Below are 52,547 nucleotides of genomic sequence, written 5' to 3'. Positions count from 1 at the left end.
CGACCGGGGGGACGATTGTTAACTGGTTCTATGTGACGTTTTTCGCCAGGTGTTGTGACCTGCGACGATTCGGGCTCGGCGCTAGACGCAGCCGGGGCGGCGTCCGGGCGGGCATCGGCCTGCCCGGACGCCAGTGATGCGTCCAGCAGGTCCCACGCCTCACGCGGGGCGGGCATCAGGGCGGGCTCCGCAACGGCCACGATCAGGTGTTGCCACAGGCCTTTGCCGACCTGCCGCCGCAGCTGCCTCAGCAGACCGGCGGCGGCCAGCATGCGGTTGTCGCGCCGCAGCGCATACCGGGACAAGCCGTACTCTGCGGCGATGTCCTCGCGGGCGCTGCCCGGCTGAGGCGGTCGGGTGAGGTACTTCTGCAGCAGGCTGAGCGCGGCGTTACGCACATGCAGGACGGCGTCGTGCCAGATGTCGAAACTGCCGACGGACAGGACAAAGGTCCCGGTCAAGATCATCAGTATCAGACCTCCCGGGTGGTGCGATTCATCGGCCCGCCATGATCAGCAGGACGGTGCGGAAGAACCAGAACGCGTAAAAGGCGCTGACCACGGCGGCCGCGAAGGCGATATCAGCGCGGCCGCGGCGCATCAGCGGGCGGCCCACCAGGGCCAGGCCGAGGGCCGTTCCCCCGAGGAAGGCGGTGTAGAGCAGCATCCCGGGCCTACAGCGGGTCCAGCGTGAGGTGGACGCTCACCCGGCCGGGCTCCTCCCGCCGCGGGAAGCGGCGGGAGGTGGTGGCGATGGAGAACGCCTCGCCGACGCGGGCGATCACCTGGTCCAGCTCGGCGTGCGTTCCCACAACGCGCAGCTCGACGGGCAGACTCCTGGCGGGCGGCTCGGCGGGGGCGGTGGCCAGGGTTTCGCGGGCGGCTCTGGCCCGCTTCCGGCTCTGCGGCGTGGTCATGTCTGACTCGCTCCTCTATATGCGTGGCTGCGGGCCGCCGCGCAGTGGCGGCCCGTCGGGGTGGGGGGCGGGGCCCGCGCCCGGGAGTTCCCCGGTCGGGCGCGGGCCCCGCGATGGCCGGCCGCTCGCGCGCGGCGGGCCGGTCCCGGGCCGGCCCCACAGCGGGCCCGAGACGATCAGGGGGGTCAGCCCCACGCGCCCTGGCGTCGGGGGCCGTCGGCGTGCGCCTTGCGCCAGCGCGCAGCCAGCCGAGCCGCCCAGCCAGGGGTTCGTGTACGACGTCGACGGCGGCCCGGCGCTACGGCCGGGCCGACGGGAAAGGGTCGGGCTCGCCCGCCGTCGGCACCGGGATGTACGGGCGGGCCAGGCTGGCGTGCTTCCCCGCCGTCTGGTCGTCACCGCCGAGGGCCTCATACAGCGTGGGCGCGGCCGGGTCGGCCGTCAGCGGCGGGATGGCCGGCCTCGGGGTCTGCTCCGGTCCGGGAGACACCTGCGACATCGCGTCGCGGTGGTGCAGCTCCCTGGCCCGCAGCAGGAGCTCAAGCCCGTCCTGGGCGGCCGTGATGAGCGCGATCAGATGGGAGGGGTCGTCGTACCAGGCCGTCAGGCGGCGGCGGTCGAGCAGGATCCCCACCCGCGGCGGTGCGCCGTCAGGCAGCCACGGCTCCGGGTCCAAGGAGGGGGCACCGAGTGTGGTTCTGATCTGTTCAGTGAGGTGGCTCATGTTTCCTCCCGGGGTGGGCAGGCGGTGGGGCTGATCTGGTCGGCGAGGGCCGCCAGGCGGACGGCTTCGGCGGCGGGGTAGGGCAAATCCAGGGAGGCCGTGACCGCACGGCGCAGCTGGTCGGCGATCTCCTGCAGCTCCCAGTCGGCGGGCAGCCGCTGCTCGGACCGTTCGCGGATGCGCTGGGGGGTGTTCCAGTCCGGCATCGCCGCCGCGGCGATCTCGACGGCCAGCGCGGGACAGCGCAGCGACAGGGCGTCCAGTTCTTCGGGGGCGATCTGGTTGATGAGCCCCAGGCGGGCGATCTCCTGCGCGGGCGCCCCGGCCGCGACGAGTCGCTCGCGTTCCAGCGCGAGCCCGGCCTGGCGGGCGAGCGGCGTCAGCTGGCGCATCAGTTCGACCAGCAGGTCCAGGTTGCGCCTCTGGTGCTCGGGCAGCGTGGGGTCGACGGCGACGGCGGCCGCGACGGTCTCGGCGGCGTCCATCGCGCGCTGGCGTGCGTCGCCGACGATCGGCGGACCGTCGGCGGGCAGCCGTTCGGCTCCACGCCGGATGTATTGGACCGCGCGGTCGTCGATGAGAGTGCTCATGTCCCCTCCGCGGCCGGGCCGTGCGTCGGCCCGGGCCGGGTGGGAGCGGTGGCGGTGGCACCGCCGCGCAGGTGAACGGCGGCCTCGGTGGCGAGCTCGGCGAGCCGGTCCATCGCGGCCGCCTCGGCGGCGCGGTCGGACCGGTGGCCGCGCAGCGCCACGTAGATGCCCTGGCCGCCGTCCTCGGACAGGAACAGACGCAGCTCGATCGCCCCGTGCTCGCCGTCGACGAAGAGCTCGAGCTCCTTGGCACGCGGGTCACGGATCGTGATGAGGGCCATGGAGATCGGCATCAGTCACCGGCCAGGGCGTTGACGTTCAGGGCGACGGCGAGCTGGGCGCGCATGGCGACCGCGGCGGAGACCAGGGCGTCGGCCTCGTCCATGTCGGTGACGCCGAGCTCGGCGTCCTGGTCGTCCTCGCCGTGCAGCAGGAGCGAGGCGACCGGGCGGCCGCCGCACATGCGCAGAGCGGGCCGTTCCACAGCGGGTCGTTCCACGGCCGGGCTGCCACGGAGGCGGCGGCCACTACGATTGATCATCATCTGGTACGTCCCTTGAATCTTGAGGAGAGGGCCCTTGGCGCGCACCGCCGAGGGCCTTCGGCTTGCTGTCGGTGGTGAGGTGTATGGGGGTGGCCGGTCAGTAGGAGCGGCGGGGAACGATGGGGTCGGGCAGCGGCGTGCCGTCCTGGTCGGTGGGGGTGATGAGCTGGTGGCACCAGTCGGGGACCGCGTCGGTATCCGGCAGGAGCGCGTCGGATAGGACCACCCACAAGCCCCACGCGGTCTCGCGCGTCACCTCAAGAGCGGGCCCGTCGCCGAGGCCGGGGAGGTGGATCTGGACCGGGTCGCCCTCGCCGACGAACCGGGCCTGGACACGGCCGCCGGAGGGCAGGACCAGCTGGTAGAAGCGCGGCGGGTCGGCCGGGGCCGCGTCAGGGGGTGGGGGCAGCGACATGGCTGAGGCTCCTAGGCGAGGGTGAGGGTGCGGCCGCCCTCAAGCTGGACGGTCACGGGGCACTTGCAGTCGCCCGCGCACGGGTGGCCGCACGTGTGGCACTTCACGCAGTAGGGGGAGCCGCCGCACTCGCAGCAGTGCTCGGGAATGTGGTAGCCGCTGCCGTAGCAGGAGCTGCAGTCCTCGCCGAACTCGCCGTCGCAGCCGCACTCCTCCTCCCCGTCGCGGCAGACGTCGCAGGGCACGCAGATGTAGCAGGCCTCGCCGTCCTCGCAGTCGCACTCCTCGGCCGACGTCTCGGCCGGGGTCTCGGCCGCGAGGGCGTCAGGTGTGGGGATTCCGGTCATTCGGGTGCTCCGCAGGGGGCGGCGGCTGCGGGCTCGGCCGAGGTCGTCTTGGCCAGCACCGCGTCGATCGCCTGCAGGGCCGCGTCGCGGGTCTGCATGTGCGACCACCGCGTAAGGTCTCGCGCGGCGGTCGCGGGGCTGTACCGCAGGTGCTGGGCCAGGGCTCGGAGCACGTCGTCCGCGGCGACGGCGATCTCGCGGACGGGGGCGATCTCACCGCTGGCGGCCCAGACCGCGGCGGGAAGGGTGAAGTCCACGTCCGAGAACGGGCTCATCGGTCCGGGCCAGGGGTTGGCCTCGATGATGACCCGAGCCCGGGCCAGGATCGCGGAGGAAGTAGCGGGGAAGGTCACGATGATCTCCGTGTTGATCGTTCGGGGGCGGTGACGATGGCCCTGATGGGCTGTCTTCCGCCCGGGTGGTCATCTGGTGGCCTTGCTGTACCGGCGGCCAGGTTCGGGGCGCAGCGGCGCGATGTTGTTCCTGGTCTTGGGGTTCAGGTCCGCAGAGCGTTCTGGCTGCGCGGCCTTCGCCTTGGCTGGCCGCGCGTGGGCGTCGACAGCGGCGGCGAGCTGAGCGTCGGTCCACAACAACTTGCCGCCCATGTAGGTGGCGACGACCTGGCCCGAGGCCGCCAGCCGGTCCAGCGTGTGCTCGGAGATGCCGCCCCCGATGCGGGCCGCTCCCTCTTTGCTGGTGTACAGGCGGTACTCGGGAGTGGTCATGCCAGCAGGTCCTCAACCGTGCAGTTGAGGGCACCCGCCAGCCGGAACAACACCCCAGCGCCAGCCGAGCTCTTGCCATTCTCGATCTTGGACACGTGGGCGTGAGTGATCCCGACCTTCTCGCCAAGTGCCACCTGCCCAAGGCCAGCGGCCAAGCGTCGCCGACGGACGGCCTCCGGGTTCTGGATGAGGGGCCGCTGACGCGGTTTCGTCGTCTGCATGAGCATGACCGTACAGTTACAGACATGAACAGACAAGTCGTCTCATGCATCTTGATGTTTATCGCTGGGCGTGGCCAGATGGATGTTGCCCGCCGACCCCAACTAGGCCAATCTGTTCCTGTACTTAACTGCTTGTTCCTATACTCCGAAGGTGAGCGACGACAGGACCATGGCGAGGGACCTACCGTCGACTCCAGAGGGCGCACTTATCAGGCGTACACGGCAGAGCATCAAGCCGCGGCTGACCATCCCGGCCGCTGCCCAGCTGGCGTCAATGAGTGCGGAGACCTGGGGTCACATGGAACGCGGCTACAAGCCTGGGCTCCACGGAAGCCCCCCAACCAAATTCGCGCCGTCGGCGCAGATCTTGGCGCATGCAGCATTTGCTATCGGCGTGACTCCAGCGGATCTTGAGCAAGTTGACCGCGAAGATGCTGCCGAAGTGCTGACGAAAATGATTTCGGCTGTGCACCCACCCGAAGAGCTGGAGGCCGACTCATCCGAGATTGACGATGGCCGGGTGTTCTTCCTGGTCCCCAAAGGGGTCTCCATGGACGATCGCGAACGAATACGGCGGTGGGCCGAGAAGCTGGCTGAAGAGTTCGTAAAGAACGACGGCCCGGACGAGGATGGCGACTAAGCCATGATCGAATAGCCAGCGGGGACGCGATGCCCTTCTTACCAGGAGCTCCAATCTGTCCGATTACAGGGATTTCCCAATGCGCGGAAGGACCGAAACCTGGCAAGATGGCGACCTTTACGGGGTGACGGATGCAATGGGGCATCTGCACCAACGGGGAAAGGCTCCACCGCAATGGCACGACCGCACCTGCAGTACCACGCCGTACATCCCACCCAATTACCCGATGGCAATTCGATCGCGATCTACCACCCAGGCGGAATCGACTGGCTCCTCGACGGAACTCAGGTCAAGGAACGCCTCCTTGATCCATTGGGCAAGTTGGGCACCGACGCAATCGAAGTACTAACCAGACTCGACGAGCCAACCGAAGATCCATTCGGAGAGCTGCGCTTCGTGCCCGAGGACATTGGACTTGACGAGATGTTCTGGACTCTCGACGACAGCGGCTTCTATATCCCGGTCCCTAAAAAGTTGATCACGCCGAAGCTGGCGCGCGATATCGCAGAGTGCGTTACTGAGCAGCTGCGGTGGTTCCGGCCCGCCTAGGCGCGGAGGTCTCTTCATGGTCTACACCGAACCGCGCGGTGAGCGGTTTCGAGTCCACTTCAAGCGCCCGGACGGGACGTGGACAAAGGCGTCCCGGGACGAGAACGGCCAGCCGTTCTTCGATGAGGACACCGCCTACAACTTCGGAGTGGCTCAGGAGGTGGACGGACGCCGCGGCGTCTGGCGGGACCCCACCGTCGGGGAAGCGACGTTCCAGGAATGGGTCGACATCTGGTGGCCGGCGCAGGACCTGGCGCTCAAGTCTCGCCGGAATTACTCGTATTCGATCAAGAAGCACATCTTGCCGAAGTTCGCGCATTGGAAGATGGCTTGGTTCGAGCAGCCCGGTGTGAATGTCGAGATCGACTCGTGGGAGCGGCACATCACCTCAGTCGGTTACGCGGTCAACGTGGCCAAGGGCGCCCGGGCCCGGCTGATCACGATCTTGGGTGACGCGCAGACCAACGGGATCATCAAGGTCAACCCGGCGCTGAGGGCTCGCAAGCGTGGCCGTCAGCGGGCGGTCGGCGGTCGCGGCGTCGAGAAGGTCTGGGCCAGCCCGCTGCAGGTGCTGCTACTGGGCGAGCGGGGGGCGATCATCTCCGGCCGCGAGGAGGACCTCCTACCGCCGATTGCGCTGGGCTGGACCGGGATGCGGTGGGCCGAACTCGTCGGCCTGGAACGCGGCTTCCTGAAGTTGTCGGCGGTCCGGATCGACTGGCAGCTCGTCGAGGACAAGGGCCGGTTCTACCGGTTGCCACCGAAGGACGACTCACGCCGCACGGTGGACATCCCGCCGTTCCTGTCCTCCTTGTTCTCGTGGTGGGTGCAGCAGCGCCCGGGCCAGCGCTGCGAGTGCACCGGCGGGGAGGCGGCCGACGGCGGCGAGCTCCCGTGCGAGGGCCGCCGGCCGTACGTGTGGCTCGGCGAGGGGCACGTGCGGTGGGTCGGCAAGAAGCGGACCCTGGTGACCGGGCATCCGCGGGCGAGCAACTACCAGCGCCGGGTGTGGGCGCCTGCCGTGGAAGGCGCCTACCCGCGTGACGGTGACCGGCGACCGGCCCGGCCGGTGCTGGTCGACGTGGCAGACGGGCTGTGGCCCGGGCGGCCGCGGCCGGCGTGGCCGATGGCCGCAGTTGGTCAGGAGTTCGTGGTTCCCCGCGGGAAGGGAGTGTGGGCCTACGATCCGGCCCAACATCATGTCTCCTCGTGGCTGCCCTTGGTGGCCGACCTCACGCCGCACGGGCTGCGGCACGGGCACAAGACATGGATGGCCGAGGACGGCATCCCCGAGGTCCTCCAGGCCAACCGGATGGGCCACGCCGTGGGGGGGATGATCGGCGTCTACACCCACATCTCGGAGGCGATGCGGGCCGAGCTGCTGCGCGCGCTTCAGGCGCGTTGGGAGACGGCTCTCGCGCAGCGGGCTGGGATATCCCTGCGCTCACGGGTGCCGATTCTCGACCGGCTGCTCGAACCATTCCGGTCGGGAGCCAAGAAAACGATCTCCCAATTTCCTCCCAAACAAGCAGCGGACCCTATCCGGATGATCTCCGAATAGGGCCCTGACCTGGGAGCCGCCTTGGGGAATCGAACCCCAGACCTTCTGTTTACAAGACAGATGCTCTGCCGATTGAGCTAAGGCGGCTTGTCAAGCCTGACAAGTCTAGCGGGCCTGGCGGTGGGGCGTCACTGACGGCGGAGGCGGGAGATTTCGTAGAGGGCGATGCCTGCGGCTACGCCGGCGTTGAGGGATTCGGTGGCGGTGGTCATCGGGATGCGGACGGTTTCGTCGCAGGATTCGCGGACCAGGCGGGAGAGGCCTTTGCCTTCGGAGCCGACCACGATGACCAGGGGGTCGGAGGCGAGGGTGGTGGTGGCGATGTCCTGGCGGGAGTCGCCGTCCAGGCCGATGATGAACAGGCCGGATTCCCGGTACGCCTGGAGGGTTTGGGTGAGGTTGCTGGCGCGGGCGACCGGGAGGGTGGCGAGGGTGCCCGCGGAGGTCTTCCAGGCGCCCGCGGTGACGCCCGCGGAGCGGCGGGATGGGATGAGGAGGCCGTGGGCGCCGAAGGCGGTGGCGGAGCGGGCGATGGCGCCGAGGTTGCGGGGGTCGGTGACGCTGTCCAGGGCGACGATGAGGGGGACTTCGGCGGCTTCCTGGGCGTAGCCGATCAGGTCGTTGGGGTGACGGTAGTCGTACGCCGGGACCTGGAGGGCCAGGCCCTGGTGGATGGCGCCGTCGGTGAGGCGGTCCAGTTTCTCGCGGGAGACTTCGAGGAGGGCGATGCCCTTGTCCGCAGCGATTTTGATGGCCTCTTTGACGCGGTCGTCGTTGTCGAGGCGCTGGCCGACGTACAGAGCGGAGGCGGGGACGCCGGCGCGGAGGGCCTCGACGACGGGGTTGCGGCCGCCGATGTATTCGGGGGCGTCCTCGCTCTTGCGGGGGCGGGGCGCGGGACGGCGGCCGGACGTGCCGCCGCGCTCCTCGCGGGCGAGTCGTTCGGCGCGTGCCTTGTCCTTGTACCAGTGGCGCATCTCGGCGGGCGGGGTCGCGCCCCTGCCTTCAAGGGATCGCCGGACCTTGCCGCCGGTGCCTCTGGTCGCGCCCTGCTTCTTTGCGGGCTTTCCCGAAGCCCGTCCCCCAGCACCCATAACGACAAGCCTATCGGCATGAACGAGGCGCTCTCCCCAATAGCGGTACGCCGACGGCGTCCGGTCGGTGTTCCTAGCGGGCGAGCTCCCAGCGAGGTCCCTGCGGGGTGTCCTCGACCACGACGCCCGCCGCGGCGAGCTGGTCGCGGATGGCGTCGGCGGCGGCGTAGTCCTTGCGGGCGCGGGCGGCCTGGCGTTGTTCGAGGGCGACGGCGATGAGGGCGTCGACGACCTCGCGGAGGCCGGAGTCGCCGGTGTTGCGCCACTGCTCGGAGCGGGGGTCGAGGCCGAGCACGCCGAGCATGGTCTGCGTTTCGGCGAGGTGGCGGGCGACCTGCTCCTTGTTGCCCTGGGCGAGAGCGACATTGCCTTCCCGGACGACCTCGTGGATGACCGCGAGGGCCTGGGAGACGTTGAGGTCATCGTTGAGGGCGTCGACGAAGGCCTGGGGCAGGGGGGCGGTGGCGTCGACGTCGTGGATGACCTCGGCGGCGCGGGAGACGAAGCCTTCGAGGCGGCGGTAGCCGGCGGCCGATTCCTGCAGGGACTCGTCGGAGTAGTCGATCGAGGAGCGGTAGTGGGCGGCGATCAGGTAGTAGCGCAGCTCGACGGGGCGGACCTTGCGCAGCATTTCGGGGATGAGGAGCGAGTTGCCGAGGGACTTGCTCATCTTGGTGCCGCCGAGCTGGAGCATGCCGTTGTGCATCCAGTAGCGGGCGAAGCCATCGCCGGCCGCCTGGGATTGGGCGATCTCGTTCTCGTGGTGCGGGAAGATCAGGTCGACGCCGCCGCCGTGGATGTCGAAGGTGCCGCCGAGGTATTTGGTGGCCATCGCGGAGCATTCCAGGTGCCAGCCGGGGCGGCCGCGGCCCCACGGGGTCGGCCAGGTGGGCTCGCCGGGCTTCTCGCCCTTCCAGAGGGCGAAGTCGCGGGGGTCGCGTTTGGCGGAGTCGATGTCGGTGTCGCCCGCGGCGAGCATGTTCTCCAGTTTCTGGTTGGAGAGCTTGCCGTAATGGTCGGCGTAGGAGCGGACGTCGAAGTAGACGTCGCCGCCCGAGGCGTAGGCGTGGCCCTTGTCGATCAGGCGGTGCATCAGTTCGGTCATCTCGGGCACGTGGCCCATCGCGCGCGGTTCGACCGTGGGCGGGAGGCAGCCGAGCTGGTCGTAGGCCCAGGTGAAGGCGCGCTGGTTACGCTCGGCGACGACGAACCAGGGCACGCCCTCGTCGGCGGCGACTCGGATGATCTTGTCGTCCAGGTCGGTGACGTTGCGGCAGAACGTGACGTCGTAGCCCTGGCGGGTCAGCCAGCGGCGGAGCACGTCGAAGTTCACGCCTGAGCGGATATGTCCGATATGGGGCGGAGCTTGAACGGTCGCACCACACAGGTAGATCGAGACTCGTCCGGGCTCGATCGGCACGAATTCGCGGACCGTCCGCGTGCTGGTGTCATAGAGGTTCAGGCTCACGAAAGCAAGGCTAACGCCTTCCACGCCAGCACAGGCCGACTTGGCGGGGCGTGAACCCCGCCATTTCGATCGTGGTGCACGCCACACTAACCGCGGAGATAGACCTTCTCCGGGGTGATGCGGGCAATCACTCGTTCATTGTCCGGGTTTGCCTCGGCAAAGGGCCTTTTGTAGTACTTCTGGGAAAGTTCCTGGATCAGGGCGCCGGTGGGGTCGTCGATGAGGGTCACCCGGCCGCGGATCTCGGCGTACACATAGGGGTCGGACGGGTCGACGATCAAGATCGAGGTGCGGGGGTCGCGTTCCAGGTTGCGGTGCTTGCGGCGGCCCTTGACCGTTGAGAACAGGATGTCGTCGCCGTCGGTGCGCACCCACACGACCGACGTCTGCGGGCTGCCATCCTGGTTCACGCTGGAGACGGTGGCGAAGTTGACGCCGTCGAACAGGTCGCGGACCCGTTCCGGCAATGGTGTATTCCCCATGTGTCGATCATGCCATTTCGCCCGTGTCATAAATCAATGTGCGGCGGGTGAGTCGGTAGGCTCGAAATGCCATGGACGCGACTCCCCCCGCGGCGGCAGGTCCGACCTCCCGCCCGTCAGCCATCCGTACCGCCCCGGCTTCCCGCCCGGCCGGAATTCCGCTGGTGCTGCGCCGGCTGGCCATTGGCCTGGCCGGGCTCGCGCTTGCCATCCTCGCGGGTGCCGCCTGCGTACTCTCCTTCGACGACCTGCGTGGACTCGCCGTTCAAGGTCAGGTCGAACCGCGTCTGGCGTATCTCTACCCGGCCGGGTTCGACGCGCTTCTGATCGTCGCGCTGATCGGCGTGCCGCTGTTGCGGTCGGGGCGATTATTGGTGCGCCTGCAGGTGGGTCTCATTCTCGCGCTGCTCCTGGCCGCCGCGGCCGCCGCCGCTGTGGCCACCGCTACCGGTGCCACCTTCGAGCCACGGGGGGCCGCGATCACGGTCGCGCTGGTTCCGTGGGTCATGCTGGTGATCGGTCTTTGGCTCCTGTTGGTCCTGGTCAAACACACTCAGAGCAAGCGCGCCGACCTGAACGGCGACAATGATGTGGAAGAACTCGTTCCCTTCGACGAGGAACATTCCCGCCCTGTTTCGGCCGCGCCCAGAACCATCGACCCGACCGGCGTGTCCACCGACCCCTACCCGGTCATTCTCCCGTCGGTACGGCATGCGCTCCCGGAACCCCATAAATCCGCCGAATCAGCGGCCCCACCCGACTACACGCCTCCAGTCCCAGTCAGCCCGGTGACCGAGACCGTCGCTCCACCCGAACTCGCGCCCCCGCTCCCCCGCGACAACGAACCGGCCCCTGCCCCGGAACGACCGAAACGCCCGACCCGCTGGGGCGACCTGATCCGCCCGAATGTCGGCGACGTCCTCGTCCATCCGCGCCCAGGCGAGCCATCGCGTACAACCCCCGAACTCGACGACGACCCTGAGGCGACTCCAGACGACCCGGCCTTCGCCGACTATTCCGGCCAGAGCGACACCCAACCCATGTCGGAAACGCCGGGACAGACCGTCGAGACGTCAGACCAGGCCGAGGATGTGTCTGACCAAGCCCCGAGCATCGAGACATCGAGCCGGGCTGACAACGTCGAAGCGTCAACCCAGGCTCAGGACGATCCGGACGCCTCCTATTGGGCGGGAACCACGGACGAGATCTCCCCGAGCCCCGCTGCATCAGACAAGGTCAACACCTCCGAGGCCCTCGAAGGCGACAATTCCGCCCAGACGATCCCGCCAATCGTCCCCTTGGTCGCCTCGGATGACGCGGCATCCGAAGCTCTCTCCCGTCGCTACGACCAAGCCGCCGCCCAGATCGCCGAACGATACTCCGGCCAGGCACAGAGCGAACTCGACGAGAACGAGGAGTCAGGCATCGACACCCAGCCGATGCGCAAGTTCCACGACTCCCCCGACCCCGAGCACGGCATCGACGCCGCCGACCCCGAAGAACTGAACACCACCGCCCGCCGCCTCCCGTCCGGCGAAGAACCCCCAGCCCCCCCTTCAGGAAGAATGCGAAGCACACCCCTCCCACCCACCTGAAATCGCATTGCCGTGGGGGTTTCCCACCCACCCAGCCCGTTTGTTCCCCTCGGGCTCCGCCCGCCCCCGCCAGCACCGCAGCTGCCTGAAGCAAGCGACGGTCATATCACCGTGGTTCTCCACACAACCCGACGACTACCCACCACCTCGGGCGGCCCGCCCACCCCTTAAACCCTTCGCTGACCTGCACCGTTGAGAAAAATGACCACGGGCGTGCCGCCTCCTGACTCGAACGGGGGAACAGGGGAGGCATGGCGATCACGTCCTGGGTTTGGGTTCCTGGTGGGAGCGGGTTTCCTGGGTGGAACCTGCCCTTTGGGGTGTTTTCGAGGCGCGGGGAATTGCCTCGGGTGGGGGTCGCTATTGGCGATCACGTGGTAGATCTGGACCTTCTGCGCGCGACAGGCGTACTGCCCAATTCGGCTTGGTTCGCGGCGGGGACACTGAACTGGTTTCTGGCGGCGGGGCCGGAGGCGTGGCGTTCCACTCGGGAACGGCTGATCGAGTTGCTGAGTGATGAGCAACATCGACCGGCGGTGATGCCCGCGCTCGTACCGATGAGCGAGATATTGCTCCATCTGCCGTTCGCGGTGGCCGACCTGGCATGTTTCCAGGGATCCTTGGATCACACCACGAATATGGGACGCATGTTCCGCCCGCCGACGATGAATCCCGTCCGGCGGAACTGGCGGCAGATGCCGGTGGCGCATCATGGCCGGGCGGGGAGTGTCGTCGTGTCGGGGACGCCGATCGTGCGGCCCAGCGGCCAGCGGGGTGAGGCGGATGTGGGGCCGTCGATGAAGTTGGATATCGGCCCCGAGATTGGATATGTCGTCGGGGTGCCGGCCAACCATCCGGTCGGGACCAAGGCCTTCCGCGATCACGTGTTCGGCGTGGTGCTGGTGAACACCTGGCGGGCGCAGGACCTGCTGGCCTGGGAATATCAGGACATGGGGCCGTTCACCGGGCGCGCGTTCGCGACCACGATCTCGCCCTGGGTGGTGCCGCTGGACGCCTTGGAGCACGCCAGGACGACCCAGCCGCCGCAAAACCCCTCGCCGCCCGGCTACCTCACGGTGACCGAACCCTGGGGGCTGGATCTGGCGCTCGAAGTGAGCCTGAACGACGAGGTGATCTCCCGCCCGCCGTACGGCCTGCATTACTGGACCGGCCCGCAGCTGCTCACCCACACGACGGTGAGCGGCGCCCAGCTACGGACGGGAGATCTGCTGACATCAGGCCCGATTTCCGGCCCGGAGGATCCGGGCACACTCCTGGAGATGACCTGGAACGGGAAGAACCCGCTGCGGCTTCCCAAGGATGCCGAGCGGGTCTTCCTTGAGGACGGTGACACGGTGACGATCACCGCGAAGTCCGCCCTCGGAGTCGGGCTTGGCGAGGTCACGGGAACCGTGCGCTCGCCCTGAATCCTGCTATACGCGCGTTCGGCCACGCAGCGCGGCGACGGCACCCACACCGACCACCGCCAGCACGACCTGCATGACGATTTCGATCCAGTCGATGCCGGGGGTGGTGGCGACGTTGAAGGCCTGGGCGATCGCCGTACCGATCAGGGCGGCGATGATGCCGACGACGACGGTCAGGATCCAGCCGATCGGCTGGCGACCGGGCAGGAGCAGCCGTCCGAGCGCGCCGACGACCGCACCGATGACGATGGCGCCGAGAATGGTCTCGATGGACATATCGACCTCCGCTTGAGGGTGTCACTTGCACCCTCAAGGGACGGCAAATACCCCGTGCTGGAAAATTAGTCCTCAGCACCCGAAATTTCGTGTCATTGGCTGCTTGGGCGCCTGGACGCGACGGCCCCCACGCCGATGATGGCGAGGACGAGTTGCAGGATGTGCTCCCACCAGTCGATACCGCGCGTGTTGGCGAAGCCCAACCAGTACGCGATCAGCGTCCCGATCAGAGCTGCGACGATACCGACGATGACCGTCAGGCCCCAGCTGATGTTCTGCCGCCCCGGCAGAATCAACCGCGCCAACCCCCCGATGATCGCCCCGATAATCACGGCGCTGATGATGGATCCGATCATGATATTCCCCCCTTAACGGGAGAAATACCCCATACACATCGTTGCAACCCGTAATCGGATCATACGGACAGTTGTCGCCATAAACACGGAAGGCGGCAATCTGTTACCGCGCCTGGTCACAGATTGCCGCCGCCTGCATATGAGACGCGCCGCCGGGCGCTCAGGTTGGCGAAGTGTTCCGTTGGAACGGGCCAACGACCAACGCGGTGGCCATCGCCGCGACGCCTTCGCCGCGCCCGGTAAGGCCCAGGCCGTCGGTGGTGGTCGCGCTCACGCTCACCGGCGCGTCGATCGCCGCGCTCAGCACCTTCTCCGCTTCGGTACGGCGTGGCGCCAGCTTCGGCCGGTTACCAATGATCTGAACAGCCACGTTACCGATTTCGAAGCCCGCCTCGCGTACCCGTCTGGCGGTTTCTGCGAGCAGAGTCGTGCCGGACGCGCCCGCCCAGCGCGGGTCGGCGGTGCCGAACAGGCCGCCGAGGTCACCCAGACCGGCGGCCGAAAGTAAGGCGTCGCAGCACGCGTGCGCGGCGGCGTCACCATCGGAATGCCCAGCCAGACCGGTTTGGTCTGGCCAGTGCAGGCCCGCCAGATGAAGCTCCCGGCCGGTAGCAAAAGGGTGGACGTCGACTCCGACGCCCACCCTTGGAAAAAACGTGTTCAGGAGTTCAGCACCTCGTCGAGCAGTGCTTCTGCCTTGTCCTCGTTGGTCTTCTCCGCCAGAGCGAGCTCACTGACCAGAATCTGCCGAGCCTTGGCGAGCATCCGCTTCTCACCCGCCGAGAGACCGCGCTCCCGGTCACGTCGCCAGAGGTCACGAACGACCTCGGCCACCTTGTTGACGTCACCGGACGCCAGTTTCTCAAGGTTGGCCTTGTAGCGGCGGGACCAGTTGGTTGGTTCTTCGGTGTGCGGCATGCGGAGCACGTCGAAGACGCGCTCAAGGCCTTCCTGGCCGACAACATCGCGCACACCGACAAGTTCGGCGTTTTCCGCTGGCACCTGGACGGTAAGGTCGCCCTTGTCGACCTTGAGCACCAGGTAGGTCTTTTCCTCACCCTTTATGGTCCGAGTGGTGATGGCTTCGATCCGAGCAGCCCCGTGATGGGGGTAGACGACCGTGTCGCCGACCTGGAAAGTCATGTGACAAGTACCCCTTCCGCTGTACTCCAGGGTACCACGCGCCAACAGCCTCCCGGAACAGTGAAATCACCATAACTGCAGGTCAAAGCCTCATTTTGGGACTTGACAAGCAGTCGACTCTGTGAATGAGCAACTCCGGCATACCGGGTGACCTGCCAAATCAGGGGAATCCAGCCCGGTGCGGGGAGTGGTGCCCTCCATCGATAGGGTGATCCCCAGCTCTATCTAGCCGCGTAACAAGGAGACCCGAGCCGTGACCAGCACCAGCCGCCGCAGGGTGATCGCCGTTGCCGCGCTCCTCGCCGCCGCCCCTGTTCTGGCCGCGTGCGGCGCCGGCGACAACGCCAACACCAACCAGCCTTACGCGCCGACCGACGCCCAGGTCCTCATCAGCCACAGCAGCGACAGTGTGTACGGCGAGCGTGGCATGCGGGTCAGCCAGGCGTTCGTCCTCGGCCCCGACTCCGGCGGCCAGATCCCCGCCGGCGGCGCGGCCCCGCTCTACCTGGTCCTCACCAACCAGAACCCGGCCCCCGACAGCCTGGTCAGCGTGACCCCGCTCCCCGACCAGGCCACCTCGGTGAAGGTCACCGCACCCGTCCAGGTCCCCCCGAACACGTTGGTGAACACCGGCCAGCCGTCGCCGCAGCTCGCCGTCGAAGGCCTCAAGAACGCTCTGCGCGGCGGCGAGACCCTGCGGCTCACCCTGAAGTTCCAGACCGCGGGCGACATCACCATGGACGTCCCCGTGATCACCCGCAGCCGCGAATACGCCACGCTGCCCCCGGTCCCCGGCGCCCTCCCGGCCCCCAGCCCCGTCGCCTCCGCCTCTCCCGCCGCGACGACCGGCCACTGACGCACGACACCGGTGCCGGCGCTGCCACGAACAGCGCCGGAGGCTCAAGGCCGAAGGTTTCCGCTACATACACCTGGGGCAACCGCAACTACGCGGCCTCGCCATCGACCGGTAAGTCCCGAACGCACGAAGACCCCTGTTCCGAACGCTGGAACAGGGGTCTTCGTGAATCAGGCTCAGTCCTCCGCGACGGGATCGAACTTGTAGCCGAGCCCGCGAACCGTGAGGATGCAGCGCGGATTGGCGGGGTCGGATTCGACCTTGGCGCGAAGGCGCTTGACGTGGACATCGAGGGTTTTCGTGTCGCCCACATAGTCGGCGCCCCAGACCCGGTCGATCAGCTGGCCTCGGGTAAGAACCCGGCCGGCGTTGCGAAGCAGTACTTCCAGCAGCTCGAACTCCTTGAGCGGCAGCTGAACCTGCTGCCCGCGCACCGCGACGATGTGCCGGTCCACGTCCATCCGCACCGGCCCCGCCGCGAGTATGGCGGACTCCAGCTCCTCGACATCCCCCTGCCGGCGCAGCACCGCACGAATCCGGGCCACCAGCTCCCGCGAGGAGAACGGCTTGGTGACATAGTCGTCGGCGCCCAGCTCCAGCCCGACCACCTTGTCTATCTCGCTGTCCTTGGCGGTCAGCATGATCACCGGAACCTTGGAGCGCTGCCGCAGCGAGCGGCACACCTCCGTGCCAGGCAACCCGGGCAACATCAGGTCGAGCAGCACCAGGTCGGCGCCGTTACGGTCGAAGGTCTCCAGCGCCTCGGGCCCGGTGGCCGCGACGGCAACCTCGAAGCCTTCCTTGCGAAGCATGTAGGACAGGGCGTCGGAGAACGACTCCTCGTCCTCCACGACGAGTACCCGGGTCATGTGGCCGCCTCCAGGGGGGTTGACGTGGTGCGTGGTACTGCCACCGCCACGCCGCCGAAGGCGGGGAGACGGAGGGTGAAGGTCGATCCGGAGCCTTCTTTGCTCCACACCGTGACCTCGCCGCCATGCGCGACGGCGACGTGCTTGACGATGGCGAGCCCGAGTCCGGTGCCGCCTGTCGCCCTCGACCGGGCCGCGTCGACCCGGAAGAATCGTTCGAAGATGCGCTCCTGCGCGCCTTCGGGGATGCCGATCCCCTGATCGCTGACGCTGACCTCGACCGCTTCCCCAGCCGGGCGCGCGCTCACCACGACCCTGGTGTGCTCGGGACTGTACGCCACCGCGTTGTCGATCAGATTGCGCAGCGCGGTGACGAGGAGCTCGTCGTCGCCCCAGACGTTCAAACCTTCGGTGCCCCCGGCGACCAGGGTGATGTCCTTGGACGCCGCCTTGGTGTTGCACCGGTCGATGGCCTCGTGCACGGCTTCGTCCACCGGCACGGGCCCGGGGGTGGGAATCGCCTCAGCCCCCTGAATCCTGGACAAAGTGATCAGATCCTGCACCAGGTAGGTGAGCCGGGCCGCCTCATGCTGCATGCGTCCGGCGAACCGGTTGACGGCCTCGGGGTCCTCGGCCGCGTCCTGGATGGTCTCGGCCAGCAGGCTGAGCGCGCCGACGGGCGTCTTCAGCTCGTGGCTGACATTGGCCACGAAATCCCGCCGTACCGCCTCGACCCTGAGCCGCTCGGTCTGGTCCTCGGCGAGGACCAGCACCTGGCCGGTGGAGCCGAGCGGCGCCACCCGGACCGCGAACGTGGTGGACTCCTGGCCGAACTTGCGGCCCGGCACCTCGATCTCGCCTTCCCTGATCTCGCCGTCCCGCCGCACCTTGCGCGCCAGCGCGAGCAGCTCCGCCGCCATCAGGGCGTCCCCCCGGACCAGCCCGTACGCCCTCGCGGCCGAGCTGGCCCGCAACACGCGGTCCTCCCGGTCGAGCACCACCGCCGAGGACGGCAGCACGGCCAGCACCGACGCCACCCCGGGAGACAGGCTGTCGTCGACGGGTTCCGGTTCCCGCACCGGCTCCGACTGCCGCCGGATCGCCATCATGACGAGGGTGCCCACCAGGAAGCCACCCATCGCCGCGAAACTCGCCAGCAACTCGTTCACGATTTAGATGCTAGGTGGGAATCTCCGTGCGCCCGACTGCCTGATAGGGCATGACCATGGCCTTTCCGAAAGAGTTCACTCGCCGGTCGAGGTTCGTTCATAGTCGCGCGCATACGGTAACGGCATGCGCGACGCTTATCACGAAGAGCTGGATACCCTCACCGACCGGCTGGTCGAGATGACCCGCCTGGTCAGGTCCGCCATGTCGCGGGCGACCACTGCCCTCCTCGACTCCGACCTGCACCTGGCGGAGAGCGTGATCTCCCAGGACGAGGAGGTCAACCGGCTGTACGCGGAGGTGGAGACCTCCATCTACGAGGTCATGGCCACCCAGCAGCCGGTCGCGGTCGACCTGCGCACCGTGATCAGCGCCTTGCGGATGGCCGCGGACCTGGAGCGCATGGGCGACCTGGCCGAACACATCGCCAAGATCGCCAGACTGCGCCACCCCGACTCGGCGATCCCGCCCTCGCTCCGGGACACGATCGTCGAAATGGGCCAGATCGCCGAACGCTTGATCACCAAGACCGGCACCTGCATCGCCACCAGGGACGTCGAGCTCTCCAAGGAGCTGGAGTCCGACGACGACGCGATGGACAAGCTCCACCGCCGCCTCTTCCGCGTCCTGCTCTCCCCCGACTGGAAGTACGGCGTCGAGGCCGCCATCGACATCACCCTCGCGGGCCGCTACTACGAGCGCTACGCCGACCACGCGGTCCGCGTCGCCCACGACGTCGTCTACCTGGTGACCGGCTCCCGCCAGGAGAGCTGACCCGAACACGCGTAACCCCCCGGTCCTCGGGGGGTCGGGGGGCTACGCGAAAGCCACCGCCGTAAGGCCGGTTTGGCTGCGATTAGGACTCATTGACGTGCGGGCTGTACACGGGAGGGGCCGCGGGCTTGCGATATCTCGGGTTCCTCCTGGCCGCGCGCGGGCTGCTGCCCTGGCGGCTAGGAGGATTCCTGCACTGGTGTTATGAAGCCGGCTCCTGCGGATCTCCGGCATCGCCTACCAGTTCCGGCACCGAGAATTACAGGACTATCTCGCGGGATAAATCCCTACTTGCCCTGGTTCGCCACAGCTTCGATGGCGGCCTTGGCGGCTTCGGGGTCCAGGTAGCCGGAGCTGATCGGCTTGTAGTCGGCGTCCAGCTCGTAGCGGAGCGGGATGCCGGTGGGGATGTTCAGCGCGGCGATGTCGGCGTCGCTGATGCCGTCCAGATGCTTGACCAGGGCGCGGAGCGAGTTGCCGTGGGCGACCACGAGGACGGTCTTGCCCGCGGCCAGGTCGGGGACGATCGCGTCATACCAGTACGGCAACATGCGGTCGACGACGTCCTTCAGGCACTCGGTCCTGGGCAGCAGCTCCGGCGGAAGCAGCCCGTAGCGTGCGTCGCCCGCCTGGGAGAACTCGTCGTCGTCCGCGATGGGCGGTGGCGGCGTGTCGTAGGAACGGCGCCACAACATGAACTGCTCGTCGCCGAACTCGGCCCGCGTCTGCGCCTTGTCCTTGCCCTGCAACGCGCCGTAGTGCCGCTCGTTCAGCCGCCAGGACCGCTGGACCGGCAGCCAGAGCAGGTCGGCCGCTTCGAGGGTGAGGTTGGCGGTGCGAATCGCCCGGGTCAGCAGGGACGTATGCACCACGTCGGGGCGCACTCCGGCCTCGATGAGCAGGTGCCCGCCGCGGCGGGCCTCGGCCTCACCGGTCGCCGAGAGGGTGACATCCACCCATCCGGTGAACAGGCCCTTGATGTTCCATTCGCTCTCGCCGTGCCGCAGCAGCACCAAAGTCGCCATGGCCGCAATCCTAACGGGGTACGGCTCCGCCGACTTCCGCCCGGTCCGCGAACCGCTGGCGAACGCTCCGCGAAATCCTGCGGGACGTAGCCGCTATGCGGATTCCCGTCCGGGATCCGCGAAACGCGCGAACGCGGCGAGGTTCGCCGTGGATTCGCCGCGTTTGAGACGCCACTCCCACTCGCGCCGTATCGACGACGCGAAACCCAGCTCCAGCGCGCGATCGAACCACTCGTCGGCATAGGTCAGGACGCAGCCGAGGATGCGGTCGATCTCCTCCTCGGAGATGGCCTGCAGCGGGACGCGGCCCACCAGGTAGACGTCGCCGATCGGGTCGAGGGCGAAGTGCACGCCGTACATCGAGCCGTTCTTGGTGAGGAGCCAGCGGTAGAAGTCGCCGTGGTTCTCGTCGGGGCGGCGGCAGAAGAACGCCTCCACGTGCAGCGCCTGGTCGCCGACGATCAGCCAGGTCATGGTGGCGAGCTTGCGCTGGCCGGGCAGTTTGACGAGAAAAGCGCCCGGCCGGGGCTGCTCGTACGACAGATCCCCGGCCTTCAAAGCCTCCTCGACCGCGGCGATCACAGGTTGACCGCCACGGGCACACGATGCAGTTTGGCCATAGCTCCGGTATACACCTCCACCAGCCGCGCGGCCGTGGCGGACCACCCGAAAGCGGTCGCGTGCCGGGGTGCCCCGGCGGCCAGTAAGTCCCGCCAGGCGGGCTGCCTGATCAGGCTGGACAGGGCGTTCGCCCAGTTCTGGGGGTCGTGTCCGTCGACGAGCACGCCGGAGACACCATCCTTGACGGCGGTTCTGAGGCCACCGACCGAGGCGGCGACGACGGGCGTGCCACAAGCCTGGGACTCCAGGGCGACGAGGCCGAAGGATTCGTTGTGGGAGGGCACGACGGTCAGGTCGGCGGCGCGATACCAGTCGGCCAGCTCGTGCTGGGGAGCGGGAGGCGCGAGCCGTACCACGTCGGTGATGCCGAGTTCGCTGGCGAGGTCGGTGAGCAGGGAAGGGCGGGCCAGGCCGTTGCCGCTGGGGCCGCCGACGCAGGCGATGACGAGGCGGTCGCGGAGCGAGGGGTCGGCGGCGATCATCCGGGCCGCGGCTTTGAGCAGGATGTCGGGGGCTTTGAGGGGCTGGATCCGGCCGACGAAGAGCAGCACGACCGCGTGCTGGGGAAGGCCGAGCCGGTGCCGGGCCGCGCCTTGGGAGGCCGGTTGGAAGACGGTCAGGTTCACGCCGGGGTTGACCACCGAGACCTTCTCCGGCGGTGCGGAATAGAGCGACATGAGCTCATCCGCTTCGGCGACGGTGTTGGCGACCAGGCGGTCGGCGATGTCCACGACCTGCTCCTCGCCCATCACCCGGACGGGGGGTTCCGGGCGGTCGCCGTCGGCCAGCAGCAGGTTCTTGACCTTGGCCATGGTGTGCATGGTGTGGATCAGCGGCAGTCCCCAGCGTTCCTTGGCCAGCCAGCCGACCTGCCCGGAAAGCCAGTAATGCGAGTGGATGACGTCATACCTGCCGGGGTCGTACATGGCCTCCGTGCGCAGCACTCCCGACAGGAAGGCGCACATCTGGCCGGGGAGGTCGCCCCGATCCAGTTCCTCGTACGGCCCCGCGGTCACGTGCCGCACCGACACGCCCGGAACGATCTCCGCCACGGGAGGCAGATCGCGCGCGGTCTGCCTGGTGAAGATCTCCACCTCGACCCCGAGCTCGGCCAGTCGTTTGGCCACCTCCACGATGTAGACGTTCATGCCGCCCGCGTCGCCGGTGCCCGGCTGATCCAACGGGGACGTATGCATGCTGATCGTCGCGACCCGGTTCAGTCGGCGCCGTCCGAGCGTCACCCACACCACCTCCAAGCGGGTATTAACCACGAATAACTACGACAGATTCCCGCCCCTAAGATGACCCCCATGGCGAGGACAGCAGTGGTGACAGGGGCGAGCAGCGGGATCGGCGAGGCCACCGCGCGGCGGCTCGCGGCCGAAGGATACGACGTGGTCGCGGCGGCCCGGCGGCGGGACCGGCTGGACCGGCTGGCGGCCGAGGTTCCGTCGATCCGCCCGGCCACGCTGGACGTGACGTCGGCGGAGTCGGTGGACGCGCTGGCCGCCTCGCTCGACCGCTGTGACGTGCTGGTCAACAACGCGGGCGGCGCGATCGGGCTTGAGCCGGTGGCGGCCGGGCGGGTCGAGGACTGGCAGCGCATGTACGAGGTGAACGTGCTCGGCTCGCTGCGGATGACCCGGGCGCTGCTCCCCAAACTCATCGAATCCGGGGACGGGGTGCTGCTGATGTTGACGTCGGTGGCGGGGCTCGTCTCGTACGAGGGGGGCGGGGGTTACTGCGCCGCCAAGCACGCGCAGACGTCCATGACCGAGACGTTGCGGCTGGAACTGTGCGGCGAGCCGGTGCGGATCATCGAGATCGCGCCCGGGATGGTGCGAACCGAGGGGTTCTCGCTGACCCGGTTCCGGGGGAATGAGAGCGCGGCGGCGAAAGTGTATGAAGGGGTGCCGGATCCGCTGACCGCCGATGACGTGGCGGACGTGATCGCGTTCGCGGTGACGCGGCCGGCGCATGTGAACATCGATCGGCTGGTCATCCGGCCTCGGGCGCAGGCGGCGCAGCACAAGGTCCATCGGGTGTGAGGCGGCCGGTCGGGGAGATCACCCGCGGCACCACAGGCCACAACCGGCTGCGCCGCACCGACCGCTGGATCGCCGCCGGATATGGGGGGTTGTTGCGCTCGGTGGCGGAACCGCTCGTGGTGGATCTCGGCTACGGCGCCTCCCACATCACGACATATGAGCTTTTCACCAGGCTGAGACGTGTCGCCGGGGACGTTCAGGTGGTCGGCGTGGAGATCGACCCGGCCCGGGTCGCCGCCGCGAAGCCCTTCGAACGGCCCGGCCTGACCTTTATCAGAGGCGGTTTCGAGCTACCCGTCACCCGCCCGCCGATGCTGGTGCGGGCCTTCAACGTCCTGCGCCAATACGGCGAGCCAGAGGCCTGGCGATACTGGGAAATGTTGCGCCAGAGCCTCCACCCCAGGGGCATCCTCGTCGAAGGCACCTGCTCCGAAGCCGGCCACCGCGCAGTCTGGGCAACATTGGACGAAAAATCACCAAAAATCATCACCTTCGCCGCGCGGTTCGGCGGCCTCGACCGCCCCTCCGACCTCGCCCCCCGCCTCCCAAAAACCCTCATCCACCGAAATATCCCCGGCCACCCGATAAATCGTCTCTTCGCCGACTGGGACCGCGCCTGGGCGACCTGCGCCCCCTTCGCCGCGTACGGCATCCGCCAGCGCTGGATCCGCACCGCCCACCTGCTCTCCCAGACCTGGCCAGTCCACACCACACCCCCCTTCGGCGGACCAACCCGATGGCGGCTGGGCGAACTTACCCTCCCTTGGTCAGCCGTGGCCTAAGCTGAAGTGCTGGCCTGGCGTATGGGCTGGGTACCTCTCTACAAGACGTAGTACTACGCCAGGTAGGCTGATGTCGTGAAGGGTCTTGGCGAGCTTGAACGCAGCATCATGGACATTCTCTGGGCGGAGCGCGGTTCGATGACCGCGCGCGAGGTGGGCCGGTTGATCGCGGACCGCGATCTGGCCCCCACCACGGTCATGACCGTCCTGGACCGGCTCACCCGCAAGGGTTTCCTGACCCGCGTCCGTGACGGCCGCGCCTGGCGCTACGAGCCCGCCGCCAGCCGCGACGCCTATGTGGCCGAGCTCATGCTCGAAGCCCTGGAGATGACCGGCGACCGCAGCGCCGCCCTGCAACGCTTCGCCCAGGCGGTGTCCGGCTCCGAAGCCGAGATACTCCGCCGCGCGCTCACCGAGCTGGAGGAGTAATGATCGCGGCAGCGACCCTCGCGGCGCTTGCCACCGTCTGTGCCGTCGGCGCCTGGCGGCTCACCTCGGCGCGCTGGCCCTGGCGCGCCCCACGCGCGGCCATCCTGCTGTGGCAGTCCCTCGGCGTGACGTGGGGCCTGGCCAGCACGGGCGCCCTGCTGGCGTACGCGCTGGAGCCGTTCGGGCGCGGGGTCGTGCACGGCCTGGCGTACATCGGGCTGCATTTGCGGGAACCGCATGACTTCCTGCGGATCGGCGCGCTGATGGCCGGTCTGGCGCTGTTCTCGGTGCTGTCGATGGTCCTGCTGGCCGCGGGCGCGCAGACGTTGAGCGCGCGGCGGCGGCATCGGCTGCTGCTGGCGCTGATCGCGCGGGACGAGCCCAGGGTGCCGGGCGTGCGGGTCGTCGATCACCCGGGGGCCGCGGCCTACTGCCTGCCCGGCCTGCGTTCCCAGGTGGTGGTCAGCGCGGGCACGCTCCGCCTGCTCAGCCCCGACGAGCTGACGGCCGTACTGGCGCATGAGACCGCTCATGTCCGGGAGCGGCACGATCTGGTACTGCTGCCGTTCGCGGCGCTGCGCTGGGTGCTGCCCTGGTGCAAAACTGTGCATGACGCGCACGCTTCGGTGGCCCTGCTGATCGAGATGGCCGCCGACGACCGCGCCCGCCGCCAGTGCTCGCCCAAGCGCCTGGCCACCGCCCTGCTCCGGTTCGGTACGGCGGCCGCTTTCGCCACCCCCCATGGCGCCCTCGGCGCGACCACGGGTGAGAATGTAATGGCGCGGGTGAATCGCCTGGTCAAGCCACGTGCCGAGCTCCCGGCCCACGTGCGCTTCGCTATCGTGGCCGGATCGGTGATTCTTACCGCGTCCGCCCCTATGCTCTGGTTGCTTCCCAACTGAGTTAGCCGCCGTTATCCACCCCGTTTGCAATTGCATACACCCTTTGGCAGACTGGGGGTATGGAACTGCCCAAGATCGGCTCGTACATCCGCGAGCAGCGGCAGCAGGCGAAGATCTCCCTGCGCCAGCTCGCCGCTCAGGCGGGGGTGTCCTTCCCCTACCTGAGCCAAGTGGAGCGCGGGGTGCGCAAGCCCAGCGCGGAGATCCTCAACCAGATCGCCAAAGGTCTGCAGATCTCCGCTCAGGCGCTCTACGTGCAGGCCGGTCTGATCGAGGAGCGCGAGCCGGACAGCGACGTCCTGACCGCGATCCGGGCCGATGTGACGATCAGCGGAAGGCAGCGTCAAGTGCTGATCGACATCTACGAGTCGTTCCGGCGCGAGAACCGTGCGGCATCAACCGACGAGGCCCAGCCGACGACACCGGCTGAGCCTCTGGGGGCGGTCAACTCGCAAAACGGTCACGCCACACCAGAAGGGTAACGCCAATCATGACCCTCGCCACCGAGGTGAAGAAGCTCACCGAGTCGAAGCCGTTCTACGCCATCACCGGCGCCGGCGACTTCGCGATGGAGAAGCTCCGCGAGCTGCCTGAGCAGCTGGCCAAACTGCAGGACCGCCAGGACGACGCGAAGAAATACGCCGAGCGCGTCCAGGACCGGGCCGGGAGCTACGCCCGCGAGCTCCCCGGCAAGACCAGGGAGTATGCGGAGACGATCAGCTCGCGGCTGAACGAGCTCTACGACGACCTCGCCAAGCGCGGCCGCAAGGTCGTGCGCAAGGTCAGCGGCGGCGCCGCCGTCGAGCTGGAAGAGGTCGCCGAGTCCGCGGGCGCCCGCCGTGCCCCGGCCAAGAAGCCGGTCACGCCGCGCGCCAAGACCAAGGCCTAATCACCAGAAAGCGGCCCACGTTCACAGTGGGCCGCTTTCTGCTTCTGTACGGCTCCCGCTCACGCATTAGGCTGGAGGACGTCCGTTCTAGACCACGCTGGAGTGACGATGCTCTACGGCCTGCTGGACTACATCTTCTGGGGCCTCGCCATCGCGGCGTTCGGCATGTCCGTGTGGGCCCTGGTCCACGCGATCAAGACACCGGCCAAAGCGTTTCCAGCCGCGGGCAAGCTGTCCAAGAACCTCTGGCTCGTCTTCACCGGCCTGGCCACGATCTTCACGCTGGCCTCGGCCAGCGGCTACCTGGGCGTCGGCTTCGCGATGCTGAACATCTTCACCATCGCCTCGGTCATCGCCGCCGGGATCTACCTGGCCGATGTGAAGCCGGCCGTCAACGAGTATCGCGGCGGCGGCAGCAGCCAGGGTCCCTACGGCCCCTGGTAAGGGCCGCTCAGCGGCCTCGGCCCGCCCTGTTCCGGGGCGACGCCGCGCGATCGCAGGGTCGCGACCAGCCAGCGGGCCAGCCGGTCGTGACCGGCCAGGGTGGGGTGGGTGCCGTCGGGTAGCGCGTCGCCTTTGCGCCACTTCTGCGGGAGCGGGTCGGCGAACGGCACCCCGGTGAGCCAGGCGGCTTTCGCGACCGCGTCCCTGACCTTGTAGGCGGCCTTCGGCGGTGATTTCACCCAGATCGGGCCGACCAGCACCACCTTGGCCCTCGGCCAGCGTTGTTTGACCCGGCCGATCAGCGTGACCGCGGCGCGCTGGACTTCCTTGGCCGCCTTGTGGTCGTTGTGGCCGCCCGCGAGCACGACCAGGTCGGGCTCGGGCCGCCAGGACAGCTCCCGCGTGAACGACTGGCCGAAGGTGCGGTGGATCTTGCCCGTCGCGACGAATCCGGCGCCCCGGCCGCCCGCGGTGATCAGCTGCCAGCCGAGCAGGCGGGCCGTCTCCGCGGCGTAACTCTCCCAGGCGGGCACCGGGCCCGAGCCCACGGCGAAACTGTCGCCGATGAACATCACCACGGGGGCGCGGAGCGGAACGATCGGCGACGGAGTGCTGCCGGCCTCCCCTGCGGCGCTCGCGCATCCGGTGATCAGCCCGCAGATCGACAACACCAGCAATGGCGCGCGCATGCCCACCCCCCGGTCTCTCCAAGCGCAGGCGGGAAGTCTATCGATTACAGCCAGTCACGTATGCGGAACTGCCAGTAGAGGACTAGGGCGGCGATCGCCCAGATCGCGGTGGACGTCCAGAATCCCCACATCTGCTGGGATCCCGGGTAGGGCACGTTCTGGCCGTAGAAGCCGGTGATCGCCGTCGGGACCGCGATGATGGCGGCCCAGCTGGTCACCCGCTTCATGATCAGGTTCATCCGGTTGCTCTCCATGGTCATGTGCGCTTCGCGAATGTTGCCCACCAGGTCGCGGAGCGAATCCGTCCATTCGGCCGCGCGGAGCACGTGGTCGTACACGTCCTGGAAATAAGGGGTTATGGAGCTGTCCCTGATCACGTCGTTGCGGCGGAACAGGGCGTTGACGATGTCCCGCATCGGGGAGACTGCGCGGCGGAAGGTGACCAGGCTCTGCCGGAGTTCGAAGGTGCGGCGCTGCTCGGCGCGGTCGGGGATCTCCTCGCCGAACAGGCGGTCCTCCAGGGTCTCGATCTGCTCGTCCATGGCCTGCACGACCTCGAAGTGGGTGTCCACCACGTAGTCGAGCACGCCGTGCAGCAGGAACGCAACGCCGTGCTCGGCCAGGCCGGAGGAGGAGTCCCAGCGGCTGGTGATCTCCTGGAGGTCGAAACGGTCCGAGGTGCGGACGGTGACCAGGGCGTTGCTGGTGATGAAGGCCGAGGCCTCGGTCAGGTCGAGCCGGCCGGTGTCGCCGTCGTAGTGCGCGGTGAAGACATTGAGGAACATGTGCGAGTCGAACATGTCCAGCTTGGGGCGCTGGTTGGGGGTGAGCACGCTCCGGATCGCGAGCTCGTGCAGGCCGAGCTCCTCGCTGATGGTGGCCAGCTCCTCCTCGGACGGAGTGCACAGGTCGAACCAGATGACCGCGTCGTCCTCGCCCAGGTGATCGGAGACGTCGGCGATGGGAAAGCCTTCGGAGACGAGCTTTCCGTGCCGGTAAAGGCGTGTGTTCGCCGGGGTGGGCTGGGCCATCGCACCAGCGTACTCCGGGCGCACAGGACAAGTCGGACCGCTATCGTGGCGGCTCATGGTGAGTCTCGTTCGTCGGCTCGGGCCGATGGTCGCCGCTGTGGTGACGCTCCTCGTCTTCGTCTCCCCCGCGTACGCCGATCAGAGCGCGCTCACCATGGAGTTGCGCAAGGACGGTGTGCTGCACGTCAAGGAGGAGATCGTCCTCAGCGGGGGACCGGTGACGAGGGCACCGGTGCTCAGGACGCGTCACGATGACGCCAGCGATCGCGTCTACCGGATCGCCAACGTGAAGGGCGCCGCCTTCGACGGGGCCGAGCTGACGATCTCCGCCAGCGGGACCGTGGAGTACGACGTGATCGGCGCGGTGTCGCCCATCGCGGGCGGCGAGGAGTTGCGGTGGTTCGCGGCTTCCGGACCCTTGGAGCAGGTCACGGTGAAGGTGGTCGGGCCGGGGCAGGTGCAGAATCTGGCGTGTTTCGCCGGGGATGTGGGGGCCGCGCTCGGGTGCACGACCGCCGCCATGGACGAGACCGGTGAAACCGCTGAATTCGAGCAGCAAGGGCTCGCGGCTGGGCAGGTGCTGACCGTCGTGGTCGGGTATCCGGCCGGGACCACCGGGGCCGGGCCGACGCTGGAACATCGGTTCAGCCTGGGTGCCGCGTTCACGGTGAACGCGATCACCGGGGGGTCGCTGGCGTTGCTGCTGGTGCTGCTGCTCGGGGGGTTCTGGCTGGTCTACTGGACGCGGGGGCGGGACGCGCGGGTGATCGGGGCCGAGTCCGGGGTGCGTGGGGGGCATGAGAACGGGCAGTTCGCGCCGCCGGACGGGGTGCGTCCCGGGCAGATCGGGACGCTCATCGACGAGCAGGCCGACGTGATCGATGTGACCGCGACGATCGTGGATCTGGCCGTGCGGGGATATATGCGGATCGACGAGCAGCCCCGGGAGACGTATGACGCGCCGGACTGGCTGCTGGTGAAACTGCCGAAGGCGCCGGTCGCGAGCCTGCTGCCGTACGAGCGGGCGCTGTATGACTCGATCTTCGATTTACGGGACGAAGTGCTGCTGTCGCAGCTGCACGGGGGGTTCACGACCGGTCTTGGGCGGGTACGGGATGCGCTCTACCGTGATGTCGTCAAGCAGGGGTGGTTCACCCGGCGGCCCGATTCGGTGCGGTCGCTGTGGACGGTTCTCGGGATCGTCGTGACCGTGCTCGGGGTGGCGGGGACGGTGGCGCTGGCGATGTTCACGACGTACGGGCTGGTGGGGCTCGCAGTGATCATTTTGGGGGCGGCGGTCACCGTGGGCGGGCAGTTCATGCCGGCGAAGACCGCCAGCGGGGCCACGGCGCTGGCGCACACGCTCGGCTTCCGGGAATACCTTGCCACGGGCGATATCAGCGACATTCCGGCCGGGCAACGGGCCGAGCTGTTCTCGCGCTACCTGCCGTACGCGGTGATCTTCGACAGCGTGGATCGCTGGGCCCGGGTGGTGGCCTCGATCAAGGGCGAGGGCGACAACCTGTACTGGTACCACGGCCCCGCCGAATGGGACCTGTCCAAGTTCGCCGACTCGATGCGCACCTTTACGATGACCACCTCCGGAGCGATCTCCTCTTCCCGCCAGTTCAGGACGTTCTGACTCGGATCTCCCCCACCGGCCGACCGCCGCCGAGCACCGGGACGGCCAGTTCGTCCAGCTCCGGCGCGTCGAATCCGAGCGCGCGCAGCGCGGCGATCGTGACCGGCACCCGGGCCCGCTGGCTTCCGTCCACGATCTTGATGACCGCGGCCCGGCCGTCGTCGTGTGCGAACGCGTCGAACGCCTCGGCGCCGGCTTTGAGCATGAGGCCGGGGATGGCGCGCATCAGCTTCGCCTCCGGGTAGTGGGTGCCGCTGGTGAACTCCGGGTGGGCGCGCATCGCGTCCGCGACCCGGCGTTCCAGGCTGCCGGGGGTGGCTTGGACGATGCGGCGGAATGCCCGTACCAGGCCGGTCATCGAGCAGAAGAACAGCGGCGCGCCACAGCCGTCCACGCCCGTGGCGGGCACCCGCTCCGAGGTGAACTCCTCGACGGTGGAGCGGATCGTCTTCTGGAGTGGATGGGACGGGTCGCGGTAGTCGTCCAGCGGCCAGTCGTTGGCCGCGCAGGTCGCGAGCATGGCGGCGTGCTTGCCGGAGCAGTTCATGTAGACGCGGGCACGCTGCTGAACCGACCGGTCGGCGGGGAAGTCCTCCGGGCAGCGCAGGACGCTCTCGTCCAGGCCCGCGCCCGCCAGGATGGCTCGCACGCCCTCAACGTGGAAGGCCTCACCGGCATGGCTCCCGCAGGCCAGCGCGAGCAGTTCATGATCCAGGGCAAGCCCGGCGGTGAGCATGCCAAGCGCCTGAAGGGGTTTCATAGAGGAACGAGGGGACGCCGGGGTCTGCACTTCACCGTGCACCCGGACAGGCTTGCCATCGCCATCCACGGCGATCATCCGGGCCCGGTGCGTCGACTCGACGAACCCGGATCGAACCACCTCGACGATCAATTCGGACATGCCGCGAGTCTATGGACCTCCCCGCCTCATGGCAGAATCCACCCCATGCGCGCGGTGGTCCAACGAGTCAGCTCAGCCTCGGTAACCGTGGACGGTGTCGTCATCGGAGCCATCCACGAACCCGGCCTCCTCGTCCTGGTCGGCGTCACCCACACCGACACCCCCGCCCAGGCCGCCAAACTCGCCACCAAACTCTGGCACCTGCGCATCCTCGACGGCGAAAAGTCCTGCTCCGACACCGCCGCCCCCCTCCTCGTCATCAGCCAGTTCACCCTCTACGCCGACACCAACAAAGGCCGCCGCCCCACCTGGCAGGCCGCCGCCCCCGGCCCCACCGCCGAACCCCTGGTCGAAACCGTCATCACCACCCTCCGCACCCTCGGCGCCCACGTAGAAACCGGCAAATTCGGCGCCGACATGAAGGTCTCCCTCGTAAACGACGGCCCAATCACCCTGATCATCGACGTCTAGGCTGATCCGAAAGACCTCGGCGTGTATTAACCAGAAACCCGTCCCATAGACAGCCGCATAGCCACCGACCAGGCCATTCACCGCTGCGGCTGTCCAGATCACGACTTTCTAATTAATAGATGGTCGGACAGTGCCAGCGGGGTGTTCTACGGCGAGACCATCACTGCCTGTGACAACCCTGGCCCTGTTGGTCGGTTATCCACGGGACTCTCAGTGATCGTCCCAGTGTCCGTCGTGCGAGGCATGACGGTGTCCGTCGTGAATGTAGTCGACGTGGTCATCATGCGGGATGGCGACGTGACCGCAACCCTCCCGATGCTGGTGGACGTGGCCCTCATGCACGACATGAGTGGCCAAGGCGCATTCATCGACGTGGTCCTCGTGCGGGCGGTGGAGGTGTCCGTCGTGAACGTAGTCGACGTGGTCGCCATGTGGGACGGCGACGTGACCACAGCCCTCTCCGTGTGTGTGGTCGTGGACTGCGTGCGGGCGGTGCTCGGTATGGACGCTCATCTTTCCCCCTGAAGGTGGTGTATCTACGGACGCTAACTCCGGATTTCGGAACATCTCAACTACACAGTCCGAACATGGCGAACTACGTTCCGTTATGGGGTCCGAGCTTTGCCCATCCCCCATGAGCACTATGCCTTGACAATGGTTTTCATTTTCCTACAGGGTTACCAAGAACGCCGGTCCCCCGAAAGGTCCATCGCAACGGGGATTCGCGGCTTCCGATCCGCCGTACCTCCCCTGCGGCCGACGCCCCTGGCAGACCTGAAGGAATGTTTATGCGCATCGCCCCCGCCACGGCCCTCCTCGCGGCCCTGCTCGGTTCGGCGGCCACCCCCGCCGCCGCCCTTCCCGCCTATGCCCAGACGGCTACCGTCGTGCTGGACAAGGTTCATGTCGACATATCACCGAAGATCGAAAACGGCCGGCTGGTCATCGAGGTCGGTGATGACACCACCAGCCCCCGTCGCTTCCTGGACCCGGCCACGGTCGTCATGGTCGCCAACCCGCAGTCCAAGAAGTCCGTTCCAGCCGATCCCGCCTACAACTTCCTCGGCAGCGCGGGCAGCCCCTTCTGGCTCCTCCCCATGGTTCAGGACGCCAACGTGCTATGGCCCGGGTGGAGTACGGAACGTATCCCCACCGGAACGCTGACCGGACAGCTGAGCTGGACCATCACCGATGTGACCGGACCCGGCGACCTGTGGGTCTGGTTGAGCGGCGACTTCGGCGGGGTCGGGGAGATGTGGTTCAACAGCAAGGACGGACTGCCCGACACGCACGCCATGGCCGACCGGTCCCATGTGCACGGTAACTGGGCCTTCTCGGCTGAAGGCGTCTACCGGGTCACCTTCGAGATGAAGGGAACCCTGGCCGGAGGCGGGCAGGTCTCGGATACGGAGACCATCGCCTTCGCCGTCGGCGACGTGGACACCTCGACGGTCGTACCGGGCAAGGGCACGACTTCGACCAGCCCTTCGCCCACTGCGACTCCCAGCGCGAGCGTCTCTCCCACCGCCTCACCCACCCCGACGCCCGAGACGTCCCCCAGCGCATCGCCGACCCCCACCTCCACGCCGTCCCCGACTTCCAGCCCCACTCCGTCGACGACCTCCGCATCCACGACCTCACCCACCGATCCGCCGCTCGCCTCTGGTGGGCGCGAGCTCGCCAAGACGGGGGACGGCCTGGTGGTGCCGCTGCTCTTGGGAGGGCTCCTGCTGGCCTGCGCGGGAGTCATCCTCATCGTGCGGGTGCGCGCGAGAAGGCAGGCCCTGTGATGCTCCGCGCAGAAGGACTCACCGTCAGCCTGGGCGGCCGTCCCGTCCTGTCGGAGGCGTCGCTGACCTTGGCAGAAGGCGAGTTCACCGCTCTGATCGGCCCCAACGGAGCGGGCAAGACCACCTTCCTGCGGTCGGTCCTCGGGCTGCAGCCGCTCGCCGCCGGCACGGTCAGGGTGGCCGGGCGTCCCCCCGACCAGGCCCATGACCTCGTGGGGTACGTGCCTCAGCGGCACGAGTTCGCCTGGGACTTCCCCGTCACCGTCCACGGAGCGGTGCTGTCCGGGCGGACCAAGAAGATCGGCTGGCTTCGCCGCCCCGGCCGGACCGACCGTCAGCTGGTGGCTGAGGCCATCGACCGCGCCGGGCTCGGTGAGCTGCGTGGGCGGCCGGTGGGCGAACTGTCCGGAGGCCAGCGCCAGCGGGTCCTGGTGGCCAGGACGCTCGCCGCCGAGCCGCGCCTGCTCCTGCTGGACGAACCCTTCACCGGAGTGGACGTCCCCACCCAGGAACTACTCACCGAACTTTTCCGCGATCTCGCGGGCGAAGGAAAGACCCTGCTGATGACCACCCACGACCTGGCCCATGCCGCCGCCGTCTGCTCGCGCATCGTGGTGCTGAACCGGACCATCGTCGCGGACGGGCCGCCCGAGAGCTTCGCCGACCCGGAAGTGCTGCTGCGCGCGTTCGGCGTACGGGCGTCCAGCGGGCTGCGCGCCGCGGCGGGAGACGGCCGGTGACCGCCATCTGGGATCTCCTGCTGGAACCGTGGTCGCTGCCGTTCATGCGCCGCGCGTTCCTGATCGGAATCACCTGCGGTGTGCTCTGCGGGGTGATCGGCAGCTTCATCGTGCTGCGTGGCATGGCGTTCATCGGTGAGGCGGTGGCGCACTCGGTCTTCCCCGGCGTGGCAGTGAGCTACGCGCTCGGCGCCGACCTGATCCTGGGCGGGGCGGTCGCCGGGGTCGCCACGACGATCGTCATCGCCGCGTTCTCGCAGAATCGCAGACTGAAGGAGGACACCGTCATCGGCGTCTTCTTCACCTGTGCCTTCGGGCTGGGCATCGTGATCGTCAGCACCCAGAGTGGCTACACCGGCGATCTGGCCTCGTTCCTATTCGGGCAGATCCTCGCCGTCTCCGACACCGACGTGGTCACGGTGGCGATCGCGAGCGCGGTGGTGGTGGCCGTCGCCCTGGCCCTGCGTAAGGAACTGGTGGCGGTGAGCCTGGACCGCGAGACCGCCGCCGCCGCGGGACTGCCCGTGTTCCGGCTGGATCTGGCCCTGTACGTGATGGTCACGGCCGCCATCGTGTTCTCCCTCCAGGCCATCGGCAACATCCTGGTCCTGGGGATGCTCATCACACCCGCCGCGGCCGCCCGGTTGTTCACCGACCGGCTGGGAACGATGATCGCCGCGGCGTCGGGGATCGGGGCAACCGGGGCGCTGGTCGGTCTGTACTTCTCCTACCTCCTCGACCTGGCAGCCGGCGGGCTGATCGTCGTCGTGCTCACACTGTTCTTCGTAGCGGCCTACCTGCTGGCCCCCCGGCACGGCCTGGTCCTCAAACGCTTGCGGGCCGCCCGCGCATGACCGAGTCACCGGTGGTTCTGCTACCCGTCCTCACCCACACCGAGGACGGGCCCATGCTGGTCTACCTTCCGTACCAGATGGTGCCGGTGTACGCCCCGCCACCGCCGCAGCGGTGGGTCCCCGCGCTGCCCCCGGCCGGGGCCGGGCCTGGCCGCAGGCGGTCCTGCGTGTTGGCGCTCGGCGAGCTGTCCCTGACCTTCGGCCTGCTCGCGATGCTGCTCGCCGCCTACATGGTGTACGGCAAGCCAATGGAGATCAGCCGAGCCCAAGCACATCTCAGCGAGACCCTGGACCACCAGTGGGCCGCGATCCCCGCTCCAACCGGCGAGCCGGCAGCACCCCAACCGGAGCCGGCGGTCACCGACGGGCAACCGGCCTCACGCCTGCACATTCCCGCCATGGAAGCGCGTTGGGTGGTGGTGGAGGGCGTCTCGCAGCGCGCGCTGCGCAAGGGCCCCGGCCACTACCCCACCTCGGCGGCACCCGGCGAGCTGGGCAACTTCGCCGTGGCCGGGCACCGCATCCCGTCAATCTTCTGGGACCTGGACGTGCTGCGCCCCGGCGATTCGGTGGTGGTCGAGACCCGGAGCCGCTGGTACGTCTACCGGGTCCTCGGCACCCGGATCGTCCGGCCTGACCATCACGGCGTACTGGCCGACGACCCCTTCGAACCGGGCGCCCCGGCGACCCGGCGCCTCCTCACCCTGACCACCTGCCATCCCCTGCTGAACAACTACGAGCGCCTGATCGTGCACGCGGAACTGGACCGCGCGACGCCCAAGGAAGCGGGACGGCCGCGAGAACTCAAGGAGTGAGTTTGTACGGAGCACTCTGGCGCCGCCTGCCTGGTCGGCGCCCGCTGAGGATCGTGCTGGCGCTGCTGCTGGCGGCCACCTCGGTGGCCCTGCTGTGGTTCGTGATCTTTCCGTGGCTCGAACCGCTCCTGCCGACAGGCGACCCGCTGCTCCCGACTCCTTAGCGAACAGGTAGGAAGATCCAAAGATTGGCAATGACAACGATTATCATTTCCGCTAAGCTCTGAATCCCTCCACAGATTTGGAGAAATCACGACATGTCGCTGTCCCTTCGCCGTTCCCTGCCGGTTGCCGCTGTTCTCACAGCGCTGTCTCTCACCGTCCCTCTGTCCGCCGGCGCCTCCACTCTCACTGTCCTGTCCGAGGGCCACGTAGACGTGGTCGGCGTCGCGTACGAGGACGGAGACCTGCACGTCCACGTCCACGACGAGGAGAACGAAGCCGAGTACCAGCCCCACCAGGTCATCCTGAAAGTCAAGCCCGAAGCCCAGGCGACCATCCCCAGCGCCCCCGAGTACTCCTTCCTCGGCACGGCGGGCCAGCCCGTCTGGATCCTTCCCGAGGTTGAGCAGGAAGGACTGCTCTTCGCCGGCTTCGGCGCTGAGGAGCTGCCGGGCGGTGTGTTCAAGGACGACAAGGTCAAGGTCAAGTTCGTCGCCGCCTTCGGCCCCGGCGACTTCGCCCTGTTCACCAACGACGAGACGCCCAACGTCGTCATGGACTCCGACGATCCCGCCCCCAACGAGCTCGAGCTGTCCGCCGGTGGTCACCTGCACGCCAACTGGGCCTTCAACAAGGCCGGTTGGCACGTCCTGGTCTTCAAGGTGACCGGCAAGCTCGCCGCCGACAACCAGACGGTCAGCTCCGGCCTGGTCACCTACACGTTCAAGGTCGGCTAACCAACCAGAGGGAATTCCATGAAGCGCACGTTCCTGGTGGCGCTGCTGGCGGGACTCGTTAGCATCACCTCCACCGGAGTCGCCCACGCCACCACCGATCTGACCGCCGGCCACGTGGACGTGGTCTGGGTGGACTACCAGTCCGGCGCCTTCGTCGTGAAGGTCAACGACGACACCGCCGCCCCAGCGCCCCCCGTCCTCCGCGATCCGTCCGACGTGGTGCTCCACGCCACCAACCTGACAGCGCAGACCCGCCCGGCCGGTTCCGCGTACGACTTCCTCGGCCCCGCCGGCGGCACAGTCTGGCGGCTTCCGCAGACCAGCGACGCCACCAAGCTCTGGCCCGGCTGGAACACCGAGGAACTGACCACGGGGGTCTTCGCGAACAACAAGATCACCCTTGAGTTCGCGAAGGTCAGCGGCTCTGGGGACTTCAACATCTACTCCGTCAGCCCGCTCGGCGCGGTCAGCAAGCTGGTCGACACCGGGGATGCCAACCCCGACGTCGTCACGGTCGGCGTGGACAAGCACGTCCACGCCAACTGGGTGTTCGAGGACGACGGCGACTACGTCATCGCCGTCACCGTCCGCGGCACCCTGGCCGGAACCAGCACGGTCGTCAGCGCCGGCCCGTTCAACTACGCCTTCCACGTCGGCTGACCGACCCGGAACGCAAGCGGGCGGGGAGCGTGCCACGGCTCCCCGCCCGCTCCTCCGTACGCACCCGCGCCACCTGCACGAAGGAACCGAAATGTCAGTCCGTACCCGGACAGCAGCCGCCGTCCTCGTCACCGGGTTATCCCTGACGGCGTGGGCGGCCGTCGTCACCCTTCCGCGCGCCGCCGCGGCCGCGGAGACCATCGTCCTGGCCGAGCATCACATCGACATCTCCCCGAAGCTGGAAGGGGGGCAGCTCGTCATCGAGATCGGCGACGACTCCGTCCAGCCGCGCCGCCACCTCGACCCGGCCCAGGTGGTCCTGTACCTCAAGCCGGAATCGGTCCTTGAGATCCCCGACGACCCCGACCTGGCCTTCCTGGGCGACCCCGGCGACCCCGTCTGGCTCTTCCCGCAGGTGCAGGAGGAGGGCCAGCTCTGGCCGGGCTGGAGCACCCAGCGGCTTCCCGGCGAGGTCGACGGCGGTGTCGACTGGACGATCAATACCGTGACCGGACCGGGCGAATTCGCGATCTGGAACTACAACCAGCCGGGCGACGTCCCGATCTACGTCACCACCGCCGACGGTCTCCCCGACACGCTGACCATCCCTCCTGCCACGCACGCGCACGCCAACTGGTCCTTCAGCGCCGAGGGCGTCTACCGGATCAACTTCACGATGTCGGCGAAGCTCACCGGCGGGCAGACGGTCAGCGACACCGAGACCATCGCCGTCGCGGTCGGCGATATCGACCCCAGCACGGTCATCCCAGGCGCGGGCGAGCCCACCAGCAGCCCGTCGCCGCCCCTCACGCCCACCCCCACGCCCACCGGGACCGAGTGCCCGGACACGACGGTCCTCGACAGGGTGCACGTGGACCTCTCGCCGAAGCTCGATGACGGCAAGCTCGTGTTCGAGATCGGCGACGACACCGTCAGCCCGCGCCGGTACCTGGACCCCGAGGCCGTCGTCCTGGTGGCCAACGAGAACTCCAAGGCCGCCGTCCCCAGCGACCCCGCGTACTCCTTCCTCGGCCAACCGGGCACGCCGTTCTGGCTGCTGCCAACGGTGCAGAAGCCGGGAGTGCTATGGCCCGGCTGGAGTACCGAGCGCATCCCGGAGACGGCCCTGGACGGCAGGCTCACCTGGACTCTCGTCAAGGCGGAAGGTCCCGGACAGCTGTTCCTCTGGCTCCCGGGCGAGTTCGGCGGAGTGGGTGAGATCTGGTTCAACACGGCGGACGGCCTGCCGGACAGCCACGAACTCGCGGTGCGCTCACACGTACACGGAAGCTGGGCGTTCACCAAGGAGGGCGTCTACCGGGCGACCTTCGCCCTGACCGGCGAGCTGGCGGACGGCACGCCGGTGGAGACCACCAAGACGGTCGCCTTCTCGGTCGGCGCCGCGGACCCGGCGACGGTCAAGCCGGGTGACGGCACCTGCGGGACTCCCACCACTACTCCCTCCCCTACACCCAGCGACAGCCCGACACCCACACCTTCCCCCACACCTTCAGAAAGCCCGACCAGCGTTCCCACGGTGACCGTCACCGCCACCGCCACCGTCACGGCCACGGCCACCGTCACCGCGACCGTCACCGCCACGGCGACTGTCACCGCCACGGCCACCGTCACCGTGACCGCGACCCCGACCGCCTCCCCCACCCCGACGTTCTCCCCAAGCCCGACCAGTTCACCGAGGCCCACCGCCTCCCCGAAGCCGACCCCCAAACCCACGGTGACCCTCCCGCCGCAGTGGCCGTGGTTCCCGTGGCTGGGCTGCAAGCCAGACCATCGATACAGCCCGTACTCCCAGTCCTCCCGCTACGACTACGGACCGACTTCCTGGTGGTGCAAGCCCGTGGCGCCCAAGCCCACCCCCACCAAGCACCCGTGGCGAGCCCGGTAGTCCAGTGAGCACCGCTCGCCACACCCACGGGTCGTGGTGGCCAGGCAGGTTCTGGCCACCACGACCCGTTCCCACCAAAGACAACAGTGAGGTAAGGCGAATGTCAGACAGGCTCCGAGGCAGCGGACCATTGGCGACGGCCGCCATCCTCGCGGCCGTCATGCTGATCAGCGGCTGTACCGATTCGGCCGACGCGGACAAGGGCGACGGAATCAAGGTCGTCACCACGATCGGGATCATCGCCGACATGACTCGCCAGATCGGCGGAGACCGCGTGGACGTCACCACGATCGTCCCGGAGAACGGCGACGTTCACTCCTACGAACCCAGCCCGGGCGACGCGAAGAAGGTCGTCGACGCGGATCTGGCCCTGACCAACGGTCTGCTCCTGGAAGAGCAGTCCATCATCAAGATGATCGACAGCAACCTCCCCGAGGGAGCCAGGAAGGTCGCGGTGGCCGAGTTGGCCAGCAAGCACGGTGGCCTGGTGATGCCGCTGACGGAAGATCTCGGTCTGGACGTCCTCTGGCTCGGCCTGGCCGTCACCGGCAAGCGCTTCGAGGGTGAGATACAACTCGCGGCCACCGCGCTGAAGGGCCCCGGTGACCTGTTCGTCTACCTCGCCGACACCTTCGGCGAGCCCACGATGTACTTCGACTCCTCCGACGGGTTCGACACCAAGGACACGGTGACCCTGCCACCGGGTGCTCATACCCACGTGAACTGGGCGTTCACCGAACGCGGCGACTACACGCTCACGCTGGCCGCCACCCGGGTGAACAAGGACGGCAGCATCGCTCCGCTGGGCGAGGCCGACTACACCTTCGCCGTCGGCAAGAAACCTGGGCCTGGCCGGGCCTTCGACCTGGGCCACACCGATCTCGCGGTGGACACGGACAACCCAGACCTCTACATAAAACGGGATGACGAGCCACATGTCGCCGCCGAGGGCTCCGTCCTGGTCGCACCCGACCTCGCCTGGACCCACATCCCCGACGACCCCCGCTACACCTTTCTCGGCCCCAAGGGCGGAAAGATCTGGCAGCTCCCCCAGGCGGTGCTCGGCAAGCACGTCCACGGTGAGGAGGACCCGCACCTGTGGGAAAACCCGATCAACGGCCTGGCCTACGCCCGCGTCGTCGCCGAGGAACTCACCCGCTCCGACCCGGACGGCGCCGCCGTCTACGCGAAGAATGCCGAACGCTATCTGACCGCGCTGGACGACCTACGCCAGTACGTCACCGCCAAGCTGGCCACGATCCCCGCCCCGAACCGCAACCTGATCACCACCCACGACGCCTTCGGCTACCTGGCCCAGGCCCACAATATGAAGATCGCCGGGTTCGTGGTCCCCAACCCGGGCATGGAGCCGAGCGCCGCCCAGATCACCAAGCTCAGCGAGACGATCCGGGATCTGAAGGTGCCCGCCGTCTTCGTCGAACCCAACCTCGCCCGCCGCGCGTCCGTGCTCCGGCAGGTGGCCGCCGATCTGAGCGTTCAGGTGTGCATGCTGTACGGCGACACCTTCAACCCCGACGACCCCGGATATATCCCGATGATGCGCCACAACGCCGACGAACTGGCCCGCTGCCTAACCTGAAATCCTCGCGTTCAGCGCGCGACGGTCGGCGGCAGAAGACCGTCCAGCAGTCGTTGCAGATTCTCGGTGAACCAGTCGCCCGGTGGCCCGGGTGGGAACGCGGCCACCGCTTCGGCGAGGGCCGGGTAGGTCAAGGGGTCGGCTGCCCGGACCAGCTCGCGGGAGAAGGCGTCGTTGGCAGCCCCGGGGTGAGCGTCCAGCAGTTCTCCGGCGATGTAGTGCCAGAGCAGGGCGTAGGCCACCATGCAGTCCCGCGGAGCCAGGCCCGCTCGGCGTAGGGCCGAGAAGAGGCGCTCCAGCACGGGCACGATCGAAGGCCCGGCGAGCTTGTCCGTGACGATGAGCCGCACGGCCCAACTGTCACACCGCAACGCGTCATGGATAGCGGTCAGGACAACGGTGATCTCCGAGCGCGGGTCGCCCACCGGCGGCGGCAGGCGGATACCGGCGGCGACCTCGTCCAGCATGAGGATCAGCAGTGCCTGCCGGTCGGCGACGTGACGGTAGAGCGACATCGGCGCGGTGCCGAGCTCGTCGGCCAGCCGCCGCATGGTGACGGCGGCGAGGCCATCCTCGCGGACCAGGCGCAGGGCTTCGGCGATGATCGCCGGTGTTCCCAGCCGGCGGCGCGGGTGTGACGGGGTCGACGACCTGCTGATGGGAAAGATCTCCTTGTCACGGGAAGGTTGGTACCGCCGCGGCGGAACGGCGGCACCATTGTCCCTCATGTTCAGGGTGTGCTGGAGGAGCGCACCCGCCAGCCGCGTGCGCGGGTCTGCGCCGCCCACATCGCGGTGTAGCGGCCGCCCGCCTCGATCAGGTCGCCGTGGGTTCCCCGCTCGGTGATCCGGCCGTCCTCCAGGACGAGGATCTGATCCGCGGCGACCACGGTGGACAGGCGGTGCGCGATGACCAGGACGGTCCTGTCGGCCACCAGCGCGTCGACAGCCGCCTGCACCGCGGTCTCGCTCTCGGTGTCCAGGGCCGCGGTCGGCTCGTCCAGGAGCACGATCGGGGCGTTCTTGAGTATGGCCCTGGCGATGGAGATGCGCTGCCGCTCGCCGCCGGACAGCGAGCCCCCGATCTCGCCGACCCGGGTGTCGTAGCCGCGGGGCAGCCGGGAGACGAAGGTGTGCACGTTGGCCGCGCGCGCCGCGGCCTCGATCTCCTCATCTGTGGCGTCCGGTTTGGCCATGGCGATGTTGGAGCGGATGGTGTCGTCGAAGAGATAAACGTCCTGGAACACCACGGAGATGTGCCGATAGATCTCGGCCGGGTCCAGCACGCGCAGGTCCCTCCCCCCGATACGGACGGTGCCCTGTGCCGGGTCGGCGTAGCGGGTGAGCAGCTTGGCGATCGTCGTCTTGCCCGAGCCGGACGGGCCGACGAGCGCGGTCAGGCTACGCTCGGCGGCGGTGAAGGACACCCCGCGCAGCACAGGCTCGGCTCCGTAACCGAAGGTGACGTCCTCCAGGGACAGGTCGAAGCGTTCGATTCGGGCGCCCGGGTCGCCGACCGGAAGGGCTGGCGCCTCCAGCACCTCTCCAACGCGTTCGAGCGCGGCGTCGGTCAACTCGAAGACCGCTGTCATGGACGAGGCGGTGGCCAGCGGCTCGGCGAACCGGACCGCACCCGCCATGATCGCCAGCAGCAGCGGCGCGGACAGCCGCACGTCCAGAACGAGAGCGGAACCGGCCGCCGCCATGGCGACCAGCGCCAACTGCACGATGCTGGAGGCCAGCAGTCCTGGCCAGACCATGCGCTTTTGTGTGCCGGTGAGGGTCTCGCCCTGCGCGGCCAGCGCATCGGTCAGGCGGCGGGACCGCGCACCCGCCTGACCGCTCGCCTTGAGTACGGGGAGCCCCTGCACGTACTCGACGATCCGGTTGGCGGCCCGTGCGTCGGCCGCGTCGACACGGCGGAACCCGCTTCCCGAAGCCTGCTGGATCCGCCGGACGAAGAAGACCGCGAACGGCACCGCGAGCGCCAGGACCAGCCCGAGCCGCCAGTCCACGACCAGGATGATCACGCCGAGAACGATCGGCACGGCGATCAGCTGCGCGAAGAGCAGGCCGATGGTGGACGCGCCCATGGTGGCGTTCGCCGTATTGCCTCCCACCACGGTGGTCAGGTCACCGGCGGCGCGCTGCTCCAGATCCCGCTGGGGGATGGTGCGCAACTTCTCGCCCAGGCGCAACCGGACGTCGGCGAGCACGTTGGCCCACTGCGTGTATTGAAAGCGCAGCTCGTACAGGCGGAACGCGGTTTCGACGAGGTAGCAGGCCACGAAGACGCCGAACCACCGCCAGGCGGCGCCGGCGTCGACCGTGGGCTGGGTGAGTTCGTACAGCAGCGGAATCAGGGTGGCGTAAGCCGCGGCCTGAGCGATGGATGCGGCCGCCGAGGACTGCAGGCAGCGCAGGTATTCCCGACGGTAGCCGCCGGCCGAGAGCAGCATGAGCCGCAGGATTCTTCTCATCGCCGGGCCGCCTTCGTGTTCGAACCGAGCCCCCAGGAGCGGGCCTGCAGATGATGTCGCCACAGCCGCGCGTACCGCCCGCCACCGGCGAGTAGTTCTTCGTGTGTTCCCTGTTCGGCGACCCGGCCTTCGTCCAGGACGACGATCTGGTCGGCGTCGACGATCGTGGACAGCCGGTGCGCGATCACCACCACGGTCCGGCCCCTGGTCAGCTCGGCGACCGCGTCCTGGATCGCCGCCTCGTTCTCGGGGTCGGCGAAGGCCGTCGCCTCGTCCAGGATGACGATCGGCGCGTCCGACAGCAGCGCCCGGGCGATCGTGATCCGCTGGCGCTGGCCGCCGGACAGCCGGGTGCCTCGCTCGCCCACCTGGGTGAGATAGCCCTCAGGAAGCTCGGAGACGATGAAATCGTGCGCCCGCGCGGCGCGAGCCGCGGCCTCCACCTCGTGGTCGTCGGCATCGGGGCGGGCCAGGCGGATGTTCTCGGCGACCGTGTCCTCCAGCAGGAACGGGTCCTGGAAGACCAGCGCCACGTGTCGGAGTAGAACCTCGGACGGGATCTGGCGGACGTCGACCCCGCCGACCAGGACCTGTCCGTCCTGGACATCCCAGAAGCGGGGGATCAATCGGGCGACGGTCGACTTGCCCGAGCCGGACGGGCCGACGAGCGCGCAGACCGTACCGGCCGGGATGGTCAGATCGACGTTGTCCAGCGCGGTCCGTTCGTCCCCGTCCTCCTGCTCCGTCCGGTAGGAGAAACGCACGCCCCGGAACTCGATCGAACCGCCGACGGGGTGTCTGGGCTGGGATGGCTCGGGCAGGGCCGCGATGTCCAGCAGCGTCGCGATCCTGAAGGCCCCGGCCTTGGACTCGTTGATGTGATGGGACAGGTACATCAGCGGCATGATCGATTCGATCGGCAGGGTGGCGAGGATCAGGGCGGCGAGCAGCGTCGCGGGCGACATCGCGCCGGAGGCGGTGAGCCAGATTCCGGTGGCGAGCACGACCACCAGCGTCGGAAGCGGCGCCATGAAGGCCCGGGAGAAGATCATCGATGCTCTGCTGGTGTCCTGCCAAGCCGCCGTGGCGACCGTGAACTCCTGGACGCGCCGCGCGAAGCGGCGGAATGACGACGTGCCGTCGTCGAAGGTGCGCACCACCGGCATACCCTGCACGAACTCCACCACCGCGGCGTTGATGGCCTCGTTGGCCTCGTCGTAGCGGCGCCGGTTCTCGGCGTAGTCCCGCATGGCCAGCCGCATGCCGATCATCACGATCGGGACGACGGCCAGCACAGCGAGCAGGAGCCGCCAGTCCAGCACCCCGAGCGCGACGAGCGCGGCCACGGGCTGGGCCACGCTGAACCCGACCAGCGGCACCGAGTCGGCGATGGCGATGTGCAGGGAGCGGACGTCGTCCTGCACCACCTTCTTGATCGTCCCCGATCCGAGCCGCTGGGCCTCCCCGAGCGGAACGCGGCCCAAATGCTCGGCCAGCTGCCCGCGCAGGATGACTTCCAGCTCGAAGGAAGTCAGATGGGAGAGGTGGAACGACAGCGCCCTGAGCCCGAACCTGGCGAGCAGCCCGGCGAGCGCACCGCCGAGCAGCAGGAACGTCAGGTTCCGATCCGGAGCGGGAGCCAGCAGCTCTCCCAGGGCCAGGGCTAACAGCACGAACCCGGCCACGCCCACCAGCGCCGCCAGAGCCGCCACACCGATGGAGGTGATCAGCCGACCGCGCACCGGGTCGAGCACGCGCAGGAGTGCCCGGCCGGGAGCGTCCTCAGGATCGCTCCGTGGCGGCTGGGGTTCCTTGAGGGATGCGGTGGTCATGGGATCTCCCTAGCTCTGTGCGTACGCCATACGCACAGATCTTGCCGGGCCTTCGCAAACGCTATCTAGCATTATTGCTACTAAGAGCGATTTAGACAACGATTATCATGTTGTTTAGGCTTGGTCTCATGCCCTGTTATGCGTACAGCGTTATCAGCGGAGGCCACAGGTCCATCGCCCGACGTCCAGAGCAACGCAATCCAGACAAATCGATCTTGGGAGATAGCCGTGACCGGTATCGGTGACGTATTCGACGAGACTGCCAAGGAGTTCAGCGAACTCTCTCCCCACCTGTGGGATCCGATCGGAACCGCCACCGTCGAGACGGCCAGGTTCCGGCCAGGCGAGCGCGTGCTGGATGTCTGCTGCGGCACCGGCGCCTCCGCCATACCGGCCGCGCGTGCCGTTGGCCCGGCTGGCCAGGTGGACGCCATCGACCTCGCCGGGAAGCTGATCGGCCTTGGCCGTGCGAAGGCGACTACGGAAGGGCTGGGCAATGTACGGTTCACCCAAGCCGACGCGCTGCTCTGGACTGGAATCGAGAGCCGGCCGTACGACGTGATCCAGTGTGTCCACGGGGTGTTTTTCCTGCCTGATATGGACACCGCCGTCGCCCGCCTGATCACCATCCTACGGCCAGGCGGACGACTGGTCGTCACCACCTGGGCGAAAGGGGCAGTGGAGGATTTGGGACGTCTCTTCAGCGAAGCCGTCGCGACTGAACGCGAGACCACGCCCGAACCTCCGAAAACCAGGCACCCGGTGACCAGGATCGACACGGAGAAGAAGCTCGCCGGATGGCTGTCGGCCCTCGGCTTGAACAAGGTGAGTGTGACCCGTGTGCCGCTTGCCCTTGCCCTGAACGAAACCATGGCCTGGAAAATCGTCCTAGGGAGCGGATTTCGTGCCATGCTCCGCGAACTGGACACCGAAGCCGTCCAGCGGGTCCGGCGTGTCCTCGCCCGTCTGCTGGACGAGCGCGGCCCTTCCAGCCTCGACTGCACGTCCTTGGTCGGCGTCGGAGCGCGCGATGAATGAGCGCGCGTGTCCACTGTAGTCACGACTGCGCCGCTCGGGCGTGCTGGCACCGGCGCACGACGCCCGTCGCCCGTCGCCCGTCGCCCGTCGCCCGTCGCCCGTCGCCCGTCGCCCGTCGCCCGTCGCCCGTCGCCCGTCGCCCGTCGCCCGTCGCCCGTCGCCCGTCGCCAGAATGATCCGTGATCGGTGGGCCGGACCCGCACGGCCCTCCCTCGCGTGGCCCAGCCTTCTGACTGCCGACGTTCAGGTTGGTCTACGGCCAACGGTTCTCCCTCGCGTGGCCAGCCCCTTGCGGTGTTCGCCGTTCAGCTGCGATCAGGACGATCAGACGGGTCTAGCGGAGGCGGCGGCGGAGGGGTCGATGGTCACGTTGCGACCCACGTCGGGGGGGACGATCACTTCCTGGGTGGCGGCGACGTTTCCGGCTACCATCACCGAGACGATCCGGGACCTGAAGGTGCCCGCCGTCTTCGTCGAACCCAACCTCGCCCGCCGCGCGTCCGTGCTCCGGCAGGTGGCCGCCGATCTGAGCGTTCAGGTGTGCATGCTGTACGGCGACACCTTCAACCCCGACGACCCCGGATATATCCCGATGATGCGCCACAACGCCGACGAACTGGCCCGCTGCCTCGCCTGAAATCCTCACCCCGCTAGGCGGGCACCGCGCCTGCTGGCCCGGTACGTTCTCGTGTGGTCGCTTGATCGCCAAAGTCGCGTCTGCTGTAGCGGGTCTGGACTCACCGGCTGACTGGATCCGTTTGACTGATTGGGAGGTCGAGGTGGGCGGTCAAGCCGCCGTCCGAATTGGGCGTTAAGGTCAGTGCTCCCTCGTGTGCGCGGGCGATTGCGGCGACGATTGCCAGGCCGAGCCCGTGTCCGCTTCCTCGGGTCAATGTGCGGCCATGCGCGCGGGCGAAGGGCTCGGTGAGCTGCGCGACGGTCTCCTGCGAGATGGTGGCGCCGGTGTTGCTCACGGTGACATGGGTCGCGGTCGGACTCATCAATGTGCGGACAATGATGTGTCCACCGAGGTGGTTGTGCCTGCTGGCGTTGCGGAGCAGATTCGAGAGAGCTTGGCGGAGCAGGATCGGGCTGCCGAACGCCCACGCCTCGGCCGTCCGGGTCGTCAGGGTGAGCTCACTCGCCTCCAGCTCGGCGGTAAGTTCTGCCGCGACCTCGTCGATGAGTGCCGTGACGTCGATGCGCTCCGGTACGAGTCGGGCGTTGCTCGCGCTGGCAAGGTCGAGGAGGGCCTCCACTGTGTCGATGTTGGACTGGTTGACGTCGCGTATGCGTTCAGCGAGGGCGCGGAGTTCGCCAGGATCGACGTCAGGGTCGGACAGCGTGACGTCGATCATCGTCTTGACCGTGGTCAAGGGACTGCGAAGCTCGTGGGAGGCGTTGGCGGCGAACCGTTGCTGCGACTCGAACGCGTGCTCCAGCGACGCGAGCATGCGATCGAAGGTCGCGGACAGGTCTCGGATCTCGTCGTGTGGGCCTTCCAGGCCGATGCGGTGGTCGAGGTCACCGGAGGCTGCGCGGTTGGCCCCGGCGTTGATCGCGGCGAGTGGCCTGATGATGCGTCCGGCCATGACCCACCCGACGATGCCGCCGAGAATAATGAGTATGCCCAGCGCGATCAGTGACGCGATCACCAGGTTCTCGAAGAAGTCATCGACAGTTCTGATCTCGAGAGCGTGGGCTGGTTGTACCTGGTCAAGGCCAAGATCGGTGGGGTCCAGCTCGGTGGCGGGCGCGGTCGGCAGTTCGTAGCTCGGCACGTACCGCATGTAGAGGTACACCAGTGTGATGAGGACGGCGCCGCATCCGGCGACGAGAGCGGCGTAGCTGAGGCAGAGGCGTGCTCGGATCGTCAGCACGTGCCTGCGCGGACTCCGTCGCCGCACTTCCGGGGTCATCCTGCGGTGCCGAATCGGTACCCGATGCCGGGCACTGTCTGGATCGCCCAGGGTTCCCCGAGGCGTTTGCGGAGGTTGGAGACCGTCACGCGGACGGTGTTGCTGAAGGGGTCAGCGTTGGCGTCCCACGCCTGTTCCAACAGGGTTTGAGCCCCGAGGACTCCGCCGTCGGCCTTCATGAGGGTGTGAAGGACGGCGAACTCTTTCGGGCTGAGACGCACAAGGCGACCGTTGCGGTAGACCTCACGGCGGAACGGGTCCAGCCGGATGCCATCCGCATCGAGCACCGGCGGGCTGGCCGGCTGGCTGCGGCGCTCCAATGCGCGTAGGCGCGCGACCAGCTCGGGAAACTCGAACGGCTTGGGAAGGTAGTCGTCGGCGCCGAGTTCGAAGCCAGTCACCCGATCATCCAACGTGCGGGCAGCGGTAAGCATCAGCACACGAACATGCGGGTGCTCACGGGCCAGTCGCGCGCAGACCTCGTCGCCGTGCACACCGGGCAGATCACGGTCGAGCAGCACGACCTCGTAGGTCTCGTCGACGACGGCCTCCAGGGCGGCGGCGCCGTCATGGACCACGTCAGCGGCGATCGTCTCACGACGCAAGCCGGCCCGGATGGCATCGGCGAGGTACGGATCGTCCTCGGCTATCAAGACCCGCACATCACACCTCCTCCGTGGTCGCGGACTGCGATAGCGAAGCACACCAGGCGTTGCGAAGACGTAAAGGAAAACCTGAACGCCCTGAGAACGTGCCTCCTGTTCGACTGGTCAGGCGCCGCTGGAGAGGCCGCGGCCCCATCGTATGGAGACCTGATGAAACGCCGAACTTTCAAGATCGCCGCCACACTGGCAGCTCTTGCTTTCGCAGGCGCGGCTTTGGCCGGTTGCGGCACGGACACGAGCACCGACGCAGTTCCTGACCAGACGCCCTCGTTCTCCAGCAACGAGGAGTACCAGCTCGCGTTCGCCGAATGTATGAGAGGGGAAGGGATCGACATGCCCGACCCCGAGGACGGCGGGCAGGTTGCGGCCGGTTCCGGGGATGGGTTCCTCGAAGCCGCCGAGACTTGCCAGGCGAAGTTGGGAGCGCCGCCGTCCGGTCAGGACGGTGGAGGTCGCCCATCGGACGCAGAACAGCGCGAGATCTTCCTACAGATGGCGCAGTGCTTCCGCGACAACGGCCTCGACGTCCCGGACCCCGCGCCCGGCGAGTCGCTGAGCGTCCCGTTGGACGCGCCGCAGGAGCTGTTCGAGAAGTGCGCGACAGCCGGAGCGGGAGACACCCGGTGACCACCGCAGAACAGCCGATCAGCTCAGTTACAGATCCGGCGTCTGCCGACACGACACAGCCTCGAGTTCCGCGGAAGCGTTCCCGGCGTCGGCTCCTCATCGGGCTCGTCGCGGGGATGATCCTCGCGGGCGGCGGCGGAGTGGGGATCTGGCTCGTCGCCAGCGGAACATTAGGTGCCGGAGCACAGGAAGCGGAACAACCGCAGATCGCCACCGAACCCGTGGTCCGAGGAGACCTGGAAGGAGACACCACCGCTTCTGGCACCCTTCGGTACAACGGTTCTCGCGGAGTCCAGGCCGGAACGTCGGGAACGGTGACCGCGCTACCCAGTTCAGGCGCCACGGTGTCCCCCGAGGATCGTCTTTACGCGATCGACGATTCTCCCGTTTTCCTGCTCCGCGGCGCCATGCCCGCCTGGCGGGACTTCGCCAGCGGGATGGCTGACGGGCCGGACGTGAAACAGCTGGAGCGGGCCCTGAGCGAACTCGGCATGTTCACCGGTGAGCCCGACGAACAGTTCCGTTGGGCGACCGTCGAGGCGATCATGGACTGGCAGGAGTCTCAGGGGCACACCCGCACCGGCAAGTTGCCCTTCGGCTCCATCGTCTTCGCACGGGGCGACCTGCGTGTCGGGACCGTGACCGCGAGCATAGGTGACCAGGTTGGTGCGGGGACCGAACTGTTCCTCACCTCGTTCACGACCCAGATCGTGGACGTGAACCTGAATCTCTCCGACCAGCAGCTCGCCGTCTTGGACGCAGCTGTTGTGGTGCGCCTTCCCGGGGGCGGGGAGACGACCGGGAAGATCGTCTCTGTCGGGACACCGACCGAGACCGAGGGCGCCACCGGTCAGAAGCAGACCGTGATCCCTCTCGTGATCGCGCTGGATGATCCCGACAGCGCGTCGGCGTTCCAAGAAGCGGCCGTCACAGTCGACATACCGAGTGAGCGTCGCGAGGACGTGCTCTCGGTCCCGGTCAGCGCACTGCTGGCCATCACACCCGATCAGTTCGGGGTCGAAGTGGTGGACGCCGACGGCACCACCCGTCAGGTTCCCGTCGAGACGGGGCTGTTCGCTGGTGGACGCGTAGAGATCTCCGGCCCAGACGTGGCGGAAGGCATGCGAGTGGTGGTGCCGACACGATGAACCCTGTCATCTCCCTCGACAACGTCCAACGCGCGTACGGCGACCCCCCGGTTCTCGCCTGCGCGGGGGTGTCGTTCCAGGTCTATCCCGGAGAGTTCGTGGCTATCGTCGGCCCGAGCGGATCGGGCAAGTCCACGCTGCTCAACCTCATCGGTACGCTCGATCGCCCCACGGCGGGCAGCGCCCACATCGACGGCCTGAACGTCGACGACCTCGACGACCGGTCCCTCTCGGCGCTACGCGCCTACCGGATCGGCTTCGTATTCCAGCAGTTCCACCTCGCCGAGGGCGTCACCACGATCGACAACGTCGCGGACGGGCTGCTCTACACCGGGACACCGCTCAGCGAACGACGCCGCCAGGCCGTGACCGCGCTGAAACGAGTCGGGCTCGGCCACCGATTGGACCATCGCCCCAACCAGCTCTCCGGCGGGGAACGCCAGCGCGTCGCGATCGCACGCGCAGTGGTTGGCAACCCACCGCTCCTACTTGCCGATGAACCAACCGGGAACCTCGACAGCACCGCAGGGGCTGCGATCGTCGAACTGCTGCACGAACTGAACGCCCAAGGCGCCACCGTGGTGGTCATAACCCACGACAACGACCTCGCCGCGAGGCTACCCCGCCGCATCGCGATCCGCGACGGACGAGTTGTGAGCGACTCCGCCCAGGAGATGGGCGCATGACCACGCTCATCGAACACGCGAAGCTCCCCTCCGCGACCAGCCGCTCCCCGCACCGCTCACGCCTGCTCGGCCGCGACATTCTGCGACTGGGCACGGCGGGACTGCGCGCCCGGCCCACCCGTGCCGTGCTCTCAGCCCTCGGGATCGCAATCGGCATCGCGGCGATGATCGCCGTCGTCGGTATCTCCTCATCCAGTCAAGCTCGGCTGAACGACGAGCTGTCGAAACTGGGCACCAACCTGCTCACGGCGAGCGCCGGCACAAGCATCACGGGCCAACAGGCAAGCCTGCTCCCCGATGCGCTCGGAAAGGTTTCTTTGATCGATGGGGTCGAGTCCGCCAGCAGCACCGCGGCGCTCCCGGTGAGCGTGTACCGCAGCTCACTGTCCGACCCGGACGCAACCGGCGGGATCACCACGATGGTCGCCGATCACGACCTGCTGAACGTGACCTCGACAACCGTTCGCTCCGGTACGTGGTTGAACCCAGCAACCGCTGATCTCCCGAGCGTCGTCCTGGGCAACACCGCCGCCTCGCGGCTGGGTATCGTCTCCCCAGGCACACAGATCTGGCTCGGCGGACAATACTTCACCGTCATCGGCATCCTGGACCCTTCCGCGCTCGCCCCGGAACTAGACACCGCAGCCCTGATCGGTGCAGGCGTCGCCGAGGATCTCTTCGGGTATGACGGCTCACCCACGACAATCTACGAGCGCTCCGCAGACGATGCGGTGGCAGACGTCCGCTCACTCCTCGCGCCCACGATCTCCCCGCAAGCGCCGGGCGAGGTCGACGTCTCACGACCGTCAGATGCGCTCGCCGCGCAGAGCGCGGCCAACGACGCCTTCACTGGGCTGCTCCTCGGGTTGGGCTCGATCGCCTTGCTCGTTGGAGGGATCGGAGTGGCGAACACGATGATCATCTCCGTGCTGGAGCGTCGCCGCGAGATCGGCCTGAGGCGTGCTCTCGGCGCGACACGTCGACACATCCTCGCCCAGTTCCTGGCCGAGGCGCTCCTTCTCTCCGCTCTTGGCGGCGTGTTCGGCAGCGTGCTGGGAACGGCGGCGACCGGGATCATGGCGCTGATCAACGGCTGGCCTTTTGCGCTGCCACCGCTCGCTATTGGAGTCGCGGTCGGAGCGACACTGATCATCGGAGCAATCGCCGGCCTCTACCCGGCAATCCGCGCAGCACGAACCCCACCGACCGCAGCACTCAATTCCTGAAAATCCTGAAAACGTGTCAACTCGCGGTGCAGCCATCAGGCAACCGCGAGTCGACACCCCTCAGGCCAGCCCGTGCGCATCACACGTAGCGTCCGACGCCGAGGCTGTTGGAGGGTGAAGCCGCCCGAGGGGCTGTGGGACGGCCTGGCCGAGCTGGTCGGGGCCGAGGACTACGCGGTGCTGCGGGTCGAGCACGAGGGCATGATCCACGGCGCGAACGGTCTGACCGACTGCTCCGCCCGCACGGTCGCGGTGCGCACGAACATGGACCCGGCCGCGCAGGTGAAGACGCTCGCGCACGAACTCGCCCACGTCCGCCTGCGCTCAACTACGGCTGGGATGACGCAAGACGCCTGGAAAGGCTGGCTGGACCACCTTTTCACCACCAGGTGAGACGTCTCTCGGCGATGGCACCCGAGCAGATCGGGCACGCCCGCGCGTTGCTCAACGGCGGGCGAGTTGGTCGTTCTCGTCGTTTTGGGTGGGGTTAGCGGAGGCGGCGACGGAGGGCTGGGTCGATGGTGACGTTGCGGCCCGCGTCAGGGGGGACGATGACCTCTTGGGTGGCGGCGACGTTTCCGGCGAGGAGGGGGATGTCTACCGGGACGGTTCGTTTCACTACGGCCAGGGCGATAGGGCCTAGTTCGTGGTGACGGGCTGAGGAGCCGATGAAGCCGATCTGGCCGGGGGTGGCGGTGCCTTCGGTCGCGCCTTCGATGGAGCGGGTGGGGTCGCCTTCGGCGGGGGTGCTGACGCCGAGGGTGACGGGAGTGCCGTGTGGGGGGAGGGTGTCGACGCTGCCGTCGAGGTGGAGGAAGACGAGGCGGCGGGGTGGGTGGCCGAGGTTGTGGACGCGGGCGACGGTTTCCTGGCCTCGGTAGCAGCCTTTGCTGAGGTGGACGGCGGATTCGATCCAGCCGACCTCGTGGGGAATGGTCTTGTGGTCGGTGTCGAAGCCCAGGCGGGGACGGTGGGCTTCGATGCGGAGAGCGTCGTACGCCCAGAGGCCGGCGGGGCGGGTGATCACAGTGGTGAGGGCGGGGCGGGGGA

Annotated in this window: 66 protein-coding genes and 1 tRNA gene (1 of these 67 running past the window's edge); 33 read left to right on the top strand and 34 right to left on the bottom strand. The window is 68.0% G+C overall.

Annotated elements, in window-relative coordinates; genetic code table 11:
* From Aple_RS05145 to Aple_RS05090, 12 genes are all read right to left on the bottom strand, one after another.
* Nucleotides 1-461: the beginning of a hypothetical protein gene (locus Aple_RS05145; RefSeq protein WP_155343291.1), read on the bottom strand. It extends 520 nt beyond the left edge of the window; 461 of the gene's 981 nt are visible here — the first part of the coding sequence; its start codon is at nucleotides 459-461; the stop codon falls past the left edge of the window.
* A 34-nt stretch (nucleotides 462-495) separates the two neighbouring features.
* Nucleotides 496-666, bottom strand: a complete 171-nt coding sequence (locus Aple_RS05140; protein ID WP_155343290.1) for a hypothetical protein — start codon at nucleotides 664-666, stop codon at nucleotides 496-498.
* 7 nt (nucleotides 667-673) lie between these two features.
* Nucleotides 674-916, bottom strand: a complete 243-nt coding sequence (locus Aple_RS05135; RefSeq protein WP_155343289.1) for a hypothetical protein — start codon at nucleotides 914-916, stop codon at nucleotides 674-676.
* A gap of 298 nt (nucleotides 917-1,214) precedes the next feature.
* On the bottom strand, nucleotides 1,215-1,640 hold the full coding sequence (locus Aple_RS05130) for a hypothetical protein (protein ID WP_155343288.1): 426 nt from the start codon (nucleotides 1,638-1,640) through the stop codon (nucleotides 1,215-1,217).
* Nucleotides 1,637-2,230 carry a hypothetical protein gene (locus Aple_RS05125; RefSeq protein WP_155343287.1) on the bottom strand — a complete coding sequence of 198 codons (594 nt, stop codon included), beginning with the start codon at nucleotides 2,228-2,230 and terminating at the stop codon, nucleotides 1,637-1,639. The genes Aple_RS05130 and Aple_RS05125 overlap by 4 nt, the downstream gene beginning before the upstream one ends.
* Nucleotides 2,227-2,523 carry a hypothetical protein gene (locus tag Aple_RS05120; RefSeq protein ID WP_155343286.1) on the bottom strand — a complete coding sequence of 99 codons (297 nt, stop codon included), beginning with the start codon at nucleotides 2,521-2,523 and terminating at the stop codon, nucleotides 2,227-2,229. The genes Aple_RS05125 and Aple_RS05120 overlap by 4 nt, the downstream gene beginning before the upstream one ends.
* Nucleotides 2,523-2,774 (bottom strand): hypothetical protein, encoded by a 252-nt coding sequence (locus tag Aple_RS05115; RefSeq protein WP_155343285.1) that lies wholly within the window; start codon nucleotides 2,772-2,774, stop codon nucleotides 2,523-2,525. Before Aple_RS05115 ends, Aple_RS05120 begins: the two co-directional genes overlap by 1 nt.
* Nucleotides 2,775-2,871: 97 nt before the next feature.
* Nucleotides 2,872-3,189 carry a hypothetical protein gene (locus tag Aple_RS05110; protein WP_155343284.1) on the bottom strand — a complete coding sequence of 106 codons (318 nt, stop codon included), beginning with the start codon at nucleotides 3,187-3,189 and terminating at the stop codon, nucleotides 2,872-2,874.
* Between the two features lie 11 nt (nucleotides 3,190-3,200).
* Nucleotides 3,201-3,536, bottom strand: a complete 336-nt coding sequence (locus Aple_RS05105; protein ID WP_155343283.1) for a hypothetical protein — start codon at nucleotides 3,534-3,536, stop codon at nucleotides 3,201-3,203.
* Entirely contained in the window at nucleotides 3,533-3,889 is a 357-nt protein-coding gene (locus Aple_RS05100; protein WP_155343282.1) for a hypothetical protein, read from the bottom strand. Before Aple_RS05100 ends, Aple_RS05105 begins: the two co-directional genes overlap by 4 nt.
* Before the next feature lie 69 nt (nucleotides 3,890-3,958).
* Nucleotides 3,959-4,261 carry a hypothetical protein gene (locus tag Aple_RS05095; protein WP_155343281.1) on the bottom strand — a complete coding sequence of 101 codons (303 nt, stop codon included), beginning with the start codon at nucleotides 4,259-4,261 and terminating at the stop codon, nucleotides 3,959-3,961.
* The gene (locus Aple_RS05090; RefSeq protein ID WP_218038117.1) at nucleotides 4,258-4,482 is read right to left on the bottom strand and encodes a helix-turn-helix domain-containing protein; all 225 of its coding nucleotides are present in this window, start codon (nucleotides 4,480-4,482) and stop codon (nucleotides 4,258-4,260) included. The genes Aple_RS05095 and Aple_RS05090 overlap by 4 nt, the downstream gene beginning before the upstream one ends.
* A 151-nt stretch (nucleotides 4,483-4,633) precedes the next feature.
* Here Aple_RS05090 and Aple_RS05085 point away from each other — a divergent pair, with 151 nt between their 5' ends.
* The 3 genes from Aple_RS05085 to Aple_RS05075 all read left to right on the top strand — a co-directional run bounded on the left by Aple_RS05085 (nucleotide 4,634) and on the right by Aple_RS05075 (nucleotide 7,232).
* A complete protein-coding gene (locus Aple_RS05085) occupies nucleotides 4,634-5,122 on the top strand; it encodes a hypothetical protein (protein WP_155343279.1) in 489 nt (162 codons plus the stop codon).
* A gap of 174 nt (nucleotides 5,123-5,296) precedes the next feature.
* Nucleotides 5,297-5,671, top strand: a complete 375-nt coding sequence (locus Aple_RS05080; RefSeq protein WP_155343278.1) for a hypothetical protein — start codon at nucleotides 5,297-5,299, stop codon at nucleotides 5,669-5,671.
* A gap of 16 nt (nucleotides 5,672-5,687) precedes the next feature.
* Nucleotides 5,688-7,232: a tyrosine-type recombinase/integrase gene (locus Aple_RS05075; protein WP_155343277.1), complete on the top strand. Its 1,545-nt coding sequence runs from the start codon at nucleotides 5,688-5,690 to the stop codon at nucleotides 7,230-7,232.
* Nucleotides 7,233-7,246: 14 nt separating this feature from the next.
* Here Aple_RS05075 and Aple_RS05070 read toward each other — a convergent pair.
* From Aple_RS05070 to Aple_RS05055, 4 genes are all read right to left on the bottom strand, one after another.
* Nucleotides 7,247-7,319, bottom strand: a tRNA-Thr gene (locus tag Aple_RS05070).
* Between the two features lie 41 nt (nucleotides 7,320-7,360).
* Entirely contained in the window at nucleotides 7,361-8,326 is a 966-nt protein-coding gene (gene rlmB, locus Aple_RS05065) for a 23S rRNA (guanosine(2251)-2'-O)-methyltransferase RlmB (RefSeq protein WP_155343276.1), read from the bottom strand.
* Nucleotides 8,327-8,399: 73 nt separating this feature from the next.
* Complete coding sequence (cysS, locus tag Aple_RS05060) at nucleotides 8,400-9,794, bottom strand: cysteine--tRNA ligase (RefSeq protein WP_155343275.1); 1,395 nt, start codon at nucleotides 9,792-9,794, stop codon at nucleotides 8,400-8,402.
* Between the two features lie 86 nt (nucleotides 9,795-9,880).
* Nucleotides 9,881-10,276, bottom strand: coding sequence for a PPOX class F420-dependent oxidoreductase (locus Aple_RS05055; protein ID WP_155343274.1), 396 nt, complete (start codon nucleotides 10,274-10,276; stop codon nucleotides 9,881-9,883).
* 71 nt (nucleotides 10,277-10,347) lie between these two features.
* Between Aple_RS05055 and Aple_RS05050 the strand changes: the two genes are divergently transcribed.
* Together Aple_RS05050 and Aple_RS05045 are read left to right on the top strand one after the other, a co-directional pair.
* A complete protein-coding gene (locus tag Aple_RS05050; RefSeq protein WP_155343273.1) occupies nucleotides 10,348-11,871 on the top strand; it encodes a DUF2637 domain-containing protein in 1,524 nt (507 codons plus the stop codon).
* Nucleotides 11,872-12,122: 251 nt separating this feature from the next.
* Nucleotides 12,123-13,298: a fumarylacetoacetate hydrolase family protein gene (locus Aple_RS05045; protein ID WP_155343272.1), complete on the top strand. Its 1,176-nt coding sequence runs from the start codon at nucleotides 12,123-12,125 to the stop codon at nucleotides 13,296-13,298.
* Between the two features lie 6 nt (nucleotides 13,299-13,304).
* On the opposite strand, the gene Aple_RS05040 is transcribed toward Aple_RS05045, so the two are convergent.
* The 4 genes from Aple_RS05040 to Aple_RS05025 form a co-directional block, all read right to left on the bottom strand.
* Nucleotides 13,305-13,574, bottom strand: coding sequence for a GlsB/YeaQ/YmgE family stress response membrane protein (locus tag Aple_RS05040; protein WP_155343271.1), 270 nt, complete (start codon nucleotides 13,572-13,574; stop codon nucleotides 13,305-13,307).
* Between the two features lie 92 nt (nucleotides 13,575-13,666).
* Complete coding sequence (locus Aple_RS05035; RefSeq protein WP_155343270.1) at nucleotides 13,667-13,930, bottom strand: GlsB/YeaQ/YmgE family stress response membrane protein; 264 nt, start codon at nucleotides 13,928-13,930, stop codon at nucleotides 13,667-13,669.
* A 160-nt stretch (nucleotides 13,931-14,090) separates the two neighbouring features.
* Complete coding sequence (gene ispF / locus Aple_RS05030; protein WP_155343269.1) at nucleotides 14,091-14,573, bottom strand: 2-C-methyl-D-erythritol 2,4-cyclodiphosphate synthase; 483 nt, start codon at nucleotides 14,571-14,573, stop codon at nucleotides 14,091-14,093.
* A gap of 17 nt (nucleotides 14,574-14,590) precedes the next feature.
* Nucleotides 14,591-15,073, bottom strand: a complete 483-nt coding sequence (locus Aple_RS05025) for a CarD family transcriptional regulator (RefSeq protein WP_030451583.1) — start codon at nucleotides 15,071-15,073, stop codon at nucleotides 14,591-14,593.
* A 253-nt stretch (nucleotides 15,074-15,326) separates the two neighbouring features.
* Between Aple_RS05025 and Aple_RS05020 the strand changes: the two genes are divergently transcribed.
* Complete coding sequence (locus Aple_RS05020) at nucleotides 15,327-15,929, top strand: copper chaperone PCu(A)C domain-containing protein (RefSeq protein ID WP_246264146.1); 603 nt, start codon at nucleotides 15,327-15,329, stop codon at nucleotides 15,927-15,929.
* Between the two features lie 176 nt (nucleotides 15,930-16,105).
* Here the strand turns inward: Aple_RS05020 and Aple_RS05015 are convergent, their stop codons facing one another.
* On the bottom strand, nucleotides 16,106-16,798 hold the full coding sequence (locus Aple_RS05015; RefSeq protein ID WP_155343268.1) for a response regulator: 693 nt from the start codon (nucleotides 16,796-16,798) through the stop codon (nucleotides 16,106-16,108).
* Complete coding sequence (locus Aple_RS05010) at nucleotides 16,795-17,907, bottom strand: sensor histidine kinase (RefSeq protein WP_373869572.1); 1,113 nt, start codon at nucleotides 17,905-17,907, stop codon at nucleotides 16,795-16,797. Before Aple_RS05010 ends, Aple_RS05015 begins: the two co-directional genes overlap by 4 nt.
* 184 nt (nucleotides 17,908-18,091) lie before the next feature.
* Here Aple_RS05010 and phoU point away from each other — a divergent pair, with 184 nt between their 5' ends.
* Complete coding sequence (gene phoU / locus Aple_RS05005) at nucleotides 18,092-18,739, top strand: phosphate signaling complex protein PhoU (RefSeq protein WP_155343267.1); 648 nt, start codon at nucleotides 18,092-18,094, stop codon at nucleotides 18,737-18,739.
* 287 nt (nucleotides 18,740-19,026) lie between these two features.
* Here the strand turns inward: phoU and Aple_RS05000 are convergent, their stop codons facing one another.
* The 3 genes from Aple_RS05000 to mshA form a co-directional block, all read right to left on the bottom strand.
* Nucleotides 19,027-19,764, bottom strand: coding sequence for a phosphoglyceromutase (locus Aple_RS05000; protein ID WP_155343266.1), 738 nt, complete (start codon nucleotides 19,762-19,764; stop codon nucleotides 19,027-19,029).
* A 93-nt stretch (nucleotides 19,765-19,857) separates the two neighbouring features.
* Nucleotides 19,858-20,346 carry a type III secretion system chaperone family protein gene (locus tag Aple_RS04995; RefSeq protein ID WP_155343265.1) on the bottom strand — a complete coding sequence of 163 codons (489 nt, stop codon included), beginning with the start codon at nucleotides 20,344-20,346 and terminating at the stop codon, nucleotides 19,858-19,860.
* Entirely contained in the window at nucleotides 20,343-21,626 is a 1,284-nt protein-coding gene (mshA, locus tag Aple_RS04990; protein WP_155343264.1) for a D-inositol-3-phosphate glycosyltransferase, read from the bottom strand. The genes Aple_RS04995 and mshA overlap by 4 nt, the downstream gene beginning before the upstream one ends.
* 69 nt (nucleotides 21,627-21,695) lie before the next feature.
* On the opposite strand from mshA, the gene Aple_RS04985 reads away from it, so the two are divergent.
* The 7 genes from Aple_RS04985 (at nucleotide 21,696) to Aple_RS04955 (ending at nucleotide 25,879) form a co-directional block, all read left to right on the top strand.
* Complete coding sequence (locus Aple_RS04985; RefSeq protein WP_174889794.1) at nucleotides 21,696-22,433, top strand: SDR family NAD(P)-dependent oxidoreductase; 738 nt, start codon at nucleotides 21,696-21,698, stop codon at nucleotides 22,431-22,433.
* Nucleotides 22,430-23,215, top strand: a complete 786-nt coding sequence (locus tag Aple_RS04980) for a class I SAM-dependent methyltransferase (RefSeq protein ID WP_155343262.1) — start codon at nucleotides 22,430-22,432, stop codon at nucleotides 23,213-23,215. Before Aple_RS04985 ends, Aple_RS04980 begins: the two co-directional genes overlap by 4 nt.
* Before the next feature lie 75 nt (nucleotides 23,216-23,290).
* Nucleotides 23,291-23,644, top strand: coding sequence for a BlaI/MecI/CopY family transcriptional regulator (locus Aple_RS04975; RefSeq protein WP_155343261.1), 354 nt, complete (start codon nucleotides 23,291-23,293; stop codon nucleotides 23,642-23,644).
* Entirely contained in the window at nucleotides 23,644-24,546 is a 903-nt protein-coding gene (locus tag Aple_RS04970) for a M56 family metallopeptidase (protein ID WP_155343260.1), read from the top strand. Before Aple_RS04975 ends, Aple_RS04970 begins: the two co-directional genes overlap by 1 nt.
* Nucleotides 24,547-24,605: 59 nt before the next feature.
* Nucleotides 24,606-25,028, top strand: coding sequence for a helix-turn-helix domain-containing protein (locus tag Aple_RS04965; RefSeq protein ID WP_155343259.1), 423 nt, complete (start codon nucleotides 24,606-24,608; stop codon nucleotides 25,026-25,028).
* Between the two features lie 8 nt (nucleotides 25,029-25,036).
* On the top strand, nucleotides 25,037-25,435 hold the full coding sequence (locus Aple_RS04960) for a hypothetical protein (protein WP_155343258.1): 399 nt from the start codon (nucleotides 25,037-25,039) through the stop codon (nucleotides 25,433-25,435).
* 108 nt (nucleotides 25,436-25,543) lie between these two features.
* The gene (locus Aple_RS04955; RefSeq protein ID WP_155343257.1) at nucleotides 25,544-25,879 is read left to right on the top strand and encodes a DUF2516 family protein; all 336 of its coding nucleotides are present in this window, start codon (nucleotides 25,544-25,546) and stop codon (nucleotides 25,877-25,879) included.
* Here Aple_RS04955 and Aple_RS04950 read toward each other — a convergent pair.
* Both Aple_RS04950 and Aple_RS04945 read right to left on the bottom strand, forming a co-directional pair.
* Nucleotides 25,864-26,568 carry an SGNH/GDSL hydrolase family protein gene (locus Aple_RS04950; RefSeq protein ID WP_155343256.1) on the bottom strand — a complete coding sequence of 235 codons (705 nt, stop codon included), beginning with the start codon at nucleotides 26,566-26,568 and terminating at the stop codon, nucleotides 25,864-25,866. The two genes, Aple_RS04955 and Aple_RS04950, sit on opposite strands and share 16 nt — an antisense overlap.
* 44 nt (nucleotides 26,569-26,612) lie before the next feature.
* Nucleotides 26,613-27,599 (bottom strand): magnesium transporter CorA family protein, encoded by a 987-nt coding sequence (locus tag Aple_RS04945; RefSeq protein ID WP_155343255.1) that lies wholly within the window; start codon nucleotides 27,597-27,599, stop codon nucleotides 26,613-26,615.
* A gap of 55 nt (nucleotides 27,600-27,654) precedes the next feature.
* Between Aple_RS04945 and Aple_RS04940 the strand changes: the two genes are divergently transcribed.
* Nucleotides 27,655-29,241, top strand: a complete 1,587-nt coding sequence (locus tag Aple_RS04940; RefSeq protein ID WP_246264144.1) for a DUF2207 domain-containing protein — start codon at nucleotides 27,655-27,657, stop codon at nucleotides 29,239-29,241.
* On the opposite strand, the gene Aple_RS04935 is transcribed toward Aple_RS04940, so the two are convergent.
* Nucleotides 29,228-30,142: an asparaginase gene (locus Aple_RS04935; RefSeq protein ID WP_155343254.1), complete on the bottom strand. Its 915-nt coding sequence runs from the start codon at nucleotides 30,140-30,142 to the stop codon at nucleotides 29,228-29,230. The two genes, Aple_RS04940 and Aple_RS04935, sit on opposite strands and share 14 nt — an antisense overlap.
* A 45-nt stretch (nucleotides 30,143-30,187) precedes the next feature.
* On the opposite strand from Aple_RS04935, the gene dtd reads away from it, so the two are divergent.
* From dtd to Aple_RS04885, 11 genes are all read left to right on the top strand, one after another.
* A complete protein-coding gene (dtd, locus tag Aple_RS04930; protein ID WP_155343253.1) occupies nucleotides 30,188-30,613 on the top strand; it encodes a D-aminoacyl-tRNA deacylase in 426 nt (141 codons plus the stop codon).
* Nucleotides 30,614-30,871: 258 nt separating this feature from the next.
* Nucleotides 30,872-31,138, top strand: coding sequence for a hypothetical protein (locus Aple_RS04925; RefSeq protein WP_155343252.1), 267 nt, complete (start codon nucleotides 30,872-30,874; stop codon nucleotides 31,136-31,138).
* Nucleotides 31,139-31,401: 263 nt separating this feature from the next.
* Nucleotides 31,402-32,403, top strand: a complete 1,002-nt coding sequence (locus tag Aple_RS04920) for a choice-of-anchor M domain-containing protein (protein ID WP_170321288.1) — start codon at nucleotides 31,402-31,404, stop codon at nucleotides 32,401-32,403.
* Nucleotides 32,403-33,143 carry an anchored repeat-type ABC transporter ATP-binding subunit gene (locus tag Aple_RS04915; protein ID WP_155343436.1) on the top strand — a complete coding sequence of 247 codons (741 nt, stop codon included), beginning with the start codon at nucleotides 32,403-32,405 and terminating at the stop codon, nucleotides 33,141-33,143. Before Aple_RS04920 ends, Aple_RS04915 begins: the two co-directional genes overlap by 1 nt.
* Nucleotides 33,140-33,997 carry an anchored repeat-type ABC transporter permease subunit gene (locus tag Aple_RS04910; RefSeq protein WP_218038116.1) on the top strand — a complete coding sequence of 286 codons (858 nt, stop codon included), beginning with the start codon at nucleotides 33,140-33,142 and terminating at the stop codon, nucleotides 33,995-33,997. The genes Aple_RS04915 and Aple_RS04910 overlap by 4 nt, the downstream gene beginning before the upstream one ends.
* Nucleotides 33,994-34,812: a class E sortase gene (locus Aple_RS04905; RefSeq protein ID WP_155343250.1), complete on the top strand. Its 819-nt coding sequence runs from the start codon at nucleotides 33,994-33,996 to the stop codon at nucleotides 34,810-34,812. Before Aple_RS04910 ends, Aple_RS04905 begins: the two co-directional genes overlap by 4 nt.
* Before the next feature lie 2 nt (nucleotides 34,813-34,814).
* Nucleotides 34,815-34,976 (top strand): hypothetical protein, encoded by a 162-nt coding sequence (locus Aple_RS51835; protein ID WP_170321287.1) that lies wholly within the window; start codon nucleotides 34,815-34,817, stop codon nucleotides 34,974-34,976.
* Nucleotides 34,977-35,069: 93 nt separating this feature from the next.
* Nucleotides 35,070-35,711: a choice-of-anchor M domain-containing protein gene (locus tag Aple_RS04900; RefSeq protein WP_155343249.1), complete on the top strand. Its 642-nt coding sequence runs from the start codon at nucleotides 35,070-35,072 to the stop codon at nucleotides 35,709-35,711.
* An 18-nt stretch (nucleotides 35,712-35,729) separates the two neighbouring features.
* Complete coding sequence (locus tag Aple_RS04895) at nucleotides 35,730-36,371, top strand: choice-of-anchor M domain-containing protein (RefSeq protein ID WP_155343248.1); 642 nt, start codon at nucleotides 35,730-35,732, stop codon at nucleotides 36,369-36,371.
* 91 nt (nucleotides 36,372-36,462) lie between these two features.
* On the top strand, nucleotides 36,463-38,277 hold the full coding sequence (locus Aple_RS04890; RefSeq protein WP_155343247.1) for a choice-of-anchor M domain-containing protein: 1,815 nt from the start codon (nucleotides 36,463-36,465) through the stop codon (nucleotides 38,275-38,277).
* Nucleotides 38,278-38,377: 100 nt separating this feature from the next.
* Complete coding sequence (locus tag Aple_RS04885; RefSeq protein ID WP_155343246.1) at nucleotides 38,378-39,877, top strand: anchored repeat ABC transporter, substrate-binding protein; 1,500 nt, start codon at nucleotides 38,378-38,380, stop codon at nucleotides 39,875-39,877.
* Between the two features lie 11 nt (nucleotides 39,878-39,888).
* On the opposite strand, the gene Aple_RS04880 is transcribed toward Aple_RS04885, so the two are convergent.
* From Aple_RS04880 to Aple_RS04870, 3 genes are read right to left on the bottom strand one after another with little or no spacing between them, the layout of a single operon-like run.
* Entirely contained in the window at nucleotides 39,889-40,605 is a 717-nt protein-coding gene (locus Aple_RS04880) for a TetR/AcrR family transcriptional regulator (RefSeq protein ID WP_155343245.1), read from the bottom strand.
* A gap of 2 nt (nucleotides 40,606-40,607) precedes the next feature.
* A complete protein-coding gene (locus Aple_RS04875; RefSeq protein ID WP_155343244.1) occupies nucleotides 40,608-42,356 on the bottom strand; it encodes an ABC transporter ATP-binding protein in 1,749 nt (582 codons plus the stop codon).
* The gene (locus Aple_RS04870; RefSeq protein WP_155343243.1) at nucleotides 42,353-44,188 is read right to left on the bottom strand and encodes an ABC transporter ATP-binding protein; all 1,836 of its coding nucleotides are present in this window, start codon (nucleotides 44,186-44,188) and stop codon (nucleotides 42,353-42,355) included. Before Aple_RS04870 ends, Aple_RS04875 begins: the two co-directional genes overlap by 4 nt.
* A 228-nt stretch (nucleotides 44,189-44,416) precedes the next feature.
* Here Aple_RS04870 and Aple_RS04865 point away from each other — a divergent pair, with 228 nt between their 5' ends.
* Both Aple_RS04865 and Aple_RS53110 read left to right on the top strand, forming a co-directional pair.
* Nucleotides 44,417-45,226, top strand: coding sequence for a class I SAM-dependent methyltransferase (locus Aple_RS04865; protein WP_170321286.1), 810 nt, complete (start codon nucleotides 44,417-44,419; stop codon nucleotides 45,224-45,226).
* Nucleotides 45,227-45,587: 361 nt separating this feature from the next.
* Nucleotides 45,588-45,863 carry a metal ABC transporter solute-binding protein, Zn/Mn family gene (locus Aple_RS53110; RefSeq protein WP_218038115.1) on the top strand — a complete coding sequence of 92 codons (276 nt, stop codon included), beginning with the start codon at nucleotides 45,588-45,590 and terminating at the stop codon, nucleotides 45,861-45,863.
* Nucleotides 45,864-45,963: 100 nt separating this feature from the next.
* On the opposite strand, the gene Aple_RS04855 is transcribed toward Aple_RS53110, so the two are convergent.
* Nucleotides 45,964-47,133, bottom strand: a complete 1,170-nt coding sequence (locus Aple_RS04855) for a sensor histidine kinase (RefSeq protein ID WP_218038114.1) — start codon at nucleotides 47,131-47,133, stop codon at nucleotides 45,964-45,966.
* A gap of 8 nt (nucleotides 47,134-47,141) precedes the next feature.
* Nucleotides 47,142-47,807, bottom strand: a complete 666-nt coding sequence (locus tag Aple_RS04850) for a response regulator transcription factor (protein ID WP_155343239.1) — start codon at nucleotides 47,805-47,807, stop codon at nucleotides 47,142-47,144.
* Between the two features lie 153 nt (nucleotides 47,808-47,960).
* On the opposite strand from Aple_RS04850, the gene Aple_RS04845 reads away from it, so the two are divergent.
* The 5 genes from Aple_RS04845 (at nucleotide 47,961) to Aple_RS04825 (ending at nucleotide 51,890) form a co-directional block, all read left to right on the top strand.
* Nucleotides 47,961-48,437, top strand: a complete 477-nt coding sequence (locus tag Aple_RS04845) for a hypothetical protein (RefSeq protein ID WP_155343238.1) — start codon at nucleotides 47,961-47,963, stop codon at nucleotides 48,435-48,437.
* A gap of 116 nt (nucleotides 48,438-48,553) precedes the next feature.
* On the top strand, nucleotides 48,554-49,585 hold the full coding sequence (locus Aple_RS04840; RefSeq protein WP_155343237.1) for an efflux RND transporter periplasmic adaptor subunit: 1,032 nt from the start codon (nucleotides 48,554-48,556) through the stop codon (nucleotides 49,583-49,585).
* Nucleotides 49,582-50,271 (top strand): ABC transporter ATP-binding protein, encoded by a 690-nt coding sequence (locus Aple_RS04835; protein ID WP_155343236.1) that lies wholly within the window; start codon nucleotides 49,582-49,584, stop codon nucleotides 50,269-50,271. Before Aple_RS04840 ends, Aple_RS04835 begins: the two co-directional genes overlap by 4 nt.
* The gene (locus tag Aple_RS04830) at nucleotides 50,268-51,497 is read left to right on the top strand and encodes an ABC transporter permease (protein ID WP_155343235.1); all 1,230 of its coding nucleotides are present in this window, start codon (nucleotides 50,268-50,270) and stop codon (nucleotides 51,495-51,497) included. The genes Aple_RS04835 and Aple_RS04830 overlap by 4 nt, the downstream gene beginning before the upstream one ends.
* A 114-nt stretch (nucleotides 51,498-51,611) precedes the next feature.
* Nucleotides 51,612-51,890 carry a M78 family metallopeptidase domain-containing protein gene (locus tag Aple_RS04825; protein WP_218038113.1) on the top strand — a complete coding sequence of 93 codons (279 nt, stop codon included), beginning with the start codon at nucleotides 51,612-51,614 and terminating at the stop codon, nucleotides 51,888-51,890.
* Nucleotides 51,891-51,984: 94 nt separating this feature from the next.
* On the opposite strand, the gene ygfZ is transcribed toward Aple_RS04825, so the two are convergent.
* On the bottom strand, nucleotides 51,985-52,547 hold a 563-nt coding region (gene ygfZ / locus Aple_RS04820), incomplete at its 5' end, for a CAF17-like 4Fe-4S cluster assembly/insertion protein YgfZ (RefSeq protein WP_373869568.1).

Origin of the sequence: Acrocarpospora pleiomorpha (assembly GCF_009687885.1) — a bacterium.
GTDB classification, from domain to species: Bacteria; Actinomycetota; Actinomycetes; order Streptosporangiales; family Streptosporangiaceae; genus Acrocarpospora; species Acrocarpospora pleiomorpha.
This window is presented reverse-complemented; position numbering and strand designations above follow the sequence as displayed.

Coding starts and splice junctions, on each gene's coding strand:
- Aple_RS05140 (WP_155343290.1), bottom strand. CDS start 666: ATGCTGCTCTACACCGCCTTCCTCGGGGGAACGGCCCTCGGCCTGGCC.
- Aple_RS05135 (WP_155343289.1), bottom strand. CDS start 916: ATGACCACGCCGCAGAGCCGGAAGCGGGCCAGAGCCGCCCGCGAAACC.
- Aple_RS05130 (WP_155343288.1), bottom strand. CDS start 1,640: ATGAGCCACCTCACTGAACAGATCAGAACCACACTCGGTGCCCCCTCC.
- Aple_RS05125 (WP_155343287.1), bottom strand. CDS start 2,230: ATGAGCACTCTCATCGACGACCGCGCGGTCCAATACATCCGGCGTGGA.
- Aple_RS05120 (WP_155343286.1), bottom strand. CDS start 2,523: ATGCCGATCTCCATGGCCCTCATCACGATCCGTGACCCGCGTGCCAAG.
- Aple_RS05115 (WP_155343285.1), bottom strand. CDS start 2,774: ATGATGATCAATCGTAGTGGCCGCCGCCTCCGTGGCAGCCCGGCCGTG.
- Aple_RS05110 (WP_155343284.1), bottom strand. CDS start 3,189: ATGTCGCTGCCCCCACCCCCTGACGCGGCCCCGGCCGACCCGCCGCGC.
- Aple_RS05105 (WP_155343283.1), bottom strand. CDS start 3,536: ATGACCGGAATCCCCACACCTGACGCCCTCGCGGCCGAGACCCCGGCC.
- Aple_RS05095 (WP_155343281.1), bottom strand. CDS start 4,261: ATGACCACTCCCGAGTACCGCCTGTACACCAGCAAAGAGGGAGCGGCC.
- Aple_RS05090 (WP_218038117.1), bottom strand. CDS start 4,482: ATGCAGACGACGAAACCGCGTCAGCGGCCCCTCATCCAGAACCCGGAG.
- Aple_RS05080 (WP_155343278.1), top strand. CDS start 5,297: ATGGCACGACCGCACCTGCAGTACCACGCCGTACATCCCACCCAATTA.
- Aple_RS05075 (WP_155343277.1), top strand. CDS start 5,688: ATGGTCTACACCGAACCGCGCGGTGAGCGGTTTCGAGTCCACTTCAAG.
- rlmB (WP_155343276.1), bottom strand. CDS start 8,326: ATGGGTGCTGGGGGACGGGCTTCGGGAAAGCCCGCAAAGAAGCAGGGC.
- Aple_RS05055 (WP_155343274.1), bottom strand. CDS start 10,276: ATGGGGAATACACCATTGCCGGAACGGGTCCGCGACCTGTTCGACGGC.
- Aple_RS05050 (WP_155343273.1), top strand. CDS start 10,348: ATGGACGCGACTCCCCCCGCGGCGGCAGGTCCGACCTCCCGCCCGTCA.
- Aple_RS05045 (WP_155343272.1), top strand. CDS start 12,123: ATGGCGATCACGTCCTGGGTTTGGGTTCCTGGTGGGAGCGGGTTTCCT.
- Aple_RS05040 (WP_155343271.1), bottom strand. CDS start 13,574: ATGTCCATCGAGACCATTCTCGGCGCCATCGTCATCGGTGCGGTCGTC.
- Aple_RS05035 (WP_155343270.1), bottom strand. CDS start 13,930: ATGATCGGATCCATCATCAGCGCCGTGATTATCGGGGCGATCATCGGG.
- Aple_RS05025 (WP_030451583.1), bottom strand. CDS start 15,073: ATGACTTTCCAGGTCGGCGACACGGTCGTCTACCCCCATCACGGGGCT.
- Aple_RS05015 (WP_155343268.1), bottom strand. CDS start 16,798: ATGACCCGGGTACTCGTCGTGGAGGACGAGGAGTCGTTCTCCGACGCC.
- Aple_RS05010 (WP_373869572.1), bottom strand. CDS start 17,907: ATGATGGCGATCCGGCGGCAGTCGGAGCCGGTGCGGGAACCGGAACCC.
- phoU (WP_155343267.1), top strand. CDS start 18,092: ATGCGCGACGCTTATCACGAAGAGCTGGATACCCTCACCGACCGGCTG.
- Aple_RS05000 (WP_155343266.1), bottom strand. CDS start 19,764: ATGGCGACTTTGGTGCTGCTGCGGCACGGCGAGAGCGAATGGAACATC.
- Aple_RS04985 (WP_174889794.1), top strand. CDS start 21,696: ATGGCGAGGACAGCAGTGGTGACAGGGGCGAGCAGCGGGATCGGCGAG.
- Aple_RS04970 (WP_155343260.1), top strand. CDS start 23,644: ATGATCGCGGCAGCGACCCTCGCGGCGCTTGCCACCGTCTGTGCCGTC.
- Aple_RS04965 (WP_155343259.1), top strand. CDS start 24,606: ATGGAACTGCCCAAGATCGGCTCGTACATCCGCGAGCAGCGGCAGCAG.
- Aple_RS04960 (WP_155343258.1), top strand. CDS start 25,037: ATGACCCTCGCCACCGAGGTGAAGAAGCTCACCGAGTCGAAGCCGTTC.
- Aple_RS04955 (WP_155343257.1), top strand. CDS start 25,544: ATGCTCTACGGCCTGCTGGACTACATCTTCTGGGGCCTCGCCATCGCG.
- Aple_RS04950 (WP_155343256.1), bottom strand. CDS start 26,568: ATGCGCGCGCCATTGCTGGTGTTGTCGATCTGCGGGCTGATCACCGGA.
- Aple_RS04945 (WP_155343255.1), bottom strand. CDS start 27,599: ATGGCCCAGCCCACCCCGGCGAACACACGCCTTTACCGGCACGGAAAG.
- Aple_RS04940 (WP_246264144.1), top strand. CDS start 27,655: ATGGTGAGTCTCGTTCGTCGGCTCGGGCCGATGGTCGCCGCTGTGGTG.
- Aple_RS04935 (WP_155343254.1), bottom strand. CDS start 30,142: ATGTCCGAATTGATCGTCGAGGTGGTTCGATCCGGGTTCGTCGAGTCG.
- dtd (WP_155343253.1), top strand. CDS start 30,188: ATGCGCGCGGTGGTCCAACGAGTCAGCTCAGCCTCGGTAACCGTGGAC.
- Aple_RS04920 (WP_170321288.1), top strand. CDS start 31,402: ATGCGCATCGCCCCCGCCACGGCCCTCCTCGCGGCCCTGCTCGGTTCG.
- Aple_RS04915 (WP_155343436.1), top strand. CDS start 32,403: ATGCTCCGCGCAGAAGGACTCACCGTCAGCCTGGGCGGCCGTCCCGTC.
- Aple_RS04905 (WP_155343250.1), top strand. CDS start 33,994: ATGACCGAGTCACCGGTGGTTCTGCTACCCGTCCTCACCCACACCGAG.
- Aple_RS04900 (WP_155343249.1), top strand. CDS start 35,070: ATGTCGCTGTCCCTTCGCCGTTCCCTGCCGGTTGCCGCTGTTCTCACA.
- Aple_RS04895 (WP_155343248.1), top strand. CDS start 35,730: ATGAAGCGCACGTTCCTGGTGGCGCTGCTGGCGGGACTCGTTAGCATC.
- Aple_RS04890 (WP_155343247.1), top strand. CDS start 36,463: ATGTCAGTCCGTACCCGGACAGCAGCCGCCGTCCTCGTCACCGGGTTA.
- Aple_RS04885 (WP_155343246.1), top strand. CDS start 38,378: ATGTCAGACAGGCTCCGAGGCAGCGGACCATTGGCGACGGCCGCCATC.
- Aple_RS04880 (WP_155343245.1), bottom strand. CDS start 40,605: ATGAGGGACAATGGTGCCGCCGTTCCGCCGCGGCGGTACCAACCTTCC.
- Aple_RS04875 (WP_155343244.1), bottom strand. CDS start 42,356: ATGAGAAGAATCCTGCGGCTCATGCTGCTCTCGGCCGGCGGCTACCGT.
- Aple_RS04870 (WP_155343243.1), bottom strand. CDS start 44,188: ATGACCACCGCATCCCTCAAGGAACCCCAGCCGCCACGGAGCGATCCT.
- Aple_RS53110 (WP_218038115.1), top strand. CDS start 45,588: ATGGTCACGTTGCGACCCACGTCGGGGGGGACGATCACTTCCTGGGTG.
- Aple_RS04845 (WP_155343238.1), top strand. CDS start 47,961: ATGAAACGCCGAACTTTCAAGATCGCCGCCACACTGGCAGCTCTTGCT.
- Aple_RS04840 (WP_155343237.1), top strand. CDS start 48,554: ATGATCCTCGCGGGCGGCGGCGGAGTGGGGATCTGGCTCGTCGCCAGC.
- Aple_RS04835 (WP_155343236.1), top strand. CDS start 49,582: ATGAACCCTGTCATCTCCCTCGACAACGTCCAACGCGCGTACGGCGAC.
- Aple_RS04830 (WP_155343235.1), top strand. CDS start 50,268: ATGACCACGCTCATCGAACACGCGAAGCTCCCCTCCGCGACCAGCCGC.